General features: G+C 35.4%; 69 protein-coding genes (1 of these 69 only partly in view). 10 read left to right on the forward strand and 59 right to left on the reverse strand.

Annotated features, from left to right (window positions below; translation table 11 throughout):
* From B0E34_RS06200 to B0E34_RS06210, 3 genes are all read right to left on the reverse strand, one after another.
* Window positions 1–128 carry the 5' portion of a hypothetical protein gene (locus tag B0E34_RS06200; protein WP_087707934.1) on the reverse strand. Its footprint begins 379 nt before the window's first position, so only the first 128 of its 507 coding nucleotides appear in the window; the start codon lies at window positions 126–128; its stop codon lies off the left edge, out of view.
* Between the two features lie 215 nt (window positions 129–343).
* On the reverse strand, window positions 344–1,123 hold the full coding sequence (locus tag B0E34_RS06205; RefSeq protein ID WP_087707936.1) for a GLPGLI family protein: 780 nt from the start codon (window positions 1,121–1,123) through the stop codon (window positions 344–346).
* A 65-nt stretch (window positions 1,124–1,188) separates the two neighbouring features.
* Entirely contained in the window at window positions 1,189–1,398 is a 210-nt protein-coding gene (locus B0E34_RS06210) for a hypothetical protein (protein WP_087707938.1), read from the reverse strand.
* Window positions 1,399–1,525: 127 nt separating this feature from the next.
* Here B0E34_RS06210 and B0E34_RS06215 point away from each other — a divergent pair, with 127 nt between their 5' ends.
* Together B0E34_RS06215 and B0E34_RS06220 are read left to right on the forward strand one after the other, a co-directional pair.
* Window positions 1,526–1,888, forward strand: coding sequence for a helix-turn-helix transcriptional regulator (locus tag B0E34_RS06215; protein WP_087707940.1), 363 nt, complete (start codon window positions 1,526–1,528; stop codon window positions 1,886–1,888).
* 49 nt (window positions 1,889–1,937) lie between these two features.
* Window positions 1,938–2,228 carry a GNAT family N-acetyltransferase gene (locus B0E34_RS06220; RefSeq protein ID WP_087707942.1) on the forward strand — a complete coding sequence of 97 codons (291 nt, stop codon included), beginning with the start codon at window positions 1,938–1,940 and terminating at the stop codon, window positions 2,226–2,228.
* Here the strand turns inward: B0E34_RS06220 and B0E34_RS06225 are convergent.
* The 5 genes from B0E34_RS06225 to smpB all read right to left on the reverse strand — a co-directional run bounded on the left by B0E34_RS06225 (window position 2,217) and on the right by smpB (window position 6,932).
* A complete protein-coding gene (locus B0E34_RS06225; protein WP_087707943.1) occupies window positions 2,217–3,188 on the reverse strand; it encodes a glycosyltransferase family protein in 972 nt (323 codons plus the stop codon). The two genes, B0E34_RS06220 and B0E34_RS06225, sit on opposite strands and share 12 nt — an antisense overlap.
* The gene (locus B0E34_RS06230) at window positions 3,185–4,012 is read right to left on the reverse strand and encodes a UDP-2,3-diacylglucosamine diphosphatase (RefSeq protein WP_087707945.1); all 828 of its coding nucleotides are present in this window, start codon (window positions 4,010–4,012) and stop codon (window positions 3,185–3,187) included. Before B0E34_RS06230 ends, B0E34_RS06225 begins: the two co-directional genes overlap by 4 nt.
* 58 nt (window positions 4,013–4,070) lie before the next feature.
* Window positions 4,071–4,811 carry a YebC/PmpR family DNA-binding transcriptional regulator gene (locus B0E34_RS06235; RefSeq protein WP_076391930.1) on the reverse strand — a complete coding sequence of 247 codons (741 nt, stop codon included), beginning with the start codon at window positions 4,809–4,811 and terminating at the stop codon, window positions 4,071–4,073.
* Window positions 4,812–4,905: 94 nt separating this feature from the next.
* Complete coding sequence (locus B0E34_RS06240; RefSeq protein WP_087707946.1) at window positions 4,906–6,396, reverse strand: OmpA family protein; 1,491 nt, start codon at window positions 6,394–6,396, stop codon at window positions 4,906–4,908.
* A 77-nt stretch (window positions 6,397–6,473) separates the two neighbouring features.
* The gene (gene smpB / locus B0E34_RS06245) at window positions 6,474–6,932 is read right to left on the reverse strand and encodes an SsrA-binding protein SmpB (RefSeq protein ID WP_087707948.1); all 459 of its coding nucleotides are present in this window, start codon (window positions 6,930–6,932) and stop codon (window positions 6,474–6,476) included.
* Window positions 6,933–7,138: 206 nt separating this feature from the next.
* On the opposite strand from smpB, the gene B0E34_RS06250 reads away from it, so the two are divergent.
* The 6 genes from B0E34_RS06250 (at window position 7,139) to B0E34_RS06275 (ending at window position 15,082) form a co-directional block, all read left to right on the forward strand.
* Window positions 7,139–8,761, forward strand: a complete 1,623-nt coding sequence (locus B0E34_RS06250; protein WP_087707950.1) for an ABC-F family ATP-binding cassette domain-containing protein — start codon at window positions 7,139–7,141, stop codon at window positions 8,759–8,761.
* A gap of 99 nt (window positions 8,762–8,860) precedes the next feature.
* A complete protein-coding gene (gene recJ, locus B0E34_RS06255; RefSeq protein ID WP_087707952.1) occupies window positions 8,861–10,573 on the forward strand; it encodes a single-stranded-DNA-specific exonuclease RecJ in 1,713 nt (570 codons plus the stop codon).
* Window positions 10,574–10,582: 9 nt separating this feature from the next.
* Window positions 10,583–11,167, forward strand: coding sequence for a nicotinate (nicotinamide) nucleotide adenylyltransferase (gene nadD, locus B0E34_RS06260; RefSeq protein ID WP_087707954.1), 585 nt, complete (start codon window positions 10,583–10,585; stop codon window positions 11,165–11,167).
* An 84-nt stretch (window positions 11,168–11,251) separates the two neighbouring features.
* Window positions 11,252–11,590, forward strand: coding sequence for a DUF3817 domain-containing protein (locus B0E34_RS06265; protein ID WP_087707955.1), 339 nt, complete (start codon window positions 11,252–11,254; stop codon window positions 11,588–11,590).
* A 293-nt stretch (window positions 11,591–11,883) separates the two neighbouring features.
* A complete protein-coding gene (locus B0E34_RS06270) occupies window positions 11,884–14,145 on the forward strand; it encodes a TonB-dependent receptor domain-containing protein (RefSeq protein ID WP_087707957.1) in 2,262 nt (753 codons plus the stop codon).
* A gap of 85 nt (window positions 14,146–14,230) precedes the next feature.
* Window positions 14,231–15,082: an alpha/beta fold hydrolase gene (locus B0E34_RS06275; protein ID WP_228423022.1), complete on the forward strand. Its 852-nt coding sequence runs from the start codon at window positions 14,231–14,233 to the stop codon at window positions 15,080–15,082.
* A 34-nt stretch (window positions 15,083–15,116) separates the two neighbouring features.
* Here the strand turns inward: B0E34_RS06275 and B0E34_RS06280 are convergent, their stop codons facing one another.
* From B0E34_RS06280 to B0E34_RS06340, 13 genes are all read right to left on the reverse strand, one after another.
* Window positions 15,117–16,874 (reverse strand): discoidin domain-containing protein, encoded by a 1,758-nt coding sequence (locus B0E34_RS06280; protein WP_076391999.1) that lies wholly within the window; start codon window positions 16,872–16,874, stop codon window positions 15,117–15,119.
* Window positions 16,875–16,903: 29 nt separating this feature from the next.
* A complete protein-coding gene (locus tag B0E34_RS06285; protein ID WP_087707961.1) occupies window positions 16,904–17,929 on the reverse strand; it encodes a hypothetical protein in 1,026 nt (341 codons plus the stop codon).
* Window positions 17,930–17,993: 64 nt separating this feature from the next.
* The gene (locus tag B0E34_RS06290; RefSeq protein WP_228423023.1) at window positions 17,994–19,484 is read right to left on the reverse strand and encodes an NAD(P)/FAD-dependent oxidoreductase; all 1,491 of its coding nucleotides are present in this window, start codon (window positions 19,482–19,484) and stop codon (window positions 17,994–17,996) included.
* Between the two features lie 121 nt (window positions 19,485–19,605).
* Window positions 19,606–19,905 carry a type II toxin-antitoxin system RelE/ParE family toxin gene (locus B0E34_RS06295; RefSeq protein WP_087707965.1) on the reverse strand — a complete coding sequence of 100 codons (300 nt, stop codon included), beginning with the start codon at window positions 19,903–19,905 and terminating at the stop codon, window positions 19,606–19,608.
* The gene (locus tag B0E34_RS06300; protein ID WP_029297707.1) at window positions 19,889–20,227 is read right to left on the reverse strand and encodes a hypothetical protein; all 339 of its coding nucleotides are present in this window, start codon (window positions 20,225–20,227) and stop codon (window positions 19,889–19,891) included. The genes B0E34_RS06295 and B0E34_RS06300 overlap by 17 nt, the downstream gene beginning before the upstream one ends.
* A gap of 58 nt (window positions 20,228–20,285) precedes the next feature.
* Window positions 20,286–21,800 (reverse strand): polyamine aminopropyltransferase, encoded by a 1,515-nt coding sequence (locus tag B0E34_RS06305; protein ID WP_087707967.1) that lies wholly within the window; start codon window positions 21,798–21,800, stop codon window positions 20,286–20,288.
* Window positions 21,793–22,008, reverse strand: a complete 216-nt coding sequence (locus tag B0E34_RS06310; protein ID WP_076391900.1) for a DUF350 domain-containing protein — start codon at window positions 22,006–22,008, stop codon at window positions 21,793–21,795. Before B0E34_RS06310 ends, B0E34_RS06305 begins: the two co-directional genes overlap by 8 nt.
* An 11-nt stretch (window positions 22,009–22,019) precedes the next feature.
* Window positions 22,020–22,217 (reverse strand): hypothetical protein, encoded by a 198-nt coding sequence (locus B0E34_RS06315; protein ID WP_228423024.1) that lies wholly within the window; start codon window positions 22,215–22,217, stop codon window positions 22,020–22,022.
* A gap of 3 nt (window positions 22,218–22,220) precedes the next feature.
* Window positions 22,221–23,693, reverse strand: a complete 1,473-nt coding sequence (locus B0E34_RS06320) for a DUF4178 domain-containing protein (RefSeq protein WP_087707970.1) — start codon at window positions 23,691–23,693, stop codon at window positions 22,221–22,223.
* Between the two features lie 3 nt (window positions 23,694–23,696).
* Window positions 23,697–24,056: an S-adenosylmethionine decarboxylase family protein gene (locus tag B0E34_RS06325; RefSeq protein ID WP_087707972.1), complete on the reverse strand. Its 360-nt coding sequence runs from the start codon at window positions 24,054–24,056 to the stop codon at window positions 23,697–23,699.
* 24 nt (window positions 24,057–24,080) lie between these two features.
* Window positions 24,081–25,004: a citrulline utilization hydrolase CtlX gene (ctlX, locus tag B0E34_RS06330; protein WP_087707974.1), complete on the reverse strand. Its 924-nt coding sequence runs from the start codon at window positions 25,002–25,004 to the stop codon at window positions 24,081–24,083.
* Between the two features lie 32 nt (window positions 25,005–25,036).
* Window positions 25,037–25,417 carry a hypothetical protein gene (locus B0E34_RS06335; RefSeq protein ID WP_165762955.1) on the reverse strand — a complete coding sequence of 127 codons (381 nt, stop codon included), beginning with the start codon at window positions 25,415–25,417 and terminating at the stop codon, window positions 25,037–25,039.
* Between the two features lie 145 nt (window positions 25,418–25,562).
* Window positions 25,563–26,477 (reverse strand): dimethylarginine dimethylaminohydrolase family protein, encoded by a 915-nt coding sequence (locus tag B0E34_RS06340; protein ID WP_087707978.1) that lies wholly within the window; start codon window positions 26,475–26,477, stop codon window positions 25,563–25,565.
* Between the two features lie 313 nt (window positions 26,478–26,790).
* On the opposite strand from B0E34_RS06340, the gene B0E34_RS21275 reads away from it, so the two are divergent.
* Window positions 26,791–26,952, forward strand: coding sequence for a hypothetical protein (locus B0E34_RS21275; RefSeq protein ID WP_165762956.1), 162 nt, complete (start codon window positions 26,791–26,793; stop codon window positions 26,950–26,952).
* A 139-nt stretch (window positions 26,953–27,091) separates the two neighbouring features.
* On the opposite strand, the gene B0E34_RS06345 is transcribed toward B0E34_RS21275, so the two are convergent.
* From B0E34_RS06345 to B0E34_RS06385, 9 genes are all read right to left on the reverse strand, one after another.
* On the reverse strand, window positions 27,092–28,378 hold the full coding sequence (locus tag B0E34_RS06345) for a citrate synthase (RefSeq protein WP_076391888.1): 1,287 nt from the start codon (window positions 28,376–28,378) through the stop codon (window positions 27,092–27,094).
* Window positions 28,379–28,468: 90 nt separating this feature from the next.
* The gene (gene eno, locus B0E34_RS06350) at window positions 28,469–29,761 is read right to left on the reverse strand and encodes a phosphopyruvate hydratase (RefSeq protein WP_076391886.1); all 1,293 of its coding nucleotides are present in this window, start codon (window positions 29,759–29,761) and stop codon (window positions 28,469–28,471) included.
* A gap of 103 nt (window positions 29,762–29,864) precedes the next feature.
* Entirely contained in the window at window positions 29,865–31,151 is a 1,287-nt protein-coding gene (locus B0E34_RS06355; protein ID WP_087707980.1) for a Dyp-type peroxidase, read from the reverse strand.
* Window positions 31,152–31,158: 7 nt separating this feature from the next.
* On the reverse strand, window positions 31,159–32,433 hold the full coding sequence (locus B0E34_RS06360; RefSeq protein ID WP_087707982.1) for a hypothetical protein: 1,275 nt from the start codon (window positions 32,431–32,433) through the stop codon (window positions 31,159–31,161).
* Window positions 32,434–32,508: 75 nt separating this feature from the next.
* Window positions 32,509–33,258, reverse strand: a complete 750-nt coding sequence (locus tag B0E34_RS06365; RefSeq protein ID WP_306460657.1) for a YEATS-associated helix-containing protein — start codon at window positions 33,256–33,258, stop codon at window positions 32,509–32,511.
* A gap of 201 nt (window positions 33,259–33,459) precedes the next feature.
* Complete coding sequence (locus B0E34_RS06370) at window positions 33,460–34,152, reverse strand: sensor histidine kinase (RefSeq protein WP_228423025.1); 693 nt, start codon at window positions 34,150–34,152, stop codon at window positions 33,460–33,462.
* A gap of 67 nt (window positions 34,153–34,219) precedes the next feature.
* Window positions 34,220–34,837, reverse strand: coding sequence for a hypothetical protein (locus tag B0E34_RS06375; RefSeq protein ID WP_123891925.1), 618 nt, complete (start codon window positions 34,835–34,837; stop codon window positions 34,220–34,222).
* A gap of 44 nt (window positions 34,838–34,881) precedes the next feature.
* Window positions 34,882–35,634 carry a hypothetical protein gene (locus B0E34_RS06380; RefSeq protein WP_087707990.1) on the reverse strand — a complete coding sequence of 251 codons (753 nt, stop codon included), beginning with the start codon at window positions 35,632–35,634 and terminating at the stop codon, window positions 34,882–34,884.
* 5 nt (window positions 35,635–35,639) lie between these two features.
* A complete protein-coding gene (locus B0E34_RS06385; RefSeq protein ID WP_087707992.1) occupies window positions 35,640–36,272 on the reverse strand; it encodes a response regulator in 633 nt (210 codons plus the stop codon).
* A 182-nt stretch (window positions 36,273–36,454) separates the two neighbouring features.
* Here B0E34_RS06385 and B0E34_RS06390 point away from each other — a divergent pair, with 182 nt between their 5' ends.
* On the forward strand, window positions 36,455–36,874 hold the full coding sequence (locus B0E34_RS06390; RefSeq protein WP_087707994.1) for a hypothetical protein: 420 nt from the start codon (window positions 36,455–36,457) through the stop codon (window positions 36,872–36,874).
* Between the two features lie 55 nt (window positions 36,875–36,929).
* On the opposite strand, the gene rplQ is transcribed toward B0E34_RS06390, so the two are convergent.
* The 29 genes from rplQ to B0E34_RS06535 all read right to left on the reverse strand — a co-directional run bounded on the left by rplQ (window position 36,930) and on the right by B0E34_RS06535 (window position 51,848).
* The gene (gene rplQ, locus B0E34_RS06395; RefSeq protein WP_076391872.1) at window positions 36,930–37,454 is read right to left on the reverse strand and encodes a 50S ribosomal protein L17; all 525 of its coding nucleotides are present in this window, start codon (window positions 37,452–37,454) and stop codon (window positions 36,930–36,932) included.
* Window positions 37,455–37,460: 6 nt separating this feature from the next.
* Window positions 37,461–38,456 carry a DNA-directed RNA polymerase subunit alpha gene (locus tag B0E34_RS06400; protein ID WP_062162712.1) on the reverse strand — a complete coding sequence of 332 codons (996 nt, stop codon included), beginning with the start codon at window positions 38,454–38,456 and terminating at the stop codon, window positions 37,461–37,463.
* Between the two features lie 33 nt (window positions 38,457–38,489).
* Window positions 38,490–39,098: a 30S ribosomal protein S4 gene (gene rpsD, locus B0E34_RS06405; protein ID WP_029297746.1), complete on the reverse strand. Its 609-nt coding sequence runs from the start codon at window positions 39,096–39,098 to the stop codon at window positions 38,490–38,492.
* Window positions 39,099–39,117: 19 nt separating this feature from the next.
* Window positions 39,118–39,507 carry a 30S ribosomal protein S11 gene (gene rpsK, locus B0E34_RS06410; RefSeq protein WP_002983263.1) on the reverse strand — a complete coding sequence of 130 codons (390 nt, stop codon included), beginning with the start codon at window positions 39,505–39,507 and terminating at the stop codon, window positions 39,118–39,120.
* A gap of 12 nt (window positions 39,508–39,519) precedes the next feature.
* Window positions 39,520–39,897 (reverse strand): 30S ribosomal protein S13, encoded by a 378-nt coding sequence (gene rpsM, locus B0E34_RS06415; protein ID WP_076391870.1) that lies wholly within the window; start codon window positions 39,895–39,897, stop codon window positions 39,520–39,522.
* A 9-nt stretch (window positions 39,898–39,906) separates the two neighbouring features.
* A complete protein-coding gene (gene rpmJ / locus B0E34_RS06420; RefSeq protein ID WP_007839480.1) occupies window positions 39,907–40,023 on the reverse strand; it encodes a 50S ribosomal protein L36 in 117 nt (38 codons plus the stop codon).
* A 64-nt stretch (window positions 40,024–40,087) separates the two neighbouring features.
* On the reverse strand, window positions 40,088–40,303 hold the full coding sequence (gene infA, locus B0E34_RS06425) for a translation initiation factor IF-1 (protein ID WP_055861802.1): 216 nt from the start codon (window positions 40,301–40,303) through the stop codon (window positions 40,088–40,090).
* 3 nt (window positions 40,304–40,306) lie between these two features.
* Window positions 40,307–41,686 (reverse strand): preprotein translocase subunit SecY, encoded by a 1,380-nt coding sequence (gene secY, locus B0E34_RS06430; protein WP_087707996.1) that lies wholly within the window; start codon window positions 41,684–41,686, stop codon window positions 40,307–40,309.
* A 9-nt stretch (window positions 41,687–41,695) separates the two neighbouring features.
* On the reverse strand, window positions 41,696–42,145 hold the full coding sequence (gene rplO / locus B0E34_RS06435) for a 50S ribosomal protein L15 (protein WP_087707997.1): 450 nt from the start codon (window positions 42,143–42,145) through the stop codon (window positions 41,696–41,698).
* A gap of 19 nt (window positions 42,146–42,164) precedes the next feature.
* On the reverse strand, window positions 42,165–42,341 hold the full coding sequence (gene rpmD / locus B0E34_RS06440; protein WP_007839493.1) for a 50S ribosomal protein L30: 177 nt from the start codon (window positions 42,339–42,341) through the stop codon (window positions 42,165–42,167).
* An 11-nt stretch (window positions 42,342–42,352) separates the two neighbouring features.
* On the reverse strand, window positions 42,353–42,874 hold the full coding sequence (gene rpsE / locus B0E34_RS06445) for a 30S ribosomal protein S5 (protein ID WP_047401284.1): 522 nt from the start codon (window positions 42,872–42,874) through the stop codon (window positions 42,353–42,355).
* 19 nt (window positions 42,875–42,893) lie between these two features.
* The gene (gene rplR, locus B0E34_RS06450) at window positions 42,894–43,247 is read right to left on the reverse strand and encodes a 50S ribosomal protein L18 (RefSeq protein ID WP_087707998.1); all 354 of its coding nucleotides are present in this window, start codon (window positions 43,245–43,247) and stop codon (window positions 42,894–42,896) included.
* Between the two features lie 15 nt (window positions 43,248–43,262).
* A complete protein-coding gene (gene rplF / locus B0E34_RS06455; RefSeq protein ID WP_087707999.1) occupies window positions 43,263–43,808 on the reverse strand; it encodes a 50S ribosomal protein L6 in 546 nt (181 codons plus the stop codon).
* 17 nt (window positions 43,809–43,825) lie between these two features.
* Window positions 43,826–44,224, reverse strand: a complete 399-nt coding sequence (gene rpsH / locus B0E34_RS06460) for a 30S ribosomal protein S8 (protein ID WP_029297768.1) — start codon at window positions 44,222–44,224, stop codon at window positions 43,826–43,828.
* Between the two features lie 146 nt (window positions 44,225–44,370).
* A complete protein-coding gene (gene rpsN, locus B0E34_RS06465) occupies window positions 44,371–44,640 on the reverse strand; it encodes a 30S ribosomal protein S14 (protein WP_029297771.1) in 270 nt (89 codons plus the stop codon).
* Window positions 44,641–44,643: 3 nt separating this feature from the next.
* Window positions 44,644–45,195, reverse strand: a complete 552-nt coding sequence (gene rplE / locus B0E34_RS06470) for a 50S ribosomal protein L5 (RefSeq protein ID WP_072883928.1) — start codon at window positions 45,193–45,195, stop codon at window positions 44,644–44,646.
* Between the two features lie 13 nt (window positions 45,196–45,208).
* Window positions 45,209–45,535, reverse strand: a complete 327-nt coding sequence (rplX, locus tag B0E34_RS06475; RefSeq protein ID WP_076391862.1) for a 50S ribosomal protein L24 — start codon at window positions 45,533–45,535, stop codon at window positions 45,209–45,211.
* Between the two features lie 19 nt (window positions 45,536–45,554).
* Complete coding sequence (gene rplN, locus B0E34_RS06480) at window positions 45,555–45,923, reverse strand: 50S ribosomal protein L14 (protein ID WP_007839504.1); 369 nt, start codon at window positions 45,921–45,923, stop codon at window positions 45,555–45,557.
* 2 nt (window positions 45,924–45,925) lie between these two features.
* Window positions 45,926–46,180, reverse strand: coding sequence for a 30S ribosomal protein S17 (gene rpsQ / locus B0E34_RS06485; protein WP_029297775.1), 255 nt, complete (start codon window positions 46,178–46,180; stop codon window positions 45,926–45,928).
* 12 nt (window positions 46,181–46,192) lie between these two features.
* The gene (rpmC, locus tag B0E34_RS06490; RefSeq protein ID WP_027381309.1) at window positions 46,193–46,378 is read right to left on the reverse strand and encodes a 50S ribosomal protein L29; all 186 of its coding nucleotides are present in this window, start codon (window positions 46,376–46,378) and stop codon (window positions 46,193–46,195) included.
* Between the two features lie 12 nt (window positions 46,379–46,390).
* Window positions 46,391–46,816, reverse strand: a complete 426-nt coding sequence (rplP, locus tag B0E34_RS06495) for a 50S ribosomal protein L16 (RefSeq protein ID WP_029297776.1) — start codon at window positions 46,814–46,816, stop codon at window positions 46,391–46,393.
* A gap of 97 nt (window positions 46,817–46,913) precedes the next feature.
* Complete coding sequence (gene rpsC / locus B0E34_RS06500; RefSeq protein WP_087708000.1) at window positions 46,914–47,666, reverse strand: 30S ribosomal protein S3; 753 nt, start codon at window positions 47,664–47,666, stop codon at window positions 46,914–46,916.
* Between the two features lie 8 nt (window positions 47,667–47,674).
* The gene (gene rplV, locus B0E34_RS06505; protein ID WP_050020604.1) at window positions 47,675–48,073 is read right to left on the reverse strand and encodes a 50S ribosomal protein L22; all 399 of its coding nucleotides are present in this window, start codon (window positions 48,071–48,073) and stop codon (window positions 47,675–47,677) included.
* Window positions 48,074–48,075: 2 nt separating this feature from the next.
* The gene (rpsS, locus tag B0E34_RS06510; protein ID WP_002983209.1) at window positions 48,076–48,354 is read right to left on the reverse strand and encodes a 30S ribosomal protein S19; all 279 of its coding nucleotides are present in this window, start codon (window positions 48,352–48,354) and stop codon (window positions 48,076–48,078) included.
* A gap of 2 nt (window positions 48,355–48,356) precedes the next feature.
* The gene (gene rplB, locus B0E34_RS06515; RefSeq protein WP_027381305.1) at window positions 48,357–49,178 is read right to left on the reverse strand and encodes a 50S ribosomal protein L2; all 822 of its coding nucleotides are present in this window, start codon (window positions 49,176–49,178) and stop codon (window positions 48,357–48,359) included.
* A gap of 21 nt (window positions 49,179–49,199) precedes the next feature.
* Window positions 49,200–49,490, reverse strand: coding sequence for a 50S ribosomal protein L23 (rplW, locus tag B0E34_RS06520; protein ID WP_042720941.1), 291 nt, complete (start codon window positions 49,488–49,490; stop codon window positions 49,200–49,202).
* Window positions 49,491–49,493: 3 nt separating this feature from the next.
* Window positions 49,494–50,123, reverse strand: coding sequence for a 50S ribosomal protein L4 (gene rplD / locus B0E34_RS06525; protein WP_076391856.1), 630 nt, complete (start codon window positions 50,121–50,123; stop codon window positions 49,494–49,496).
* The gene (gene rplC / locus B0E34_RS06530) at window positions 50,114–50,740 is read right to left on the reverse strand and encodes a 50S ribosomal protein L3 (protein ID WP_076391854.1); all 627 of its coding nucleotides are present in this window, start codon (window positions 50,738–50,740) and stop codon (window positions 50,114–50,116) included. The genes rplD and rplC overlap by 10 nt, the downstream gene beginning before the upstream one ends.
* Window positions 50,741–51,035: 295 nt before the next feature.
* Window positions 51,036–51,848 (reverse strand): GLPGLI family protein, encoded by an 813-nt coding sequence (locus tag B0E34_RS06535; protein WP_087708001.1) that lies wholly within the window; start codon window positions 51,846–51,848, stop codon window positions 51,036–51,038.
* Between the last annotated feature and the right edge of the window lie 218 nt (window positions 51,849–52,066).

A 52,066-nucleotide genomic window follows, 5' to 3' on the forward strand; every position in this document is an offset into this window, starting at 1 on the left:
TCATAATTCCCAAAATTCAGAAGATGGTACACCACAAAATACTGAATGGAAACATACAGCGCTCCCACCGTTACAGGAAGCCAAAAGAAATGATAAACGAAATAATTTAAATTTGATCTTTCCGGCATTTTAGTTTTTTGATAATGTTAATACTATTCAGAATTTCAATAAGATATTCTGTTCCCTATTCATTAGATTTCCCTTTGTAAACTGTAGAAATCTTACAATGTGAATGTTTGTGAAATGATAAGAGGGCATCTAAATTTTAGAAAGCCCTCTTTTTCTTTGTCTTACATCATTCTAAAATTTTAATAAAGAATATTAGATAATAAATTTTTAGTTTCTAATATAAATTCAATTCAATAGGATTATATTTTTTTAGAGCTTCTTCCGCATTTTTTCTCATGTATTCACGATCTTCTGGATTTTCTATAAATTGCTCATTTAATTTTAATTTTCCGGCAAGCCTGTTCTTAAAAACTTCAGCTACTTTTTCTTTAGACATATTTTTTATATTGGTTGCAATATTAGCAGATTTGCAAGTATATTTTCTTTTTCTGAAAGCATAAAGAGTATAATGATAATCGTCTTTAGAATCGTACACTTCAGTAATTAATCCCGGTAATCCGTTAAATTTATACGGTCCAAATTGGAAGGGGATATCCGTAGTAAACCAAGCGATCCAAGTTCTGCCGTATTTCGTAACTTCTGCTCTTTGACATTTATACCCTGCAACAGTTTTGAACTCGTTTTTAATCTTCCAGTTTATATTGTTTGGTTCCTCATATCCGAAATAAGAATAATTAATTTCATCAGTAACATACAATTTTGCAGACGTTGTTCCAATATAGCCTCTAAAATCCGTATTATATTTCATTGCTTCGTCGAGTGTGTTGAGTTTTTTCTCTACTATAAGAGAATCTGAAATATATCTGTGTAAATCTTTAAAAAAGGAAGATTTTTCATTAATTAGAAGAGCAAATGTGGTTTCTTTTTTGGAATTGCTTGCATTTGAAAGCTTGTAATTTAGCTTATAATTTGCTTCATAAACAACATCAAATTTTTTCTGCGAAAAAACAGCTATCACAATCAATAAGTGAAATAATAATACAATCTTTTTCATCTAAACATTCTTTTCTAAATAAAAACCGCCACTTTTTATGGCGGTCATGCATTTTTTAATAATTCTTAATGGTAATAAATATGAATCACCACTGTACCGGCATTTGGACAAACTTCACTATTAACATCTCCTAAATAGTTTGCAAGCTGATCTAATGTCATGTGATCTGCGATAGTTTGGCTCACTTGAAGAACTTTTCCACAAGAAGTTCTGAAAGGGAAAGCAGAAACGACTCCTGCCACTAAGAAAGCCCCTAATAAAATTGCTTTTTTCATAATTGTTTTTTTTCATTTGTTAAACAGATCAAAAATAAAAATTTAGTACAAGTAAATACAATTTTCTTTTTGCGATTTTATTGCGATTTTTCGCAAAAAATTTATCTTTACACTAAACTTTACAGAAATGGAAAAAACAAAACTCATCGAAGCCCGCAAAAGAAGAAACATCAGCCAGGAAAGAATGGCAGACATCCTTTCTATGGATGTTTCCAACTACAACCGAAGAGAGAAGGGAACGGCAAAAATTTCTTTACCGGAATGGCAGAAAATCGCTGAAGTATTGGAAGTTCCAATTGAAGACATTTTTGAAAATGAAGAAAGTTTAGTTTTTATATTTAATGATAATTCTACAGGTAACGGAAATGGTATTGGAAATACCAATAATTACAACATTCCGCTTTCTTTGTGGGAATCTCAGAAAAAATACATCGATAAACTTGAAGAAGAAATTGAAGCACTAAAAGCAGAAATCGCAAAATACAAATAATCTTTCGCGGTGCAGTTTTTGTATTTTACACTTCATAAAAGTTTAAGTTATGAGATTTGAAAATAATAAATCGGGAAACGGCGGAGTAATTACTTTAAATAACGATGTTAAAGAAATCGGAAGATTAACGTACACTATTTTCCCCGAAGACAGCAAATTCATTATTTCCTTCGTTTTGGTTCACCCCGAATTTGAAGGTCGCGGAATGGGAAAATATCTGGTGGAAGAAGCCATAAAGTTTGCCCGCGAAAACAACTGGAAAGTCTACCCGCACTGTTCTTACGCGCGATCTGTGATGATGAGAATGAAGGATGTGGAAGATATTTTTTTACAGCGTTAACACTTCGTTCACCAAGATTTCTTCAATATCATCGGGATAATCTACTTTCAGATGCTGATCGGAATTTATCCAGTTCTGTATTTCTTCCAGTTTCAAGACTTTAGAATTCGGAATTCCCATCTTGTCTAAAGCACAGGCGTTGCATTCCTGTTCATATTGATTATGAATAGGAATTACGAACAGTTTTTTATCCATAAAAAGTGCTTCTGCAGGACTTTCGAAACCTGCATTGCAGAGAATTCCATCGCAGTTTTCAAACGCTTTTAAATACTGAATTTCATCAATCGGAAAAATTTCAACATTATTTTCCTTAAACTGCAATTTGGAATATTTGGAAAAAACTTTCCATTCTACCGGAATCTGCTTTAAAACTTTAATGATATTTTCATCTGAAAAGCTCGGAAGATACACCAGATAAAAATCTTTTTTGTCGGGATTCAGGTTTCGGATTTTCCTTCTGATAACCGGTTTTTTTATCTGAGGATGATAATTTTCGAAGTGGAAACCAATTCTTCTTTCGCTCGGAACATAATATTTCAGCACCATTTCCCCGAAAAAATCTTTTTTATCCGGTTTCGGCGTTTCTTTAAACAACATGGAAGCCTGATGACTGAGTTCTATCATCGGATGTTTTTTGAATTTACAAGCCCATCCCGTTAAAGGTTCATAATCGTTGATGACTAAATCGTACTGAGAAAGCTCGATTTCGCGGATCGCTTTGAAGGCTTCTAAAAAACCATTGTCTGTAAACGTTTTCCGATAGGATAAACCGCCTGTTTTATCGTAAAGAAGGGAAACGCCTTTATGTTTAAAATTAATACCAAAATCAGCCTTTAACTGCGACTGATGTCCGCTGATAAGTGTATCCACAGAAGCATATTTTTTCAGGATCGGAACAATTTCCTGCGCGCGTGCGACGTGTCCGTTTCCGGTTCCCTGAAAGGCGTATAAAATTCTCATTGGCTGAAGTTGGTTACTATTTTTAAAAGTTCATCACTATCGATTTCCTGAATTTCCTCTGCGGTATCATCTTTTAAAGAATCTTTATGTTCGTCATAATAAAAAATCTTCCACTCGTTATTATTGTACTCCAGTGCGGAAAGATTTTCGATCCAGTCGCCGGAATTAAGATACGTGCAGGAACCTTTTTTATTAATCACCTCCCGAATCTGCGGCTGATGAATATGTCCGCAAACTACGTAATCGTAATGATTGTCGATGGCAAGTTCGGAGGCAGTCAGCTCAAAATCCCCAATGTATTTTACCGCTTTCTTCACATTGTTTTTAATTTTTTTTGAAAATGAATATTTTTCTTTTCCCATTTTCTCCAAAAACCAATTCACAACATTATTGATTACAATTAATAAATCATAGCCTTTTCCTCCCAGTTTAGCAATCCATTTCGAATGCTGAACGGAAGCGTCAAACACATCTCCGTGAAAGATCCATGTTTTTTTATTGTCTATGTCTAAACAGATTTTATTACAGACTTTAAGCTTACCCAGTTGGAAGTCGGTAAACTTCCGGAACATCTCATCATGATTTCCGGTAATGTAGTAAACATCTGTGTTTTTTGTGGCAAAGGACAATATTTTTTTGATGACCTTTAAATGGGGTTTAGGGAAGTAAGACTTTTTGAATTGCCAGATATCGATAATATCTCCATTCAAAACTAAAGTTTTAGGCTGAATAGAATTAAGATATCGCAGTAATTCTTTAGCCTTACATCCGTAAGTTCCCAGATGAACATCCGATATAACAACTAATTCGACGTTTCTTTTCATAGTTTTATGCAAAGAAACTACTTGAAAGTTAACTGTATATGAATGTTATATTATTTTTTTAGAGAGTTTCCATCAACTCTTCTGTAATTTCCATATTATGATATACGTTTTGTACATCATCATCGTCCTCGAAACGCTCAAGCATTTTCATATTTGCCTTGAACTGCTCTTCGTTTACTTCTTTTGTATTGTTCGGAATTCTCTGAAGTTCTGCGCTTTTTGCTTCAATTCCCAGTTCGTCTAATTTGTGAGATAAAGAACCGAAATCTTCGAAAGCTGTTGTAATCATTACTTCTTCTTCATCTTTTTCTACGTCTTCTGCTCCGCCGTCAATCATTTCCATTTCAAAATCGTCCCAATCCATTTTAATCTGAGTTAAATCGATCGTGAAAATCCCTTTTCTGTCGAAGATGAAAGCTAACTCGCCATTTTTACCAAGGTTTCCATCAAACTTATTGAAAATAGCTCTTACATTGGCAACAGTTCTTGTTGTATTGTTTGTCGTACATTCTACGAAAAAAGCAACACCACCTTGTCCGTAACCTTCGTAAGTAATTTCTTCGTAGTTTTCTGCATCTGCTCCACTTGCCTTTTTAATCGCTCTTTCTACGTTGTCTTTCGGCATGTTTGCACCTTTAGCATTCTGGATGCATCTTCTTAGTGCAGGATTAGATTCCGGATCTGGACCTCCTGCTTTTACTGCCAGTGCAATATCTTTACCTATTTTAGAAAAAGTCTTAGCCATCTTGTCCCATCTGGCCATCTTAGATGCTTTTCTATATTCAAACGCTCTTCCCATTTTATATTTTTAATTTTCAACAAAATTACTTAAAAGTGAACGAAAAAAAAATACCCCCAGAGAACTGGAGGTATTTATATTTAGAAAAATTTAATTATTTTTTCTTTTTAGCCGGAGCTTTTTTCTTAGCTGGAGCTTTTTTCTTAACTACAACTTTCTTCTCTACAACATCTAAATCAGATTTTTTAAGAGCATCCCATGCAGCACCGTTTACAGCTTCAACTACAACTTTTCTATCTGCCATTCTTTCAGCATCAGAAGCTTTTTCTGAAACTTTAGCATCTCTTTCACCAACACCAATTGACTTAAGTTGGTTACCATTAACACCTCTAGCCTCTAAAGCACCTACAACAGCAGCAGCTCTTTCTCTAGATAATTTCAAGTTGTAAGCATCAGATCCCTTAGCATCAGTGTGACCTGTTACTAAGAAAGTAGCTGTATTATCTTGCTTAACAATTGTAGCAGCTTGATCTAATTTTCCACTTGATTCTGGTCTGATTGTAGCTTTATTGAAATCGAATAAAATATCTTTTAATGCACCAGTAGCTTCTAAAGCAATCACATCTTTAGGCTTAGGACATCCGTTGTATTCTGGAAGACCTGGAACAGTAGGACAAGCATCATCTTTATCTAAGATTCCGTCTCCGTCTGTATCTGGCCAAGGACAACCGTTGTTTTCAGCAGGACCTGCAACTGTAGGACAAGCATCATCTTTGTCGATTACACCGTCACCATCAGTATCTGGCCAAGGGCATCCGTTGTTTTCAACTGGACCAGCAACATCTGGACATTGATCGTCTTTATCTGGAACTCCATCACCATCAGTATCAGGACATCCTTGGAATTCTGGTAAACCTGGTGTATCTGGACATAAGTCGTCTTTATCTAAGATACCATCTTTATCTCTATCTCTGTTACCAAATCTAAAGTTCAAAGAAGCTGAAGCTTGCCAGAAATTAGCAACGTTAGATTTGTCTCCCGGAGTTGATACGTAATCTCCCTGAACACCTAAACCGAAGTTTTTAGTTAACCAGAAGTTAACACCTGCACCAGTAGCAACTGTAAAGAAGTTAGCTTTACCGTTTTCGTTACCGTTGTCACCATTTGTAACATATTCTCCGTTAGCATCCGTTCTAGGGAAAGTAAGAGAAGTATAATCGTGTCTCAAATAGTTAGCACCAACTCTTAAATATGGATCAAACCAAGATTCTTCGTCCCAAAGAAGACCTGCAGCCTTCGCCTGGAAACCTAAACCTGTCATCAACATAAACTCTTTACCCATGTTGAATCTTTTGTTTTCAACATTACCTACAGTCGTCTGCCAGTCGATTACCAAACCTTTACCGATGTTCCTAGCTACAGTAAGTTTTGATAATGGCGGAGTAATAGAGAAGTTGTTCATATTGAACATTGTCTTCGTCAAATTATTAGCAGAGAACGTATTACTGAAATTGGTTCTCTGTGCCAAATGGTTTTCCGCGTGAGCACCAACCCCGATTAACCACGGATTGTTGGTAGTCTGAGCGAACACAGTAGAAGCAACAGTAAGTGCCAATGCTGAAATTCCTAATTTTAGATTTTTCATAGAATTAAATGATTAAATAATTGATAATGCAAAATAAATATAATTTTTCTTTATATACAAAGTTTTTCAGATGATTTTTAACTTTTCTTTAATATTCTGTCGAGGTTTCGTTTATTTTCTCTATCTTTTATGCTCTCCCTTTTATCGAAGAGTTTTTTCCCTCTACCCAGCGCTATGAGAACCTTTGCTTTTCCCCTGTCATTGATATATAACTTAAGAGGTATAACGGTGTTCCCTGCATCCTTTAACTTTTTTTCTAATTTCTGTAACTCTTTTTTGTGCAAGAGCAATTTCCGTTCCCTTTTTGTTTTATGATTGTAAAAAGTTCCTAATTTGTACTCATCGATCATCATATTGATGATGTACAATTCCCCATCAATAAACTGACAGAACGATTCTGCGATGGATGCTTTTGAAGAACGCAAAGATTTTATTTCCGTACCTGTTAAAACCATTCCCGCTTCGTATTCTTCCAGAATTTCATATTCAAATCTGGCTCTTCGGTTTAATATATTGACTGTTTTTTCAATCTTCATTTTAAAATCCTTTTGTATTTGTAAGATGTAAAAATTTAATAAGGTTGCAGGTGAAATTTATATTTTTTCTGATATTTTTTTCTGCGTTTTATTAATTTAATGAATGAAATATATAAAAAATACCCCACATTTAAAAACCTGACTATTACAATATTGCGAAATACCCAAATTCTTTTCGTATTTTTGCGCCAAATTTACAAAACTATATGTTAACAGTATCTAACTTATCTTTACAATTCGGGAAAAGAGTTCTTTTTGACGAGGTAAACATTATGTTTACGAAAGGAAACTGCTACGGAATTATCGGAGCAAATGGTGCAGGAAAGTCTACATTCCTTAAAATATTAACAGGAAAGCAGGACCCGACAACAGGACACGTATCTTTGGAACCTGGAAAAAGAATGTCTGTTCTGGAGCAGGATCACTTTGCTTATGATCAATTTACTGTGCTTGAAGCGGTTTTGAGAGGTAACAAGAAATTATTCGAGATAAAAGAAGAGATGGACGCGCTTTATGCGAAGGAAGACTTCTCTGATGAAGACGGAATTAAAGCCGGAGAATTAGGCGTCATCTACGACGAAATGGGAGGATGGACTGCAGAATCTGATGCACAGACCATGCTTTCCAACGTAGGTATTAAAGATGATATGCACTGGCAAATGATGAGCGAACTTGAGAACAAGGATAAAGTAAAGGTTCTTTTGGCTCAGGCGCTTTTCGGAAATCCGGATGTATTGATCTTGGATGAGCCTACGAACGACCTTGACATCGATACGATCTCTTGGCTGGAAGATTTCTTAGCAGATTACGAAAACACAGTAATCGTTGTATCCCACGACCGTCACTTCTTAGACACGGTTTGTACGCACATCGGTGACTTGGATTATGCTAAACTTAACCTTTACACAGGTAACTACTCTTTCTGGTATCAGGCTTCTCAGTTAGCAACGAGACAAAGAGCTCAGGCGAACAAAAAAGCGGAGGAAAAGAAGAAAGAACTTCAGGACTTCATCGCAAGATTCAGCTCGAACGTTGCAAAGGCTAAACAGGCAACTGCAAGAAAGAAAATGATCGATAAATTAAACATCGATGATATCAAACCGTCTTCAAGAAGATATCCTGCCATTATTTTCGAAATGGAAAGAGAAGCGGGAGATCAGATTTTGGATGTAAAAGGTCTCGAAAAAACAAAAGACGGAGAATTACTATTCTCAAACATCGATTTAAATCTTAAAAAAGGAGATAAAGTTGCTGTTTTGTCTAAAAATTCATTGGCAATTACAGAATTTTTCGAAATTTTAGCTGGAAACGTAGAAGCGGATAAAGGAACTGTTGCTTGGGGAGTTACTACAAACCAGTCTCATATGCCTTTAGACAATACTAATTTCTTTCAGGAAGATTTAAGTTTGGTTGATTGGCTAAGACAATTCACGAAAAATGATGAAGAGCGTCATGAAGAATTCGTAAGAGGATTTTTAGGAAGAATGCTTTTCTCGGGTGATGAAGCTTTAAAATCCTGTAAAGTGCTTTCAGGAGGTGAAAAAATGAGATGTATGTTCAGCAGAATGATGCTTCAGAAAGCTAACGTTCTTTTACTGGATGAACCAACCAACCACTTAGACCTTGAAAGTATCACGACATTGAACAACTCACTGTCTAACTTCAAAGGAAATATTCTATTGGCTTCTCATGACCACGAAATGCTTTCCACTGTCTGTAACCGAATCATCGAGCTTACTCCAACCGGAATTATCGACAGAGAAATGACTTACGATGAATATCTTGCTGATAAGAAAGTAAAAGAATTAAGAGAGAAAATGTATTCTTAAAATATTTAAAAACCGTTCAACTGCTGAACGGTTTTTTTTTAACACTTCCCCTTCAACAATAAACTTTTCTTTTAAATTATAATTCCCTATTTTTGTGAAATGAGTCAAAAATGGATTTACAAGCCCGAACCCGATGAGGAAATTGTGGATGGATTAAGTTCGTCTCTTGGTTTTGGAACTTTCGAATCTAAACTCCTCGTTCTCAGAGGAATTGACAATTATCAAAAGGCAAGAGAATTTTTTAAACCCAACCTTAACGACATTCACAGTCCGTTTTTAATGGCAGATATGCAAAAAGCTGTAGAGCGGATTGCCACTGCAATTGAGAATGGAGAAAAAATATTGGTTTACGGAGATTATGATGTAGACGGAACAACTGCCGTTGCACTGATGTATCTGTACCTCAGCAAAATTGTTCAGAAAAAATATTTAGATTACTATATCCCCGATAGAAATTCTGAAGGGTATGGAATTTCTACCGAAGGAATCGACTTTGCCAAAGAAAACGGCTTTTCGCTAATTATCGCTTTAGACTGCGGAATCAAAGCATTAGATATGATCCGCTATGCCAAAAGTCTGGATATCGATTTTATCATCTGCGATCACCATTTACCCGGAGAAGAAATTCCTGACGCCGTTGCCGTTCTGGATCCGAAAAGAAGCGACTGTCGCTATCCTTTCAAAGAACTTTCGGGTTGCGGAGTAGGTTTTAAACTTTGTCAGGGTCTCAACACCATTTATAAACTTCCTGAAGCTGAACTGTTTGAATTAACAGATCTTCTCGCCATTTCCATTGCCGCAGATATCGTTTCAATGACCGGAGAAAACAGGGTTTTGGCTAAAATGGGACTGAAAATCCTTCGAAAAACGAGAAATTTAGGATTAAGATTATTAATTCCCGAAGACAAACTTTCTCATTTTGAAATTTCAAATATTGTGTTTGAAATTGCGCCTAAAATTAATGCTGCCGGAAGAATTTCGCACGGAAAAGCAGCCGTTGAGCTTATGGTTTCGGATAACCTGAAACACGCCCATCAGATCGTGAGCGACATCATGAATCTTAATGATGAAAGGCGTGAACTGGATATGAATTCTACCCTTTCTGCTCTAAATCAGGTTATTGAATCTCAGCAGGAAACAAAATATACTACCATTGTTTATCATCCGGAATGGAATAAAGGAGTGATAGGAATTGTAGCTTCAAGATTAATTGAAACCTACTACAAACCTACCCTTGTTTTCACCGATGGAAATAATGGGGAAATGGTGGCTTCGGCGAGATCCGTTTCGGATTTTGATGTTCATGAAGCACTGGATATGTGTTCGGAATATTTCTTAAAATTCGGAGGACATCATGCCGCAGCAGGACTTTCTATGGAAAAGGAAAAATTTGCCGCTTTCAAAGAAAAATTTGAACGTGTTGTCTCTGAAAAAATCAAAGAACATCAGAAAGAGCCTTCGATCACGATCGATTCGGAAATACAGATTGATGAAATTAACCGGGAATTTATCAATTTTCACAGAAAATTAGCACCTTTCGGACCTCACAATATGAAACCGATTCTGACATTGACAAATCAGAAAATTTCGGGGTATATCAAAACGATGGGAAAAGATAATAATCATCTTAAATTCTATATCAAGCAGGAATCCACCGGAAGAAATATTGAATGTGTAGGCTTTAAATTGGGACAGTTTGCCGATGATTTCAGAAATAAATATTTTGATCTTGCCTTCACGCTGGAAGAAAACCACTGGAAAGGAAATGTCACACATTATCTGAATATTAAAGATGTAAAATTCAGGGATTAGAAGTTTTTTATGAAAAAAATTGGTTTATTTTTCGGTTCGTTTAACCCAATTCATATTGGTCATTTAATTTTAGCCAATTACATTCTGGAAAATTCCGATATGGATGAATTGTGGTTTGTGGTAAGTCCGCAAAATCCTTTTAAAGAAAAAAAATCTTTGTTAAAAGATCATAACCGACTGGATATGGTGCAGCTTGCGGTAAAAAATTATCCGAGAATGCGTGCTTCAAATGTGGAGTTTTCGCTTCCACAGCCAAGTTACACGATTGATACGCTGACTTATCTTCATGAGAAATATCCCGACTATTCTTTTAGTTTAATCATGGGAGAAGATAATCTGGAAAGCCTTCATAAATGGAAGAATGCTGAAACTTTAATTAAAAATCATCACATCATTGTTTATCCGAGAGTTTTTGAAGGTGAAAAGAAAGATTCCGAATATCTTCAGCACGAAAATATTTCTCTAATCAACGCGCCGGTTATTGAGCTTTCCGCAACAGAAATCCGTAACATGATTAAAAGCGGCAAAAACGTAAGACCGATGCTTCCTCCCGAAGTTTTTGATTATTTGGATGGGAGCAGTTTTTATAAGTAATTTTGTATTCAGGAAATCAGACGTTAGAGATTAGAATTAATAACTGTAATTTCAACTCATAAACCGAATTCTCAATTCAATACTATGAACTTCATCGAAAAATTTTTCTCAAAATATCCTCAGGAAAAAATCATTAAGTGGTTTAAAAATATCTGTCTTGCAGAAGCCGTTTCGTGGTTTTTTCTTTTCACGGCTATGATCTGGATCCGTACCAATCCCGATGAAATTCTTCCTATTGTTTACATCAGTACCATCGGAAGTATTCACGGTTTCTTTTTTTCTCTTTATCTGATCTTTTTACCCGCGATAAGAAAAATTTACATCTGGGATGATGAAGACAGCGTTTTTGCCTTAATTGCCGCTTTCTTCCCGTTTGCCACGATCTGGATCGATAAAAAGCTTGCCCGTTTCGACAGAGAATAAATTCAATAGAAAGAACCATTTCGGTTCTTTTTTCTTTTTATTACACCATGACATTTCAGAAATTTTATCCCGAAATGTAATACAATCATGTTCAAAATTGTCTTATTGACAGCAAAGGAACAAAAGCAAAAAATTTAATCTAAAATTTTATTAACTGAAAATCAATTAGTTAAATTTTATTTAAAAACATTTTAAGTACTTTGTATTGCAAGATACTTAATTTATTATATATCTTTGCAATGTTAAATAATAACAAATACAAGCTATTAAAAAACTCTCTAAAATTATAAAACATGAAAACGCCCATTCTTATCGCAGCTATATTCTTCAGTGGATTATCTTTCGCTCAGCAAACTAAAAAGGATACTGTAAAAACAAAAAGCATAGAAGGAGTTACTTTAACCAAGCAGGTTTTCAAAAAACAAAGTGACCGCTTTGTATATGATGTTGCTGCATCTCCCATTGCAAAAGGCAATACGACGTTCGATATTCTGAAACAGACTCCCCTTTTGTCTACAACAGATGATAAAACGTTAAAGATTGCAGGAAAGAACAATGCGCTGATCTACATTAACGGCAGAAAAAGTAATATGGATGCAGAATCTCTGGTTCAGTTTCTTAAAAACACACCCGCAGAAAATATCCAGAAAATTGAAGTGATTACAGTTCCGGGAAGTGAATATCAGGTGGAATCTTCCGATGGGATCATCAATATCGTGCTGAAGAAAAAAATGAGCGACGGAACCAGCGGAAACATGAGAATGTCTAATACCCAGAGTAAATACAATGCAAGCAACGCCAGTTTCTCTGTCAATTACAGAAAAGACAAACTGGGAATTAATGCGAATCTTAGTGGTGGCGAAAATATCAATCCGCAGTCTTACATTCTCAGAAACCGATCTGAAAATGTACAGAATGAATCTGTAGGGAATATTGATGATCCGAACAAAAATTTAGGAGGATATCTGAATATTGATTATCAGTTGAATGACAAAAGTAATCTGGCTTTATCATGGAATACATGGGCGAACAAAAGCTACAATTCTACGATCGATCTGATGAACACGATTACAAAATATGATACTAACGGCAATATACTTTCAACCGCTTATACTAAAACCAAAAATAAAGAGGACGCAAGAAGCTATAACAATTCTGTAAATTTAAACTATGAAGTAAAGCTTGATTCTTTAGGAAGCAAACTGAACGTGAATGCAGCTTATCTTAATTATAAAAGATTTCAGTACACGAATAACAACACGCTGATTCAGGATGCGACAGGAAATTTCACCCAAAACAGCAGCAAAATAATTCAGGATCTTCCGCAGGTTATTAACAATTTTTCAGGGACGGTGGATTATATTCAGAAATTTAAAAACGATTTTACGCTCTCTGCCGGAGGAAATTACAATAAAACAAAAACTGACAACGACACCAAAAATTACTCATATCCATACGATATTTCCGGCAACCAGTTAGCTTCTCAAAATGATTTTAACCATTTTATTTACAATGAAAATATTTATGGTCTGTATGTAACTTTTGAAAAGAAGTTTTCGGATAAGTTCTCAGGAAAAATCGGAGCCAGATACGAAATCACGAATAGTTTAGGAACCGCAGACAGTTGGAAAAACAATGTAGAAACCAATCAGCAGATCGAGAGAAATTATAATAATCTCTTACCTTATCTCAGTTTCAATTATGCCATTAATGATAAGAACAATATTTCCTATTCCTTTTCAAGCAGAATGAGAAGACCAAGCTTTTGGGAACTGAACCCTGTAAAAAATCTTATTACGGAAGATAATTATACCCAAAATAATCCTTTCGTAAAAGCATCTTCTACCTACAATCAGGAGTTAACGTATATGTACAAAAATTCTTATTTCCTGATTTTGAATCATACCTATGAAAAAGACCAGATTACGCAGGTTCCGTTGCAGAGAAGCTATATCGATCCGAAAACCAATCAGAAAAGAGTTCAGTTGGCGTACATCAGAACCAATTTCGGAGACAAGCAGGAAATGTCTGCTATGTTGGGAATTCAGAAATCTTTATTCAAGCAATATCTTACATTAAACTTCAATGCGGGTGTACAGTATAACATCAACAACGGAACATTAGATACAGATCCTACAACAGGACAGGTTTTTGATACTTATGTAAACAACAGAAAATCTGCAAGTATGTTGATTACCAGCAACAACACCATCCGTTTAGACAAAAAGAAAACATGGTTCTTAGGCGTAAATTTCTTCTATGTGGATAAACAGCAGATAGAACTTGGTATGCTGAAAAACTTAGCAAGTTTAGATCTGAACATTAAGAAAAACTGGAACGACTGGACGTTTGCGTTGAATCTGAATGATGTTTTAAGAACCAATGTCGTGGAAATTGAAGATTTACAGGCTTCCGGAAACTATAACTACATTAGAAACGACCAGTACAGAAGAAGCATTAATGTAAGCATTACTTACAATTTCGGAAACCAGAAAGTGAAAAAGGTAAGAAACATCGAAAGTGCTTCAGACGAAATTAAAAACAGAACAAGATAACAATCATTTCTTCATATAAATCATTTTTTGTGGTAAACTCGCTGAGAAATCGGCGAGTTTTTTTATTTTTAATTAAAATTCAATGATGAAGAGTCGTTTAATTGCTTTAGCAGGTTTATTTCTTCTTACACTTTTAGGCTGTAAGCAAAACACCATTGATTTCGGAAGTGGTAAATCTTTTACGATAGAAAAAAATGTTTCCTACGGAAAAGACAAGGAACAGAAAATGGACGTTTATATTCCTAAGGCTTCTTTAAAAGATAAAGACGTTTTCATCGTTATTCATGGCGGCGGTTGGCGCGGCGGAAGAAGATCTCAGCTTACGGATTTCACTTATGATCTGATGAAAAAATTTCCTGAACATATTTTTGTCAATCTGGATTATAGGCTTGCTTCATCCAAGCGTTTTGCTCTTCCCAGTCAAACGGATGATATTACCAGTGCTATGAACAATGTAGAAAAAACCTTAAAAATTCATCCCAAATATATTCTTCTCGGAAACAGCGCGGGCGGACATTTAGCTATGTTGTATGCTTATAAATTTGATCCGGACAGAAAGGTAAAAGCGGTTATCAATATCGTCGGTCCCACTGATCTGAACGATTCAGGATTTAAAAATTATGAAGATTATGCTTTCGTAGAAAAACATTTGATTGATCCTAAAATCGTTGACAGCAAAACAACGCTAATGGACTTTGGAAGTCCGGTTCACTGGATTACTCCAACTTCCGCTCCTACCCTTTCGTATTACGGAATTAATGACCATGTGGTTCCACTGTCTCAAAAGAAAACGCTGGACTCGGTTCTATCAAAAAATAAAGTGTATCATGAATCTTATGAATTTACCGGAGATCATCTCGGCTGGGATCAGTCTTCCAATGCAGATTTTCTGGTTAATAAAATTGAGGGGTTTATGAAGAATATCGACAAAAAATAAACGCTCTGAAAAACTCAAAGCGTTTATTAATATTTTATTCAGACTTAAAAATCTCCGATCTTTCTGAAACTCCATTCGCATTGAAAGCTTCGATCTGGAAATAATATGCATCCGCTCTGTCGGCTCCGGTGAAGAAATATTCGTTTTTACCGTACACCATAATGCTTCCGTACAATTTCTCTGGAGATTTTCCCCAATAAATGACGTATCCGTCTGCATCGGAATTCTGCTGCCATTTCATCCAGATGCTTCTTCTTTCACCATATTTCTTAGGATCTGATCTCAACGGAACAAAACTCTGAACTTTTCCGGGAACTGCTCCTGCGCCTTTTCCAAAAACTCTGAATCCGCTTAATGCAAATTTTCCGGTTGGCATTTTCAGATTTTCCATTTTCAGAAATCTTGCTTTGGCAGGTTTTTCCAATTCTACATAATCATGAGGAACATCTTTGGTGTTTTTGCTTTTATCCACAATAACATTCCATTTTTTACCGTCATCGGAACCATAGATTTTATACTGATGCATTTTGCCCAGTGTTTTTCCCATAAACTCAACATCCTGATCGGCATAATTGATCTGAATGGCATTGATGGTAGAAACCTCTCCTAAATCCGTCTGAAACCACTCTCCGGAATTGCCTGTTTTGGCACTCCAGTACGTTTTAATATCTTCATCCACCGCATAATTAGAATGATAACCACCTAAAGTGGATGAAACCTGAACCGGCTTATTGTAATTCAGCAGCATCCATCCTGCAAAAAGTCCTTTGGAGAAATCTTTTCCCTGTGCATATTGCGGAAGATACGTTGGATAATCTCCGTAAGCCGTGTTGCAATACATTACATCATCTTTATCAAATCCGGCAGGCCAGATTCCCAATCGTCTTTCAAAATTATTTTTGGTTGATATAAAAATGGTAGAAATGTGCCACCAGTTTTTGTAATTGTCTTCAAACGTTGCACCGTGTCCTGCTCCTCTCGCAAAACCTCCCGGTTTGTAAGAAAACGGATTGTGCTGTTGATATTCAAAACCTTCTAAAGGCTTATTACTAACATACACTCCATCCGAATATCCGCTGAATTCCGTTGCAGGAGCTCCGTACTGAAGATAATATTTTCCGTTATGCTTCGTCATCCACGCTCCTTCTACAAAAGGCTGCAAGAAAACATTGTCATTGTATTCCCCGAATCTTTCCCAACCATGATCTTCCGGTTTTAACCTGATGGTCGGCTTTACAAAACCTTCGGACTGAAGGGTATTTACTTTTACTTCGGTTCCCAACAATGGCCATTCATTGCTTGATCCCCAATACAAGTACAGCTTGTTTTTGTCTTCATCGTAATGAAATGCGGGATCCCATGCTCCGACTTTTAAAGTATCAACAGCAATTTTCCAGTCATCTTTGGTGGGATTGGTACTTTTCCAGATCGGGAAATCCTGTTCCCATGTCGAACCAAAAACATACAGAGTATCTTTCATTGCCCAAACTGCAGGAGCGTTCAGATCGTGGGTATATTTATTGTCTCTTAAAAATTTCCGATGAACAAACTTCCAGTCGAGCATATCATCGCTGTACCAGTATCCTTCCTGATTGGTGGAAAAAAGAAAGAGCTTGTTTTTAAAATTAACAATCACCGGATCGGCTGTTGCACGGTGTTTTCCCTGTTTTGAAAAAACTTCGAACGGAGTATACCCGTAATCGATATTAATCGGGTTACAAAATGTCTTCTGCTGAGCATTTAAACTGAAAAATCCCAACAAAAGCATGAATGAAAGGAGGCACTTCTGCATTTTCATATGTTTTAACTTTGAGGACAAAATTAATTAACTTTTTTCGGTTTTCTCCAAATAAAGCCATCCAATAAGTAATGCGTAAGCTGAGGAACGACTAATAAAGGGACTAAAAACTGAAACCAATTCAACGAAATATTCAGATGTAATGAAAAATGTTCGTTCCAAACCAAAATTTCCCATAGAAACTCCTCGAAAAATGCAAAAGCAAGAATAACGAGAATAAACAAAAATATCCCGAAGGTAGACTTGAATAAAGAAAGACGGTTTAGATTTTGATCCTCTTTTTGTTGAATTTCTCTGATGTAAATTAAAGCAATGTAGGGAATTCCGTGTGAAATCACATTCAGGAAAGTGAAAACCAGATCGTTATTGAAATAAACAATTCCGAAATACCACGAAAGATAAGTCCCTGAAATTAAGGCGATTTTCGGAATATTAAATTGTCTGGTTTTGAAAATTTCATACACCGTTTTTACGATCCAAATCATTAAAATCCCGAAATATAAAATCTTAATGACAGGAATATAATCCGGAAGATTCTGAAGCCAGTTGAATTCATTTTGTACAAACCATGTAAAAGCTCTCGGTGTTTTAAACCAATACAACATCGGAAAAATTGTGGCAGAATACACCGCAATTTCATCCAATTTTTTACTCCGGTTATTGGGTTCAAATCTAGCATAAATTCTCATGAATCCATATTGCTGCCTGATAAAATGAAAAACAGCAATCAAAGCTAACACCGACCAAAACGTAAGACTTCCGAACTGGTATAAAATCAATCCTAAAATCCAGCTCAAGGCAGGAATTCCGTAATATAGCAGTTTTCTTTTCCTGACTTCTTCTTTAACGAAATAGGTTTTGAATAAGGTCGAATACACATGCGCTACATCCACAAAAACAATCAGGAAAAGCCATGTGTAAAAGGAATAATGATTTTCCAGTCCCTGAATCTGTTTCTGAAATAAGAAAACAATCAGCAAAATAATGAAAGGCGGCGACAGAATAAACCAGCCGTCTGTTTTTGCGTTATGGATCCAGGGTTGTTTCATTTTTTATTTTTGGGAAACCTAACAGGTTTTAAAAACCTATAAGGTTTGAATTCTTATTTTAATATTAATCAAATTGCTGCATCTCTTTCGCGGTTCTCCATCCCTGATAAAATGCTTCTTCGAAAATTGAAATTCCTGAAAGATCAGAATGGGCAAAGAAAATTTTCCCTTCAACCGGCTGTTTTGCCATTTCGGAATTTCCAAAAATCTGGTTCGGAACCGGCGCAATCATCGCATGACCGATTTTGTGAAACTGCATTTCGAGGATAAAATCTTCAATCATGGGATGGGCTTTTTTTAAATCTTCCAAAACAAGGCTTTTCAACTGTTCTTCTTTCAGACCGTATAATTTTTTTCTTGCTTTTTTACAGTCATTGGTAGAAAAACTTCTGTAGTACGTAATCACTTTTTCGCCCATAATCTGGTTTACATTCTGATGCTGATCGTAAATATAGCCTAAACCATCAGAACCGTAAATTACGTTATCCCAAGCCAATTCTTCGTCTCCTCCGAAATCGTTTTGTAAAGTAATCGTTGTTAAAAGCCACGGAACATAGTTAAAATGTTCAGCTCTTTTATTGTTGAAAATTCTTTCGTTGACGAATTGCGGAGTCGCGAACAGAACTTTTTCAGCAATGATCTTTTTTGTCTTTTTCTGAATATTGTCGAAACTTAAAACCTCAACATCGTTATCATTGATCTTCACATCAAAAACCAGATGATTCTGTAAAGATTTTTCTTCTGTATATTTTGAAAAATGTTTTGCCAAACGAGCATTTCCTTCCGGCCATGTGAAAACCTGATCTTTGTATTTTTTGCTCCAGTTATTTTTTCTTCCGGCGAAATAATGAATTCCCGCCCAAGCCGAAATATAATCGATTCCCAAACCGTAATCGTCGCGACAGGAATAATCCAACAGCCACAGTAATTCTTCAGATGTAAAATTTTCTTGTTTCAGCCAGTCTCTGAAAATAATTTTCTCTAGTTGTAAAACCTCATCTTCCCGGGTGGAATCGTGAACCGGAATGGCAAACCAATATTTTCCTTCCGCATCTTTTTTATGCTGAAAGTGATCCATCATTTTAAAAAAACGGTCGAATTCCGCTTTTGCTTCTGAGGAAATTCCGTTTTGCGGAACGATATCATTTTGCCATGAATTTTTGAAAAACAACCGTTCCTGTTGCGGGAAAGTCATCTGATATTCATCTAAAATCGGATCACCGTTTTCATCGTCTCCCTGATACATTTTGCAATCTTTCAGAAATTGGATGATTTCAGTATTTTCTTTATTTGGCAATGGTAAATAATGCGCTCCCAGAGGAAATTTTGAAAATTTGTTCTGTCCGTTGGAAGAGTTTCCGCCTAAATGGTTTTCCATTTCGAGCAACAAATAATTGTTTTCCTGATTCTGACTGAAAAATCTGCACGCCGAAAGTCCTGAAATTCCTCCGCCGACAACGAGGTATTTTGTGCGAATTTCTTCCGTAGGTTGAGGAAAATCTTTTGCCCAGAGTTTGTGCCCTAAAATATGATTGGTTCCTGTGATTGTAAGCAATAAGGATTTCCCTTTTTTACTGCAATAGTGTAAAAAAGGAATCATGAGACTGCCTAAGAACAGGGTTTTAAGGAAATCTTTACGTGAAAATTGAGTGGGTTGAGTTGGCAAGATTTAATGGTTATTTTGAGATGCTTTCGTAATTATCATCGGGATTCTGAAAATTGTTGATAACTCTGTGGATTCTCAACATATCATCCTGATAATCATAAATAATGTAGTTATGTTTCGTTACCAAATATTTCATAAACCCTGTATCTCTATATTTTTCAAAGTATACATTTTTTGAAAGTAGCATTTGAATAGCCTGATCATATTTATCCAAAAAAATTTCTAAAACCAGAACGCCCCATTGATCAAAAAGATAATCCTGAAGATTTTCAAAATCTTTCTTGGAAAGATCACTATATTCTACCCTCATTCTTACGCTGTTCTAATCTTGCACGAGCCTGCTTCATTAATTCCTGGTGAGATATTGTTCTTCCCATTCTGAAATCTTCTTCAGATCTTTTCAACGATTCTAAAATCTCTTCATGGGTTTCGTTTCTATAAACAGGTTCCATTACTTTGGCAATAGAAAGCAGTTCTTCGGAAGTAAATCTCTTTTCTTTCATTTTCTTGAAAAAGGTAGGTTTTTTAATTCCTGTTTTTTCAATGATATAGGAAATTTTGAAGGGTGAATCTTTCAGAATCTGATCGATGTTGTTCTGGATTTCTATATATTTTTCAATTTCAGCTATCATATTTTTATAATTTAAGTATCAATATATGATACAAATATAATAAATAATTGACACTTTTCTATTGAACTTTACCCCATTCTTCATCAAAATACCGTACTAAAATCTGGTTATCCAATCGATTGACTTCGATATCTTTAGCCTTCATATCTTTTGTAAAGTAAGAAAGTTGTGAGAAATTGTAATCATAAAATTTCAGATTCGGAATTTTACGATAGATTTTATTGTTGATCGGTTCAAAAGAAGCCATTGAAAATCCCCATTCTCCGAATGACGGAACATACGTGTGATACGCGGAAGTAAAAGGAAAAATCTGATTAATTGTTTTCTCAATACACCAGAAAGATTTCGGAGCAAAGTAAGGAGAAGTTGTCTGCACCACAATTTTTGTATCTAAAGTAGTCAGTCTTTCCAGTTCTTTATAAAACTGTAAAGAATACAATTTTCCTAAACTGTAATTAGACGGATCCGGAAAGTCAATAATGATAACATCGTATTTTTTTGAGTTTTCTTTCACCCAGATGTAAGCATCTTTATTTATCACTTTCAACTTTGGGTTAGATAAAGAGCTTTGATTCAATTGGCGCATGGTTTCATTATTCCTGAAAAAATCTGTCATTTCTCCATCCAAATCCACCAGAGTGATGTCTTTTACTTCTTTGTATTTTAAAACTTCACGAACTGCAAAACCGTCTCCGCCACCGAGAATTAAAATATGATCGATCTTTTTAGCCATCGACATCGCAGGATGAACCAACGCTTCGTGATAACGGTATTCATCTACTGAAGAAAACTGTAAATTATTATTCAGATATAATCTGAATTCGCGGCTGTTTCGGGTTAAAACGATTCTCTGGTACGGCGAACTTTTGGTGTAAACGACATTTTCGCCGTATAATTTCTCTTCCGAAAATGATAAAATTCTGTCCGAAAAAATAAAGAGAATAACAAGCAAAAGAAAGGCTCCGATTGATTTAACTCTTAATGAAACTGGTTTTGAAAGTTCTTTTTTCAGATAGAAACATAAAAATATGGCAATTGAAATATTAACCAAGCCAAAAAACAAAGGGGTTTTTACGATTCCTAATTGCGGAATCAGTACCAAAGGAAACAGAATAGAAGCCAATAAAGCTCCGATATAATCAAAAGCGAAAACATTTGAAACGAGATCTTTGAACTGAACCCTGTCTTTTAGAATGTTCATCAACAACGGAATTTCTACTCCGACCAAGCATCCCGTAAAAAAGACAAAAAGGTATAAAACGGCTTCAAAATGCGCCAGAGTATTGAACAGAATAAATAAAACCACAGAGCTTATTCCACCGATAATCCCGACCAGAATTTCAATTTCTATGAATTTATCAATTAAATTTCCTTTGATGAATTTGGCAAAATACGATCCGACTCCCATCGAAAAAAGATAAACTCCGATGATGAAGGAAAACTGCTTCACAGAATCGCCCAAAAGGTAGCTCGCCAAAGCTCCCGCCACCAATTCGTAGATCAGTCCGCAGGTTGCGATGACAAACACCGAAAACATCAAAAGCAGTTCAAGAGGAATCCTCTTTTTATCCATGAATCGCTGCGCTTATGATAATTGAAATCCCGATGATAAATGCTCCGAAAATAATCGCCAAAGCAGTATTTTTATTGTGCGCGATTTCGTGCCATGTTTTTTCCGGCGTTAATTTTTCAATAATTAGATAGCAAACCAGCAATATTGCAATTCCCAGGAAGGAATAAATCACTGAATTGATGACCGGTAAAAAATTGATCTGATCCATAGTTTATATTTTTATTTGTGATAATATCTGTAATATCCCACTCCGGAAGAGTGGTGTCTTCTTGTGGTTCCGTCTCTGTAGGTTTCTGTTTTTTCGCAGTCGCAGAACTGGTTGCCGTCAAAAGTGAGATAAGTAAACCAGCCGACAAAAAAAACTCCAATGAGACAGAGAATCCAGTGTTCTTTTATGTAATTAATAATAGTTTCCATCATTTATGAGTAGGTGTAAGGTGAATTTGAACTGTTGAACCATTTTGATCTTTCGAAAGATTTTCTTCCGAACCAGACTGCTGCAACAAACCCGATGATAAACAAAAGAACAAACACAAAATTCCTGAAAGAGACAGGAAGCCATTCTGCTTTAATTTTAACAGATTTGTTGTCGGTTAACTCTGGTGTTGTCGTTCCGGCTGCAAGATTGGTATTCAAAAGGGAGTCGATATCCGCTTTTCCTAACGTCTGATGAACAAACTGTCCGAGGCTGCTTACTGTGTCTTCCTTTATCATTTTAGAGTCTCCGAAAGCCGTTGTTTCCATCGTATTGTTGTTGGTAACATTAATGGTTCCGTTGTTATCTCTGGATAAGGTTAAACTTCCGTCTTGGGTCGCGTAATATGATGGAGGCATAACCTTTGGAGTTTCCTGTTTTTCTGCCGAAATAATAAAGTGGTATTTTCCGGGAGCAACTCCGCAGAAATTAAAACTTTCATTCTTTCTTCCTTCGCTCCAGTTTTCACCGTCTTCATAACCGTGGTATTCCTCGATGTCTTTTGAAGCAAACACAATTTCGTTGGTTTTCTCGTTCACCAATCCTAAACCGACATTTGCCCATGAATTATCCACATTGGAATATACCTCAACTTTTAACGGGGCAGAACCGCCTGATAAATCAAAGCTTTTACTGACCATTTCTTTATTGCGGACATCTGCAAAATTAATTTCCTGCTCGAAAACCGATTTATTGGTTCTCGTCCCGACTACATACAATTGGATCAGACTAATTAGTAATGCCGAAACCGCCATAATATTAATGGTGTGTTTTACATTTACATAAAACGGCTGAACAATTCCTATTCCTAAATAATTGGGAAGGTTAGAAATTCCGAACGCTTTTTTTACTTTGTATTTTGAGATGTGTTTGCCGAAGAAGAATTCATTTTTTCCCTTCGACTGCTCCTGAGAAATCATCTGAGTTGCATTCACATATTCCTTGTATGTTGTCAGTCCTAAATTCAGTTTATCTTCAAAAAAACCTGCAGCAGAATGAATGGTGCATTCTGTAGTTTCATACCACCGGTAATTTCTTCCGTGCAGTTCCACTGCTTTTCCGTTCATCTTTTTCTTTACATCCATTGCATTAATGATATGAAGAAAAGTCCAGTGTCCATCACTCTCACTTAAAAAAGCATCTTTTCCTTTTGTATCTTTTAAATAATATTCTCTCCAAAAGATACTGGTTCCGTATTTGCGGATGATAATTCCGGTGACGGTATATTCTGTATTGTCGATGATTCCTTTCTGCCCGAAATCCAATACTACATTTTCTGTAGGAATTTTAATGTGTTTCTGATGTTTATTATTTTCGACATCAATAAGATAAGAACAGGTCTTACAGACGTATTCTTTTATATCGAAAGTAAGATCCAGCTTATTTCCGGATTCGCAGGCGGGACAAACGTAAAACATTTTTTATCTGTAAATTTTGTGTTTCTGAATGGTTTTAGCTTTAAAATATTCTATTACTTCATCTGCAATTTTTTCAACTTTTTCTGTGTTATCCTGCAGATAATTGCAGAGAAAAACATCAAAAGTAAGTTGTTTAAATTCCGGCCACGTATGAATACAAAGGTGAGATTCTTTAAGACAAACCGCGGAAGTAAAGCTGTTATTTTCAAAAATATGACTGGTAATTCCTACAATTTCCACGTCTTTTGTTGCGAGCATATCTCTGGTAAATGCCAAGAAACCGTCACCGTCTATTAACAAAGCTTCTGACTCCGTTTCCAAAGTCAGAAGAATATGTAAACCTTTGCTGGTTAATGATTCCAATTCAATGTATTTTCAGCAAATATATTATTTTTTTGGTAAGAAAACTTCTGCAAGCATACAACGCGCACTTCCACCTCCGTTTACTTCAATTGTGTTTAGATCAGAATAAATGATTTCACAGTATTTTTCAATCGCTGCAACCTGATCCTGATGTAAGGATTTATAAGCGGTTTCGCTCATCACCAAAAATTTCTGTCCGTCTTTATTATTTACCTGAAGCATATTTCCGGCAAACTGCTGCATCTGCTCTTCAGAAATTTCAATGATTTCTTTTCCTGAATTTTTAATGGTTTCAATGACTTTGCTTCTTTCGAGTTCATCATCGATACAATCCAGACAGATTACCACAAATTTATCTGCTACACACATCATCACGTTGGTGTGGTAAATCGGAAGTCTTTCTTCTCCAACGGTTTGGAATGAATGGAAGACAACCGGCGTAAAACCGTACTTTTCGCAAAATTCTCTGAACAGGTTTTCATCCAGTCTTAAAGAAACCGAACCGTAAGCAATTTTGTTATCGTGATCGAAGATCATGCTTCCTGTTCCTTCCAAAAAATGTCCCTGTGTTTCAGGAAAAGACCAGTCGTCGATTTCAGCGACTTCAAATCCCTGTTCTTTGATGGTTTCAATGATATCGTCCCTTCTTTCCACTCTTCTGTTGGAAGCAAACATCGGATATAAAACCACTTTTCCGTCTTTGTGAAAACTTACCCAGTTGTTCGGGAAAATAGAATCCGGAGTATGTGGATCCAATGTATCTTTTATGGTGATGACATTGATTCCTTTGCTTCGTAATTTTTCAACAAAAGCTTTAAATTCAGACAAAGCTTTGAACTGGGTATCGAAACCTTTCTGCTCTACCTGAAAATAATTGTTTTTTGCCGTTTCTGCATTAAATCCGAATGCAATCGGCTCTATCATTAGTACTGTATCTGTTGTCTGCATACTTTGGGTTTTATTTTAATTATCAAAACTTTTTACTGTGTTGAAATTTCTGCTTTAACTTTAATGAGTTCGTAAATTTTTCTTGTATTTTGAGAAACTTCCGTCCAATTCCCAACAGACTTATATTCGCAAACCAAATTCATGTTTTCTTTACCAAACTTCAATTTAACATTTCCAACATAATCAGTCGCGAGAACGTTTGTAAACTTAGGATTTGTCACAGATTCATATATATACTTTGCCAAACTATCTTTTTCAGCTTTGGTAATATAGATTTTATATTTCTGAACTTTTTCGATTTTATACTGAGGAGGAATGTCATAATACTCTTTGGTATAAATTACATTTTCATAATTCATTGAATCTGAAAGCTTAGAGATCGTAATTGTTTGGCGGTCGGTTTTGATTTCCAAGTTTTCCCAATCCTGATAAAATTTTTTATCCTGAGCATTTTCTATCTTTTTTGAACAAGATATTATGAATAGTAAAAGAAAAAATAATTTAAAATTCACTGATATAATTTTCCTGAATACAATAATTTCAAATTTTCAAATCCTTTTACTCTCTAACAAGTGGCATTGTAGAACATCTCAACAATCCCCCCATTTTGGAAATCTCGCGGTATGGAATTTCTTCAACGGTCATTCCCCATGCGTTTCTGAGGTGATTGTTCATTCTGGTGAATGCTTTGTCGGAAACTACGATTTCAGGAGAGATTGAAAAAATATTCGGGAACATCTCAAACATTTCCTCCGCTGTAACGTGAAAACAGTTTTCTTCACCGAAAATATCAATAATCAGGCGGTAATCGCTTTCGTCTACAAACCCGTCTTTGTAAATAATACATTTATCTTTTCCGATAGGATTGAATGTACAATCCAGATGTAAAATTCCTTCATACGGTATTCTGTCGTTCTTTTTCAGCTCCAGATCAATGATTCTTTTTTTAGGAAAGTATTCTTTCAGAATTTCGATGGCATATTCATTGGTTCTTGCCGTTTTATAACTTCTGTAATCTTCACTGAAACATGTTCCGATAAACAGAAAATCGTCCCAGACAATAACATCTCCACCTTCAATGTGTGCTGTTTCCGGAAGATTAATTATTTTTCTCCACGCCACTTTTTCAAAAACCGTTTTATAAGCTTCCTGTTCGTCTGCGCGGTCTGCAATAACGTTAGAGATAATCATTTTATCATCAATTACAAAGGCAACGTCTCTTGCAAAAACCTGATTGTAATCTGCAATGATGTCCGGACGAAGAACTTCTACGTCATATTTTTTTAAAACCGCTTCAAAAGCGTTCATTTCATGGATGATATCCGATTCTTTCGGATAGATGTTATTTTCGATAGAATGATACGATTTTGCATCATAACTTTCCTCTAATGTAGGAACTGCTCCCATTGAATTGGGCTGCCCTAAAACCACTGATTTCAGCCTGCCCGTTTCGTTTTTTATATTTAGCTTCATAAAGATTTATGCAATGCTACAAATATAAGTAAAGGACTGAATCTGGGAAACTTTTGTCCTGTTTTTAGGCGATCTGCGCAATATAAATCTATGAAATAATCTTCTTACAGTTTTTTACTTCAGCAGATTGATAGACTAAAGCATTTATTCACTTAAATAAGCGATTTTATCAGATAATTTTATTCACAATAATTGGTTATGAATTATTTTTTGATAAAATGTAAAAAGTTTTAATTAAAATTCCTACCTTAGTGATATAATTTCTATAGAAATTAAAACATAAAGTATTAACAATCAAACACCAAAAAACATCATGAACACAAAAAAATCTGTGCTTCTTAAAGCACAAAAATTAGGCAGAGAGCAACAAAAAAACATCATTGGAGGAGCAACCACCGCAAGACGTTGCTGCGAATATGATGATGTAACAGGAAAATGTACACTATGGACTTGCGACAGATGTCAATGTCCATAACAGAAAATTAGACATAAAGCCTGCTTTTGAAGCAGGTTTTATTTTTTATGCCCTTTAAAAAGAAGCGTATATTCATTTATATTAAATAAAAAAAATCCCAAAGCAAGCTTCAGGATTTTTGTTTATAGTAAGATATTGATTATCTGTTAACCATATCGATATAGTCTCTTTTTGGAGCCCCTTGATATACCTGTCTTGGTCTTCCGATCGGATCTCCTTTCAGTCTCATTTCTTTCCACTGAGAAATCCATCCCGGTAATCTTCCTAATGCGAACATTACGGTGAACATTTCTGTAGGAATTCCTAATGCTCTGTAAATAATTCCTGAATAGAAATCTACGTTTGGATATAGTTTTCTTTCTACGAAGTATTCGTCTTCAAGAGCTACTCTTTCCAACTGCATTGCAATATCAAGCGCTTTATCCTGAATTCCTAATGCATTAAGGATATCATCAGCAGCTTTTTTGATGATTTTTGCTCTCGGGTCGAAGTTTTTGTATACTCTGTGTCCGAATCCCATTAAACGGAAGTTATCGTTTTTATCTTTAGCTTTCGCAATGTATTTAGATACATCTCCTCCATCTTTTTCAATCAGTTCAAGCATTTCGATAACCGCCTGGTTTGCTCCACCGTGAAGTGGTCCCCAAAGTGCAGAAACCCCTGCAGAAACTGAAGCGAAAAGACCTGTATGCGCAGAACCTACCATTCTTACTGTAGAAGTAGAACAGTTTTGCTCGTGATCTGCGTGAAGAATTAATAGTTTATCTAAAGCACCTACTACGACAGGATCGATTTCAAATTCCTGATTTGGCATTCTGAAAGCCATTTTGTAGAAGTTTTCTACATAGTTCAGGCTGTTGTCTCCGTGATTAAGAGGCAATCCCTGAGTTTTTCTGTACGTCCATGCGCAAAGGTGAGAGAATTTTGCAATTAACAATTCTGCCGCATGATCCATTTCTTCTTTAGAATTTACGTTAACTGCTTTTGGATTAAACGCCGTTAACGCAGAAGTTAAAGAAGATAAAACTCCCATTGGGTGAGCAGAACGAGGGAAAGCATCCATGATCTTTTTCATCTCCTCTGCTACGAAATTATATTTTTTAATGTTTGATTCGAAAGAATTGTACTGATCCTGAGAAGGCAATTCACCGTGTAATAAAAGATACATTACTTCCGTGAAGTTGGATTTCTCAGCGATCTGCTCGATAGGATAACCTCTGTAGAATAATTCTCCTTTGTCTCCGTCTAAGTAAGTGATGTCACTAAGTGTAGCTCCGGTGTTCTTATACCCTAAATCAAGAGTGATTAGACCTGTCTGGTCTCTTAATTTTGAAATATCGATTCCTCTGTCTCCGATAGTACTATCCACAATTGGATATTCATATGAATTACCGTCGTAATTCAATATTACCTTGTTGTCTGACATTATTTAATTTATTTTTTTCTAAATATACTACTTATTACAAAATACGGCAAACTAAAAATTTCGCTTGCCGTTATTTATAAATTCGATTAATTATCTTTTGATTTTAAAAGCATCTAAGCCTGGGAAAACTGCGGTTTCACCAAGAGCTTCTTCAATTCTCAACAATTGGTTGTATTTCGCCATTCTGTCTGATCTTGAAGCCGATCCTGTTTTAATCTGTCCGCAGTTCATTGCTACTGCCAAATCTGCGATTGTAGAGTCTTCAGTTTCTCCTGATCTGTGAGACATTACAGAAGTGAATCTGTTGTTCTGTGCCATTTGTACCGCTGCCATTGTTTCAGAAAGCGATCCGATCTGGTTTACTTTTACCAAGATTGAGTTTGCAATTCCTTCTTTTACTCCTCTTGACAGTCTTTCAACATTGGTTACAAATAAGTCGTCTCCTACCAACTGTACTCTGTCTCCGATTTTATCGGTTAACATTTTCCAGCCTTCCCAGTCGTTTTCCTGCATTCCGTCTTCAATTGAAATGATCGGATATTTCGCTGCCAATTCAGCAAGATATGAAACCTGCTCGCTGCTTGAGAACTGAGCGGCATCCGGCGTCTGGAATTTTCTGTAATCGTAGATTCCGTCTTTGTAGAATTCGGAAGCTGCACAGTCAAGCGCCAACATAATATCGTCACCCGGCTTATAACCTGCTTTTTCAATAGCCTGAAGTAAAGTATCCAAAGCATCTTCAGTTCCTTTGAAAGTTGGTGCGAAACCTCCTTCATCACCTACCGCAGTAGATAAACCTCTTGAGTGAAGAATCGATTTAAGATTGTGGAAAATTTCCGTTCCTTTTCTCAATGCGTGAGAGAAAGAATCTGCTTTTACCGGCATGATCATAAATTCCTGAAACGCAATCGGCGCATCGGAGTGAGAACCTCCGTTGATCACGTTCATCATCGGAACAGGAAGGGTGTTTGCATTGACACCGCCAACATATTTGTACAAAGGCATTTTCAATTCTGCTGCTGCTGCTTTAGCCGCTGCCAAAGAAACACCAAGAATTGCATTTGCTCCAAGATTTCCTTTATTATTGGTTCCGTCAAGATCGATCATAATCTGGTCGATAAGATTCTGATCGTATACAGGAAGACCTACCAACTCGGGCGCAATCACTTCTCTTACATTCTCAACCGCTTTAAGAACTCCTTTCCCCATATATTCTGAACCGCCGTCGCGCAATTCCACCGCTTCATGTTCTCCTGTAGAAGCTCCGGAAGGTACCGCAGCACGTCCCATCGCACCGCTTTCCGTGAATACATCTACTTCAACTGTAGGATTTCCTCTTGAATCCAAAATTTGTCTCGCTTCTATGTAAGAAATGTAACTCATTGTTCGTTTTTTTATAGTTCAGACAAATTTAATCAATTTTTAACTTTTTAAAGCAAATGAATGGGAATTTATGGGGTTATTGTGAGTTAAATTTTAGTTAATTTTAAAGATTCTTCAGATAATCAATTGATGGGGCAAAAAAATATTCACCTCCTTTTAAGGTTACGAAACTCCGGAAGTTTACTTTTTCAGTTTCTTCATTTTCCTGTTTTTCTTCAAAACATGAAGCATTGGCGACGAAGGCAGCATTTTGTCCTATAATTGGATCTTTCATATTATTGGCTCTCAACTGGGATGCTTCAAACTGATTCTGAATATTACTCTGAAAGCTCATAAACAAAAGTCCCTTTTTCTCTTTTGTGTCTTCAATGTCGGTAACGCGTCCATAAGGTATTGCTCTTCTTGCCATAATCATGGTACGGGAATCTTTATCACGTTCATTTGTAGCTCGGATATGGCTTAGAAAAGGACATTTTCCTTCGGAACCAGTCGGATAATTGAAGTTATTGGTAAGATTATCTATAATTCCATCTTTTTTTGATAAAATATGAGGTGTTCCATCTTCAAATCTTCCTACCATTACTGCTCCCACAATTTCATCATCTTCCAAATTCATCATTTCAGCAATATGCCTTTCCTGTTTTTTAAAGCCTTTTACATCCTGTTCCAGTTTTCTGAAGACAAGAAAACTACCGTATGCATTATCACTATCTGTAAAGGGATCTTTATACAGTACCTGTGATAATGAAAACTCCGGATTAAACACTAGATTTCCAGAATATTTTTCTTTGTACTCTTCTATCTCTTCCTTGAAAAAGAGAGGCTGGCTAATTCCATCCGCATATCCGAAATGCTCAATACCATCTCCATCGCTATTTCTAATGACATTTCCATTCTCTATTTTCAGAATTTGTGAAAAATGATTTAACTCTTCTACAAAAATCTGTTTTTGTTTCTGAAGAGTGTCGTAATCATCATCACCAATCAGAAGCATTGCATGAATATTTTCCTGATATCCTTCTTCCCAGTCTTTAACATGTGGATCATTCAGTTTAGCATCCTTCATACTGGATAAAAAATTAGCATTCGCTCCCAGATAATCATATCCCTCACGCGTAAGATAAAGCCCGAGAAATACACCACCGGAAACACCATTTTTTTTGAATTGCATAGTTTCTTTCAACTGCTTTTTACAGGAGGTGATCTTTTCTGAAAAATTTTTAAGCCATTGCTTTGCGTCAGTTCTGTTATTTCTATAAAATCTTACAAAGATGTGTGCTGTAAAATTTCTGCCGTGTCCTTTTAGGATATTTCCCTGTAGATTTTCAAATAATTCATCATAAGATAGATCATTTATATCTACAGGCTTTTTGTTTTTTAAAGTAATCATGATATTTTTATTTTAGAGATACTGCGTTAACTTTTGAGAGGTTATAGGTGATTCCGATGAAATGACCGAATTTGAATTGCTTAACCATGGGAATCTGTCCACTGGCTCCAAGATCATAAGCTTGTCCTTTCTCGAATCCTCCCGCTAAACGATCAACAACCCCCATGCTTAATCCTCCTGAAAGAATCCATCTTTCCTGTCTTCCCATAATAAGTCCTCCTCCGAGAATTACCTGAAATTTTTGATTTTGGGTGAATATAAATCCGAAATTTATTTGGGGCTGTATCCATGAGTTCCATCTGAAATTTGTATTTACTGTAGATCCGAAGGCAAAGTCATAACTTCCTTGTTTCTTTAAGGCAATCTGCTTTTGCTCCGCATTTCCCGGAATATCTCTTTTTTCAAATTCTTCATCATACAAGCTGGTAAGGAAAACACCTGCACTGATATCTATTTTTAGCCCTCCTCGTATCCAGATATTGTATTTCCCATAATTTCCGTCTTCCTTTTTTGTTTTTTTATCTAACCTTTTTATGGTAAACTCTACCGCATCTATATTTTTTCCCTGAATATCTCTTGGAAGCGTATACATGATATTTGAAAAGAAAAATTTACTTTCAAATGTTTTTAGCAACTGCTCGGATTTTTCAATGCTGTATTTGATCAATTCTTCGGAAGCTTGTTTTTGGGCTTCTGTTATTGCATTTGCATATTTCTTACCCTTTCCCTGTTCCAGACAGGCTTTGTATTTTTCGGCTTCATAATAATCCTCTTTCAAAGCAGTAAATAAAGAATCTCTTGTTTGGAAAAATTCTTTTCCGAGACTTTCTTTAGACACATTTTCGAGTTCGAATTTATCTATAAAAATCTCCAGATCATCTATCTTCTCACTCAACTCTTTACTTTTCGAAGGAAGTGAAACGTAAGTTGTAACATCATACTCTAGCTTAAGTTCTTTTTCTGAGCTTTTACTTAATAAGGCAATATTTTGATTGATGGTAGCGGTATCCATAAAGTAGGTTATGTTGTTATCATTTATTGTGTATTCATACTTTAACGGATTGATATTTTTCAATTCTACCGCGATTAATTCCCGCGGTTTTATTGAAAGCCATCTGCTTTCACATTTAGAATCATCTTTCTCTTTATTTCTATAATTTAAATCTAATATTACAGGACATTTCTCAGGAGCGGAAACATCGATAGTTAGGACTTTAGTTTGTTGCGCATCCCATAATTGATTCGCAATAAAACACATAATCAGTAAATAAAAAGTTTTCATGGCTATTTGTTTTAAAGGTTATTAAATTTTTATCGAAAGGATTTTGAATTTCAACAATATCCTGTCTGGACATTTTTATTTTTTATTATTCGCTACATTAAGCTCACCTATTCCTTTCACGAACGTATTAATGAGGGTTTCAATAATTTTTTTAGAAAACAAGGCACAAAGCAAACAGTAGCACGCAAACACAAAGTAATCCAGATAGGTATTAAATTCTAAGACTTTACTATCTCCCGCTTTTAAGATTAAAACTGCAAAAAATGATGAAATTACTCCGAAAAGTATTCTTGAGACAGACTTATTCTTTTCCTCTTCAATCTTATCTAATAACACCTCCATTTTATTTTCTACATTTTGTATCGCTTCTGTCATGGGTTTTACTTCAGAAGCAGCAATGCCTTGATTTTCAAATTTTTCACATAACTCCTTCATTTCTAATGCTTCCTTTTTAACTTCATTATTAGCTTGCAGCATATCTTCTAAATACCGGTAATATCCACTCGCTAAACCTCCCAAAATACCGCATACAATAATAATGATGCATAATTTTAGCGGCGCATTGTGTGATGATTTTTTTTCCGGAAAGATTAGGGTATTTTTTTCTTTTTGTATTTCCTTGAATTTATTAATGTTTACTTTTAAATTCTGTTCCAGGACAGGTTTTACTTTCGGTTGGTCAGTAACCGCAATTAGTTTCAAAATATCATTATTTTGATTCTGAAGGGTAATTTCTATTTTTTCTACCTGAGCAGAGTCATCTTTTAAAACTTTATTTTTATATAAAGTATTATCATTTGGCTCTCCAATAAAATAGAGTGTCACTCCTCCCAAAACACAGATTAAGATCAGCAGTAAAGCAGTCCAGTTATACTTTTTCTGATTTAAAGTTTTCATGGCTATTAATTTTTAAGTTGTTCATCAAAGTTCCTTTAAAAACAAACCTCTGTCAATTACACAAAAGGGTGATTTAAAATAAAAACAGCACCATAAAATGATGCTGCTTGTATTCAATATTGAAATTTCTTATAAATCGATTCTGAAAAACAGATGTGTTCCGTTTTCTGTGGTGACTTCGCAGTGTCCGTTTTGTTCCTGCATTCTCCGTTTCATATTTCGGAGTCCGTTTCCTTCTGATTTTTCGTGGTTAATTCCTATTCCGTTGTCGGAGATTTTCATCATGAATTCTTTGTCTTTCTGGATGAATGACAATTTAATCTGATTGGACTGGCTGTGTTTGTAAGCATTGTTCAGGGCTTCTTTTAAACATAGAAATAAATTTCGTCTCTGTTCTGTGGTGATTACTGTTTCCAAAACAACGTTTTCGCTTTCCGTGAGCAGGAGAATTTTTGTTTTTTTCAAAAAATTTTGTGCATACATTTTTGAATAATCGATGAAGCTTCCCAAAGTATCGTTTCCGGAGTTGAGACTCCAAAGCATTTCCCGCATGGAAAGATTCATTTCTTCGGAGGTTTTCAGGAGTTCATCGATGTCATTTTTAAGATCATCATTTTCGGCTCGTTGTTTTAAAAATTCTGCCTGCAATTTTAAAGCTGAAATTCCTGCACCGAGATCATCGTGCATATCGTGGGAAATTCTTTCACGCTCTGCTTCTATAGATTTTTGTTTTTCTAGTTCTTTTTGGAGGAGCTGGTTTTGGTGTTCGGATTCTTTGAGTTGTTTTTCTTTGAGATAGAGAAGTTGTCTTCTATTGTACATTAAGACAACAAAAATTATAAATACCACAAAGAAAAGTATTATAACTAAAGCTAAAATATAAGTACTTTTAATTATTTGAGGTAGTTCCTCTTTTAAAATTATGCTCATACTTAGATAAAGAAATAAAAATTGATAAATACAGAATTATATTCACTACATCAAAATTACTTTTAATAAAGTTTGAAAACTCTTTATCATTGTTGTAAAAATAATACATAGGTAAACATCTAAAAATACCAAAACAACTCCATAAAAGTAAACCTGAACTGATCCAAAAATTGGGATCATTAAAAATTTCATCATCATTCACTGAAAAAAGTTTATTATAATACCAGATTATTGAATGTATTATTAAAAATAACATAACTGCAATCGCAATTTTTTCATCAAAATCTAATCCTAAGAATTTGGTAAAAAATATTATAAATAATAGACAAATCAATAATAATATTTTAGATAAAGCTTTTGAGATTTTAGAATAAAAATTTTTAGAATAAAAAAAATAAAAGAATACAGTAACAAAAATCAAATATAAATTATACTGTAATCCTATCAATATACTTTCATCAATCTTATCAACAACAAATGAATAGCCTTCAACCAAAACTGTTATAAAAAGAAAAAAAAATAAATTATTCTGGGCAGAAAAACCATTTTTTTCACCCAGAATAAAAGATTTAATCAATACTATGATTAAAAGAATATTGTATAAATAATGTATTATCAACATTAAGGTTTTAAGTTTCCTAAATCATAGTACCCAGAATAAACAAGTTCTATCTTTCTACTCTCAATATCTATTTCTACATGATGTAATCTATCAAAGTCTCTTATATAAACATTTAATCCTAATCTAAAAATATTAGGTGTTGTTAAATCAGCATCATGATCATCAAGTGAACATACAAGCTCGAAGTTTAAATCTTCTTCAAAATCATTAAAGTTTCGGATCTGCGTCATATCATAAGTTATATATTCAGTTATCATGCTTAAATTCTTTGGGAGTGCAGCTCTAATTAAATTATTTAAATTCCCATTTCTATAATTTTCAACAATACTCGTAAAATTAGTGGTCGCTAAATCTAACTGTGTAACAGTCCCATCACTCTTCAATAAGTACGCATTATCATTTCCTAATTCTAATGTACCACCAGTAGTATCAAATTTCTTAGTATCTGAAAATCTAAAAATAAGATTTAAGTCCCTACTCTCTTCAATGAAAAAAATATGCATATATGAATTGTTTACTCCATCATTAATAGCCTTATTAATAATTCTATTAATTTCATCTTTTAAAATTAGAAATTCATTTTTTAAATATAGCCTTTGCTTTGTAAAATATTCTTCAAATCTTTTTTTATCATCCATGTGTCTTTCTAAACTTATTGGCTTAGAAATAAACATTTTTACAATATCCTTTCGTCCTATAATTTGATATAGATCTAAAAGATTGTTACTTTCCAAATTCAATTTGACACCCATAATTCTCAGTTTTTAAAATGGTTAAATTTATTAATAGCCTCCACTTTGTTGTTAACGTGGAGTTTTCTGTAAATGTTTCCGACGTGTTTTTTTACTGTATCAATGCTGATGAATTTTTTATCCGCGATTTCTTTGTAGAGCAATCCTTGCGATAAAAGCTCCAGTACTTCTTTTTCTCTTTCCGTAAGTTCATCATACCCTTTTATTTCTGGGAGTTTTCTTTCGAAGTGGCTGAGAACTTTTCGGGCAATCGAGAAACTCATGGGAGCACCACCGTTGTAGACATCTCTTATTGAGGAAAGGATTTTATCCATGCTTTCCCCTTTTACAAGGTAGCCCATTGCGCCGGCTTTTAAGGAATTGAACACTTTTTCATCATCTTCAAAACTGGTACACATGATAAACTGTGTTTGAGGCAATCCCTTCCTAAGCTTTTCAATAATTTCAATACCGAGCATATCCTGTAACTGAATATCCATCATTACCACATCCGGAGAAAGATCAGAAAGATTTTTTAAAGCTTCATTTCCATCAAAAAACTGCGCAACGACTTTCATGTCATCCTGATAATTGATGACTTTCTTCAACGCATTGTTGTAGTTTTTTTCGTCTTCTACTATGGCTATGGAAATGCTCATGTCGGTAATTTTGTTTAAGACAAATTTCAACAGAAAACAAAACAGAGTCAATTACCCTTTTGTGTAATTTTCAGAGTTTGAGTTCATGGCTTTTTGGTTTAGTTTTTGTTTTTATTAAATTTAGTAAAAATTATTTTACAAACGAAAATATTTAACAATCAATATATTAAAAAATTAAAATCATGAAAAATGTACTTTTCATCGCTATTTCAGCGATTTCTCTATCGTTATTAAGCTGCAAAAAAAGTGAAGAAGGGAATAAAAATGTTATAAAAGCTAACGATTCGGAAGCTATCTTGGCAGATAACGGTAAAATAGACTCTACAATAAGTTATGATACGGATATTAACGGCAAGAAAAGTATAAAAACAGATTATGTATACAAAGCCACCGACGGAAGCCTCGCAAAAGTTGTTTTTAATTATGAAGAAAAAACAATGAGCATAAGAAGTAATAATAAAACTTTCATATTAAATAAAGTAGAATCCAAAGGGAATGAAACCACTTATGAAAAAATGGATATGAAGGCTACGGTAAAAAGAGACAGCTTAATTCTTGATCAGGGAAACAACATCATCCAGCTTGTAAAAACCAAAATATAAAGCATAAAAAAACCGTTCAGCAATCTGAACGGTTTTCTTTTATATCTGATGAATATTATTCTTCAGTCTTTTCTTCTGTAGAATCTGCAGCTTCAGCCGTTGGCTCAGCAGCTTTTTCTTCTACTACAGGAGCTTCAGCTACTACAGCTTCTTTCTTAGCTGTTGCAGATCTTCTGCTTCTTCTTGTCGCTTTTTTCTCTTCCGCATTTGGATTGTAAAGCTCATTGAAGTCTACCAATTCGATAAGAGCAGTATCAGCAGCATCACCTGGTCTGAATCCTGTCTTGATGATTCTTGTATAACCACCGTTTCTCTCAGCGATTTTTGGAGCTACAGTTCTGAACAATTCAGCAACTGCTTCTTTATTTTGAAGATATGAAAAAACAATTCTTCTGTTGTGTGTAGTATCTTCTTTTGCTTTTGTTAATAGAGGCTCAACATATACTCTTAAAGCTTTAGCTTTAGCTACAGTAGTGTTGATTCTTTTATGCTCAATTAGAGAACAAGCCATATTAGAAAGCATAGCACTTCTGTGAGAAGCCGTTCTTCCTAAGTGATTGAATTTTTTACCGTGTCTCATTATTAATTATTTATCAGCGTCTAACTTATATTTTGCAACGTCGAAACCGAAGTTAAGACCTTTTGAATGCACTAATTCTTCTAGTTCTGTCAAAGATTTTTTACCAAAATTTCTGAATTTCATCAAATCAGACTTACTGTAAGAAACCAATTCTCCAAGAGTTTCCACTTCAGCCGCTTTCAGACAGTTAAGGGCTCTTACGGAAAGATCCATATCTGCTAATTTAGACTTAAGGAGTTGTCTTGTATGAAGAGTTTCCTCATCATATTGGATAGATGCTTTTACGGCTTCCGTTTCAAGCGTGATTCTCTCATCTGAGAACAGCATGAAGTGATAAATTAATATCTTAGAAGCTTCTGTTAAAGCATTCTGAGGACTAATAGATCCGTCAGTTTCTATATCTAATACAAGTTTTTCGTAGTCTGTTTTTTGCTCTACACGATAATTTTCAATGCTATACTGTACTTTCTTGATTGGCGTGAAAATAGAGTCTATCGCAATAGTACCTACCGGTGCATTGTTTGACTTATTTTGTTCAGAAGGAACATACCCTCTTCCTTTTTCTATATTGAAAGTAATTTCGAAAGTTACATCACTGTTCAGGTTGCAGATCACCAAATCCGGGTTTAATACCTCAAATCCGTTCACAGACTTACCTAAATCACCAGCAGTAATAACCGTTTGACCTGAAACTTTAGCAACAACCTGCTCATTAGACTGGTTTTCTGCCGTAGCTTTTAATCTTACTTGCTTAAGGTTAAGAATAATTTCGGTAACGTCTTCGATTACTCCTGGAATAGTTGAAAATTCGTGCTCTACACCTTCTATTTTGATAGATGAAATAGCATATCCTTCCAGAGAAGAAAGCAACACTCTTCTCAAAGCATTACCGATTGTAAGCCCGAAACCTGGTTCTAGTGGTCTGAATTCAAACTGACCTCTAAATTCATCAGAGTTAAGTAAAATTACTTTATCGGGTTTTATGAATTGTAAAATTGCCATATTATTGGGTTGAGCAAAAATTTGATTAAAAAATTATTTAGAGTAAAGTTCGACGATAAGCTGTTCCTTGATGTCTTCCGGAATTTGGATTCTCTCAGGAGCAGAAACGAAAGTACCTTCTTTCTTCTCATCGTTGAATTGTAACCACTCATAATTTGCTTTAGAAGCTAATGCGTTTGTAACCACTTCAAGAGACTTAGACTTTTCTCTTACCGCAATTACATCACCTGCTTTTAGCAAATAAGATGGAATATTTACCAGCTCTCCGTTCACAGTAATGTGTCTGTGAGAAACAAGCTGTCTAGCAGCAGATCTTGTTTTAGCAAAACCTAATCTGTATACTACGTTATCCAATCTGGATTCGCAAAGTTGTAATAGAACTTCACCTGTTACCCCTTTACTTCTGTGTGCTTTGTCGAATAAGTTAGCAAACTGTCTTTCTAAAATACCGTAAGTATATTTAGCTTTTTGCTTTTCAGCTAACTGAACTGCGTATTCAGATTTTTTAGCACCTCTTCTTTTGTTAGGACCGTGTTGTCCTGGCGGTTGGTTTTTTCTTTTCTCGAAGTTTTTGTCATCTCCGTAGATTGCAGCACCAAACTTTCTAGCAATCTTAGTTTTAGGTCCAATATATCTTGCCATAATGGGTAAATTCTAAAAATTAAACTCTTCTTCTTTTTGGTGGTCTACATCCATTGTGCGGCATAGGAGTCACATCAATGATTTCGCTAACTTCAATTCCTGAATTGTGGATGGATCTGATTGCAGATTCTCTACCTGCACCCGGACCTTTCACAAACACCTTAACTCTTCTTAATCCAGCTTCGTGAGCTACAGCAGAGCAATTTTCAGCTGCCATCTGAGCAGCAAATGGAGTATTCTTTTTAGAACCTCTGAAACCCATTTTACCGGCAGAAGCCCAAGAGATAACCTCTCCGTTTTTATTTGTTAAAGAAATGATGATGTTATTGAAAGAAGCTTGAATATGAGCTTCACCAATAGCTTCAACTTTTACTTTTCTTTTCTTAACTACTTTAGTTTGTTTTGCCATAATTCCTAACGATTATTTACTAGCTTTTTTCTTGTTAGCAACAGTTTTTCTCTTTCCTTTACGGGTTCTAGAGTTGTTTTTCGTTCTCTGGCCTCTTAAAGGTAATCCAAGTCTGTGACGTATTCCTCGTTGGCATCCTATGTCCATTAATCTCTTAATGTTCAATTGCACTTCAGATCTTAATTCTCCTTCTACTTTTACGTTTTCAGAGATGTATGTTCTGATTGCAGCCAATTCATCGTCATTCCATTCGTTGACTTTCTTGTCTTCGCTGATACCGGCAGCTTTAAGGATTTCTGAAGCAGTGCTTCTTCCCACCCCGTAGATGTAAGTTAAACCGATAACGCCTCTTTTGTTTTTTGGTAAATCAATACCTGAAATTCTCGCCATAATTTAATTTTAGCCTTGTCTTTGTTTAAATTTTGGGTTCTTTTTGTTGATTACGAATAGTACACCTTTTCTGCGTACGATTTTGCAATCAGCGCTTCTTTTTTTAATTGATGCTCTTACTTTCATTTTGATAGTATTTATTTTTTAACAATAGCCAAATGGAACGGATGCTCCATTTGGCAGATTGTTTTTAATATCTAAATGTAATTCTCCCTTTTGTTAAATCGTAGGGAGACATTTCCAATTTCACCTTATCACCAGGTAAAAGTTTAATATAATGCATTCGCATTTTACCAGAAATATGAGCGATGAGTACATGCCCATTTTCAAGCTCTACACGGAACTGGGCGTTCGAAAGTGCTTCCGTAATAACGCCGTCTTGTTCAATATGTTTTTGTTTCGCCATAAATTAATATCCAGTCGTTCTTGATAATTTAGACTGCATTAAGCCATCATAGTGATGGTTCAGCAGATAAGTATTAATCTGTTGAACGGTATCTAAAATTACTCCCACCATAATCAATAGTGATGTTCCCCCGAAAAATAGGGCGAACGCATCTGTCTGAACAAAGGTTCCATGCACAATTGCAGGAAGGATTGCAAAGATAGACAAAAATATTGCACCTGGCAAGGTAATTTTTGATAAAATATCATCTAAATAATCAGCCGTCTCTTTTCCGGGTCTTACTTTCGGTACTAAACCTCCGTTTCTCTTCAAATCATCAGCCATCTGGTTCACCGGAATTGTAATTGCAGTATAGAAAAACGAGAAGATAATAATTAATAGCGCGAACAATACGTTGTACTGCCAGCTAAAAACATTCTTGAAACCTGCAAGAAAAGTATTGGACTCATCCACTTTCGTCAATAAACCAGGTACGAACATCAATGCCTGAGCAAAGATAATCGGCATTACACCGGCTGCATTCACTTTCAATGGGATCCACTGTCTCGCTCCCTGCATAAGATTTCTGTTTACACCTCCTCTTGCCTGAGCTCTGCTTACATACTGAATAGGGATTTTTCTAACAGCCACGGATAATACCACAGCTAAAAGAACAACCAACATCCAGAAAATTACTTCAATAAGGATCATGATAGATCCCATTCCACCTTTTCCGTTCTGCACTGCCATTTCCTGAACGAATGCTTCCGGTAATCTTGAAAGAATCCCCACCATAATAAGGATAGAGATACCGTTTCCGATACCTTTGTCGGTGATTTTTTCACCTAACCACATTGCGAATACTGAACCGGCAACCAAAATAACAATACTTGGCAACCAGAACATAATAGAATTTGGCTCTACATAATATGCAGATGAGAACTGAGTATACGGTAAAAACAACTGAGTGATCGATGTTAAATAAGAAGGTGCCTGTACAAGACAAACTCCGATTGTTAACCATCTTGTGATCTGGTTCAATGTATTTCTACCAGACTCTCCATCTTTCTGAAGCTTCTGAAGATAAGGAATAGCCATTCCCATCAACTGAACAATAATAGAAGCAGAAATATAAGGCATGATACCTAACGCCATTACGGAAGCATGGCTGAAAGCTCCCCCCGTAAACGACGAAAGCAAGCCAAGGAGACCTGCTCCTTGCTTGTTACCGCCTTGATTTTTATAATGCTCTAAGAGATCTCCTACTTCCGCAAGGTTAATTGCAGGTAATGAGATATAAGATGCGAATCTATACACAAGGATAATTCCTAAAGTAAAGAGAATTTTATCTCTAAGTTCTTTAAGACTCCAAATATTTTTGAGGGTTTGTATAAATTCTTTCATTAGTGATTATTATAAGGTAATTGCTTTTCCACCTGCCTTAGCGATAAGCTCTTCAGCAGATTTAGTGAACTTGTCAGCAGAGATTGAAACCGCAGATTTCAATTCTCCTCTACCCATAATTTTCACTAATTCGTTTTTAGTAATTAAACCATTCTCAATCATAACTTCTCTTGTAATATCTCCTGTGATAGATTTATTTTCAATTAAAGTCTGGATTGTATCAAGGTTAACTCCTCTAAACTCTTTTCTGTTTACGTTTTTGAATCCGAATTTCGGTAATCTTCTCTGTAAAGGCATCTGACCTCCTTCAAAACCGATCTTCTGAGAATAACCAGCTCTTGCTTTCTGTCCTTTGTGACCCTTAGTAGCAGTACCTCCTTTTCCGCTACCTTGTCCTCTACCAATTCTTTTTGAATTGAAAGTAGATCCTGCAGCTGGCTTTATGTTGTTTAAATTCATTTTAAAATTATTTTAAAAATTATTTTTGAACTTCAAGTAAGTGACTAACTGCAGCTATCATTCCTAAGATAGAAGGAGTAGCTTCGTGTTCTACAACTTGGTGAAGTTTCTTAAATCCTAATGCTTCAAGCGTTCTCTTTTGGGTTTTTGTTCTTCCAATAGCGCTTCTTACTTGCTTTACTTTGATTGTTGCCATTGTTTTATATATTAACCGTTAAACACTTTACTTAGAGAAACTCCTCTCATTCTAGCGATTTCTTCAGGTCTTCTGATATCCAATAACGCTTTGAAAGTAGCTTTCACCACGTTGTGAGGGTTAGAAGATCCTTTAGATTTTGAAAGGATATCGTGAATACCAGCAGACTCCAATACCGCTCTTACCGCACCTCCGGCGATAAGTCCTGTACCGTGAGAAGCAGGTCTTAAGAAGATATCTGCACCTCCGTATCTAGCAGTAGTCTGATGAGGAATTGTGTGGTTCATTACAGGAACTTTCACAAGGTTTTTCTTAGCGTCTTCCACTGCCTTAGCAATTGCAGAAGCAACCTCTTTAGATTTTCCTAATCCGTAACCGATAACTCCATCTTCGTTACCTACAACTACGATAGCAGAGAATCCGAAAGCTCTACCTCCTTTAGTTACTTTTGTTACTCTGTTAACAGCTACGAGACGATCTTTAAGTTCTAATCCTCCCGGTTTTACTCTTTCTATATTATCTAGTCCTAACATATTTTCCGAAATTTAATGATTAGAATTTAAGTCCACCTTCTCTCGCACCATCCGCTAGAGCTTTAATTCTCCCGTGATATACGAATCCGTTTCTATCAAATACAATATTTTCGATTCCTGCAGCGATAGCTTTAGCAGCAATAGCTTTACCTACAGCAGCAGAAACTTCAGTCTTAGTTCCGTTAGCGTCAACTCCTTTCTCTCTTGAAGAAGCAGAAGCCAAAGTTTTTCCACTGTTATCGTCGATTAACTGAGCGTAAATTTCCTTATTACTTTTGTATACAGATAATCTTGGCAATTCAGAAGATCCGGAGATTTTTCCTCTTACTCTTCTTTTGATTCTTATTCTTTTTTCTAATTTACTTAATGCCATAATACTTATAATTTATTAAGCAGATTTACCAGCTTTACGTCTAACAATTTCTCCTACGAATCTTACCCCTTTACCTTTGTATGGTTCAGGCTTTCTGAAAGAACGGATCTTTGCAGCTACCATCCCTAGAAGTTGGTTGTCGTGAGACGTTAAAGTAATAATTGGGTTTTTACCTTTTTCAGTCAATGTATCTACTTTTACTTCGTTTGGAAGTTCAAGCACGATACCGTGAGAGAATCCTAAAGCTAACTCAAGTTTTTGACCTGCATGAGAAGCTCTGTATCCTACCCCTACTAATTCCAGTTTCTTTTCGAAACCTGTGTTTACACCAACAATCATGTTGTTGATTAACGCTCTGTATAAACCGTGAAGCGCTTTGTGTTGTTTAGCATCAGATGGTCTGTTTACATTCAGTTCTCCATCTTTCTGTTCTATAGTAATTCCTGCTGTAAGTTCCTGAGAAAGTTCTCCTTTAGGACCTTTTACAGTTACCACACCATCTTTTTCAGTGATTGTAACTCCTGCTGGAACTGTTATAATTGCTTTACCAATTCTTGACATTTTCCTGTGATTAAAAATTAATAAACATAGCAGATTACTTCACCGCCTACTTTTTCTTCTCTAGCTTTCTTGTCAGTCATTACTCCTTTAGAAGTAGAGATGATAGAAATACCCAAACCGTTTAGTACTCTTGGAAGTTCAGTAGAACCTTTGTACTGTCTCAAACCTGGTCTAGAAGCTCTTTGGATAGACTTGATAGCTGGTTTGTTGGTTTGCTTATCGTACTTTAAAGCGATTTTAATCGTACCCTGAACAGCGCTATCTTCAAACTTGTAGTTTAAGATATACCCCTGATCGAATAAGATCTTAGTAATCTCCTTTTTGATTTTCGATGCAGGAATTTCCACCACTTTGTGGCCTGCGCTTTGTGCGTTCCTTACTCTTGTTAGGAAATCTGAAATTGGATCTGTTACCATTTTTCTTTTATAAATTATTGGTTAAAGAACAATCAGTATTGTAAGGACTTGAAGAGTAAAATATCAGACCTCAGAAATCTTGGTCTGATATTTTTATCTTTAGTATCCAGACAACTTAATTGTCCCGATTTTTTAATTAGTAATTATTACCAACTAGCTTTTTTAACTCCCGGGATAAGACCGTTGTTTGCCATTTCTCTGAAAGTTACTCTGGAAATACCGAACGTTCTCATGTATCCTCTTGGTCTACCTGTTAGTTTACATCTGTTGTGTAATCTTACAGGAGAAGCATTTTTAGGCAATTTTTGAAGTCCTTCGTAATCACCAGCTTCTTTAAGAGCCTGTCTTTTAGCAGCGTATTTAGCAACTAGTGCTTCTCTTTTGCGCTCACGCGCTTTCATTGATTCTTTAGCCATTTCTTAGTTCTTTTTAAATGGTAAACCGAAGTGAGTTAATAATGCTTTCGCTTCTTTATCTGTTTTCGCAGTAGTAACGAAAGTGATGTCCATCCCCTGGATTTTTTTCACTTTGTCGATTACGATCTCAGGGAAGATGATCTGCTCAGTGATCCCTAAGTTGTAGTTACCTCTACCGTCGAAACCATCAGCCTTGATTCCAGAGAAATCTCTGATTCTTGGCAATGCAGAAGAAGTTAATCTGTCTAAGAACTCATACATTTTATTCGCTCTTAGTGTAACTTTAGCACCTACAGGCATTCCTTTTCTCAATTTGAAAGCAGCTTCGTCTTTCTTAGAGATTGTACCTACAGCCTTCTGACCAGTGATGTTCGTTAATTCTTCAACAGCATAATCGATGATTTTTTTGTCTGCTGTAGCATCTCCTAAACCTTGAGATAAAACAATTTTCTCTAATCTAGGCACCTGCATTACAGATTTGTATCCGAATTCTTCCATCATTGCAGGAACAATCGTTTCTTTATATGCTTTCTTGGGTCTTGCTATATATTCCATGTGTTATTTAAAATTATAAAGTTTCACCCGTTTTTTTGTTGATTCTTACTTTCTTATCTCCTTCGATTTTGTAACCTACTTTAATAGCTTTTCCGTCTTTTCCAACTAAAGCTACGTTTGAGATATGAATAGAAGCTTCTCTTTCAACGATTCCTCCTTGAGGATTTGAAGCTGAAGGCTTAACGTGTTTTTTAACGATATTAAGTCCTGCAACTACTACTCTTGGGTCTCTTCCTTCTTTTTTGATCACTTCAATAACTTCACCTGTACCACCTTTAAGACCTTTCTTACCTGTAGTTACGATTACGTTATCTCCTCTTTTTATTTTTAACTTTGACATTTTTTTACAATTTTAAATATTAAAGTACTTCAGGAGCTAATGAAATGATTTTCATATATTCTTTGTCTCTCAACTCACGAGCAACCGGTCCGAAAACACGAGTTCCTCTCATTTCTCCCGCTGCGTTTAGCAATACACAAGCATTGTCTTCGAATTTGATGTATGAACCATCTTTTCTTCTTACTGCTTTTTTAGTTCTTACTACTACAGCTTTAGATACCTGACCTTTCTTAGCGTTTCCTGATGGTGTAGAATCTTTGATAGTAACAACGATTTTATCACCAACTGAAGCATATCTTCTTCTGGTTCCTCCCAGAACTCTGATAACCAATACTTCTTTAGCACCTGTGTTATCAGCAACTTTTAATCTTGATTCTGTTTGTAACATTATTACTTAGCTTTTTCAATGATTCTTACTAATCTCCATCTCTTGTTCTTGCTCAAAGGTCTAGTTTCTTGGATTAAAACTGTATCTCCTTCTGCGCATTCGTTGTTCTCGTCGTGTGCAGTATATTTTTTCGTTTTTAATACGAATTTACCGTACATCGGGTGCTTTACTCTCGTAGTTTCACTAACAACAATAGTTTTTTCCATTTTATTGCTGGAAACCACTCCGATTCTTTCTTTTCTTAAATTTCTATCCATTTTAAAATGAAATTATTGTTTGTTAGTTAACTCAGTGTTTAGTCTAGCGATTGTTTTTCTCAAATCTCTGATTTGGATCGGGTTTTCAATTGGGCTGATCGCATGAGCCAATTTCAATTTAGAATATTGAGCTTTTGCTTCAGTTAATTGAGCTTGAATATCACCCGCGCTTAAATTTTTAATATCAGCTTTTTTCATTGTATTCAAAGATTAAAGAGGTTTAACAAAATCGTTAGCAACGATGAATTTAGTAACTACTGGTAATTTTTGTGCAGCAAGTCTTAAAGCTTCCTTAGCGATATCGTAAGGTACACCTCCGATTTCGAACATAATTTTACCTGGTTTTACTACAGCTACCCAATATTCCACAGCACCTTTACCTTTACCCATACGTACTTCCGCTGGTTTTTTAGTAATTGGCTTATCCGGGAAAATTTTAATCCATAGTTGTCCCTCTCTCTTCATATATCTTGTCGCAGCGATACGAGCAGCTTCAATTTGTCTTGCAGTGATCCAAGCACCTTCTGTCGCCTTGATTCCGAAAGTTCCATAAGCAAGTTGACTACCTCTCTGGGCATTCCCCTTCATTTTCATCTTATGAACTCTACGGAACTTGGTTCTTTTTGGTTGTAACATAATTTCTAAATTTTAGATTTTAGATTTTAGATTTTAGATTTTTTTTATTTTAAAAAAGTAACGGTAATTTAAAATTCAAAATTTCTAATCTAAAATTTTAATTATTATTGTTATTGTTGTTGTTTTTTCTAGGTCTTCTGTTGTCTCTGTCTCCTCCTCTGTTATCTCTTCTGTCTGACTGACCTCCTTTTTTCTGTTGTCCCACTAATGGAGAAAGTTCTCTTTTACCGTAAACTTCACCTTTCATGATCCAAACTTTTACTCCTAGTTTTCCGTACTGAGTAAGTGCTTCACCGATGTGGTAATCGATATCTGCTCTGAAAGTAGACAATGGAATTCTTCCTTCTTTGAAAGATTCTGATCTTGCCATTTCAGCTCCGTTCAATCTACCAGAGATCTGAACTTTGATACCTTCTGCACCCATTCTCATTGTACCTGCCATCGCCATTTTAACAGCTCTTCTGTAAGAGATTCTGTTTTCAATCTGCTTAGCAATGCTGTCTGCAACTAATACTGCATCAAGCTCTGGTCTTTTGATTTCGAAGATGTTGATCTGAATATCCTTTTTAGTTAATTTTTTCAACTCTTCTTTCAGTTTATCAACTTCCTGACCTCCTTTACCGATGATAAGTCCCGGTCTAGCAGTAGTAATTGTAACTGTTACTAATTTTAATGTTCTTTCAATATAAATTCTTGAAATCCCACCTTTAGATAATCTAGCTTCAAGGTATCTTCTGATTTTGTAGTCTTCCGCGATTCTGTCTCCATAATCGTTTCCGCCAAACCAGTTAGAATCCCATCCTCTGATGATACCTAATCTGTTACCAATTGGATTTGTCTTCTGTCCCATACCTTGATTTAGTTTTCTTTATTACCTAAGATTAATGTAACGTGGTTAGATCTTTTTCTGATTCTGTACCCTCTACCTTGCGGAGCTGGTCTTAGTCTCTTCAATTGTCTTGCACTATCCACGAATATTTCTTTAACGATAAGGTTTGCTTCCTCAATGTCAGCCCCTTCGTTTTTCACTTGCCAGTTAGCAATTGCAGAAAGAAGTAATTTTTCTAATTTGTTAGAAGCTTCTTTCTTAGAATATTTAAGGATATAAAGAGCTTTATCTACTTGCTCTCCTCTAATGATATCAGCAACTAATCTCATTTTTCTCGGAGAAGATGGGCAGTTATTTAATGAAGCTTTTACAACGTCTTTGTTAGCTTCTTTTCTTGCGATTGCGCTATCTTGTTTTCTTGATCCCATGATTATCTGCTTCCTTTGTTTTTGTTACCACCATGACCTCTGAAAGATCTTGTTGGAGAAAATTCGCCTAACTTGTGACCAACCATGTTTTCTGTAACATAAACAGGGATAAAAGATTTCCCGTTGTGTACAGCAATAGTTTGCCCTACGAAGTCCGGAGAGATCATAGATGCTCTAGACCAAGTTTTGATAACTGTCTTCTTACCAGACTCTATATTTGCCTGAACCTTCTTATCTAAAGTATGATGAATGAACGGTCCTTTCTTAAGTGATCTTGCCATAATTATTTTCTTTTAGATACGATGTAACGGTTAGACACTTTGTTTTTCTTTCTAGTTTTGTAACCTTTAGCCGGTTTACCGTTTCTAGATCTTGGGTGACCTCCAGAAGAACGTCCTTCACCACCTCCCATTGGGTGATCTACAGGGTTCATTACTACCGCTCTTGTTCTTGGTCTTCTACCTAACCATCTGCTTCTACCAGCTTTACCTGATACAGTTAATTGGTGATCAGAGTTGGAAACAGATCCAATCATTGCCATACATTCAGTAAGGATCATTCTGGATTCTCCTGAAGGTAATTTAATGATTGCATATTTCCCGTCTCTTGAAGTTAATTGCGCTGAAGAACCAGCACTTCTTGCTAAAATAGCACCTTGACCAGGCTTCATTTCAACACAAGAAATTACAGTACCCAATGGAATGTTTTTCAATTTCATTGCGTTACCTACATTTGGTTCTACGCTTTCACCTGAAACTACTTTTTGGTCTACTTTGATACCGTTTGGAGCGATGATGTATCTCTTCTCTCCGTCTGCGTACTCTAATAAAGCGATAAATGCAGTTCTGTTTGGATCGTATTCTACAGATTTTACAGTTGCTTCAACGTTTGCTTTGTTTCTTTTGAAGTCAATAATTCTGTATTTCTTTTTGTGTCCACCTCCGGTGTAACGCATGGTCATTTTACCTGTTTGGTTACGTCCACCTGACTTTTTAATACCAACTGTTAGAGATTTCTCTGGTTTGTTAGTAGTAATTTCCTCAAAATTGTTTACAATTCTGAATCTCTGTCCCGGGGTGATAGGTTTTAATTTTCTAACAGACATTACTATTATTTATAATTATAATTAATTTACAGCAAAAATATCGATAACCTCACCTTCAGCAAGTTTGATTACCGCTTTTTTCAATTTGTTTGTCTTTCCTACTTGAAGACCTTTTTTAGTGTATTTCGAAGAAACCTTCGGAGCATAAATCATTGTATTAACGTCTGCTACTTTTACACCATAAGCCGCTTCTACAGCTTTCTTAATCTGGATTTTATTCGCCTTAGTATCTACCAAGAAAGAATAAGAACCTCTTAAATCTGTAAGGTAATTAGCCTTTTCTGAGATAACTGGTTTAATGATAATAGACATGATTTATTTCTTTAAATTTTCCTGGAATTTTTCTACTGCACCTTCGAAGAATACGATCTCACCTGCGTTTACTAAATCGTAAGAACTCACTTCGTTGAAGTTCATTACTTTAGTCTTAGGTAAGTTTCTTGAAGATAAATACACATTCTTGTTAGCTTCAGGAAGAATGAACAAAGATTTTTTACCGTTTAATGTTAATGCATCTAATAAAGTAATGAAATCTTTAGTCTTAGGAGCTTCGAAGCTCATATCTTCTAAAACTTTAATGCTGTTGTCTCTCATTTTCTGAGATAAAACAGATTTCTTAGCTAATCTCTTAAGAGCTTTGTTCAACTTAAATCTGTAGTCTCTTGGTTTTGGACCGAATACTCTACCTCCTCCTCTGAAAGTTGGAGATTTAATATCACCATATCTAGCAGAACCAGATCCTTTTTGCTTCTTAAGTTTTTTAGTAGAAGCTGTAATTTCGCTTCTTTCTTTTGCTTTATGAGTTCCTTGTCTTTGTGCTGCAAGGTACTGTTTAACTTCTAAGTAAACCGCGTGCTGATTTGGCTCAATTCCGAATACTGTTTCGTCTAGAGTTACTTTTCTTCCGGTCTCTTTTCCTGATGTATTTAATACTACTAGTTCCATTTTCTGATAATTACATAAGAATTTTTAGCTCCCGGAACAGCACCTTTTACTACTAAAAGATTTTGTTCTTGATCCACTTTTAATACCTGAAGGTTTTGTACAGTTACCTGCTTACCTCCCATTCTTCCAGCCATTCTCATCCCTTTGAATACTCTTGAAGGGTCAGATCCTGCACCGATAGAACCTGGAGCTCTAAGTCTGTTGTGCTGACCATGAGTTGCCTGCATTACACCTCCAAATCCGTGTCTTTTAACAACACCCTGGAAGCCTTTACCTTTTGAAGTACCTGTTACGTCTACGAATTCTCCTTCGTTGAACAAGTCTACCTTTACTTCTTCTCCTACTTTTACTTCATCAACGAATTCTCTGTAGAATTCTACCAATTTAGCTTTAGGAGCAGAACCAGCCTTTTTAAAATGACCAGCTAACGCTTTACCAACGTTCTTCTCACTCTTGTCATCGAAACCTAATTGAACTGACTTATAACCGTCTTTTTCAATGGTTCTGACCTGTAAAACCGAGCATGGACCAGCCTGAATAACTGTACAAGGAATATTTTTCCCTGCTTCGTCAAACAAAGAAGTCATACCGATTTTTTTACCAATAATACCTGACATTGTTTATGTTATAATAAAATTTATCCTTTATTTATCACCATTTTTGGAGGTCTGAAGTAATTTCTACTTTTGAATATAGGCATACTACGCCCCTAAAATGAGTGTGCAAATTTATGAATATTTTTATAACTGACAAATATTTTCAGTAAAATATTTTGATTTTTAATCATTTACAGAAAAATCTTAAGATCACGAGTTTTTAAATGATGTCAAAATTATTCACTTTACAGACTTTTTTGCAAAAACGAAAGAAATAGCCATAAGAAGGAAATGGTGTGACTTAATCACTGAATAATTAAGGAGCCAGTTCAATCGGATTATTTTTCTTTTTAATCCTATCCTTTATCTGTCGCTCTGTTCCTGAATCGAAACTAAAACCTCCTTTAGCAATTTCAGAGACGAAATTTTCATGAAAATTTTTAAATGCTTTATAAAATTCAGATTTCTTTACCGTTTTTCCTTTAACTCTCTTTTTGGAAATCCACATCTTAGGCTTTTCTGAAAAGGTTTTATAGCTCACAAGCTCGAACGTATATTGTTTTTTAGAATCCTCAATCTCCACAATCAGCCCCGGAAGACCATAAAATTTATAAGGACCATCAGAAACCGGAATTTCGTTCGTGAACCACGCTTTATAATCACGTCCCGCATACGTAACCAACGCAGCCTGACATTTTAAATTTCCTATTTCTTTTGTTTCACTGGTAATCTTCCAGTTAAAATCAGGCTTTTCTTCGTAAATAAAATTGTCCTTAATAATATAATCATAATAAGAAATATTGTTTTTTTCAAAGTTTTTAATGACTCGAAAAGTAAAGTTGGTTTTAGGTAAACTTTTAGGATCAAGACCAAAAGCAAAACGGTTTGCTCCACCAGCTAAAGAATCTCTGTTATATGAAGTTACTCCCATAAACTGAGATTTCTCTTTTCCCCTTTCCAAAATAAAATACTCTTCATTAGAACTGGATTTATCCAGAGAATCAATCTGATATTTCAAAAGATATACATATCTGGATTCAACATCATCGATATTTACCTTTTCCTGAGCGGAAAAATTAACAAGCGTAAAAAAGAATAAAAAAGTAAAAAATGTAATTTTATAAGACATCCTATTTATATTTTATGATTGGAGACTGCATATGCGTTCTTAAAAATATAAATAAACATTCTATAATCAAAATTAATTGCGAATAATATAGAAAAACAAGACAATAATAATTTGAATTAAAAAATTACGCCGTATTTATTTTTGAATATCCGTAATTTCACCTAAATTTAGTAAATTTGCGTATAGTCAATTGTTTAAGATGAATATATTTAGTTTTA

The organism is Chryseobacterium mucoviscidosis (assembly GCF_002177115.1).
Taxonomy (GTDB): Bacteria; Bacteroidota; Bacteroidia; order Flavobacteriales; family Weeksellaceae; genus Chryseobacterium; species Chryseobacterium mucoviscidosis.

Coding starts and splice junctions, on each gene's coding strand:
- B0E34_RS06345 (WP_076391888.1), bottom strand. CDS start 28,378: ATGTCAGACAACAAGGTAATATTGAATTACGACGGTAATTCATATGAA.
- B0E34_RS06205 (WP_087707936.1), bottom strand. CDS start 1,123: ATGAAAAAGATTGTATTATTATTTCACTTATTGATTGTGATAGCTGTT.
- rplR (WP_087707998.1), bottom strand. CDS start 43,247: ATGGCATTAAGTAAATTAGAAAAAAGAATAAGAATCAAAAGAAGAGTA.
- rplQ (WP_076391872.1), bottom strand. CDS start 37,454: ATGAGACACGGTAAAAAATTCAATCACTTAGGAAGAACGGCTTCTCAC.
- B0E34_RS06265 (WP_087707955.1), top strand. CDS start 11,252: ATGAACTTCATCGAAAAATTTTTCTCAAAATATCCTCAGGAAAAAATC.
- B0E34_RS06360 (WP_087707982.1), bottom strand. CDS start 32,433: ATGAAAACTTTTTATTTACTGATTATGTGTTTTATTGCGAATCAATTA.
- rplV (WP_050020604.1), bottom strand. CDS start 48,073: ATGGGATCAAGAAAACAAGATAGCGCAATCGCAAGAAAAGAAGCTAAC.
- recJ (WP_087707952.1), top strand. CDS start 8,861: ATGAGTCAAAAATGGATTTACAAGCCCGAACCCGATGAGGAAATTGTG.
- B0E34_RS06295 (WP_087707965.1), bottom strand. CDS start 19,905: ATGAGGGTAGAATATAGTGATCTTTCCAAGAAAGATTTTGAAAATCTT.
- infA (WP_055861802.1), bottom strand. CDS start 40,303: ATGGCGAAACAAAAACATATTGAACAAGACGGCGTTATTACGGAAGCA.
- B0E34_RS06315 (WP_228423024.1), bottom strand. CDS start 22,217: ATGGAAACTATTATTAATTACATAAAAGAACACTGGATTCTCTGTCTC.
- nadD (WP_087707954.1), top strand. CDS start 10,583: ATGAAAAAAATTGGTTTATTTTTCGGTTCGTTTAACCCAATTCATATT.
- rpsS (WP_002983209.1), bottom strand. CDS start 48,354: ATGGCAAGATCACTTAAGAAAGGACCGTTCATTCATCATACTTTAGAT.
- rplO (WP_087707997.1), bottom strand. CDS start 42,145: ATGAATTTAAACAACATAAAGCCAGCTGCAGGATCTACTTTCAATTCA.
- B0E34_RS06230 (WP_087707945.1), bottom strand. CDS start 4,012: ATGAAAAGAAACGTCGAATTAGTTGTTATATCGGATGTTCATCTGGGA.
- B0E34_RS06210 (WP_087707938.1), bottom strand. CDS start 1,398: ATGAAAAAAGCAATTTTATTAGGGGCTTTCTTAGTGGCAGGAGTCGTT.
- B0E34_RS06225 (WP_087707943.1), bottom strand. CDS start 3,188: ATGAGAATTTTATACGCCTTTCAGGGAACCGGAAACGGACACGTCGCA.
- B0E34_RS06535 (WP_087708001.1), bottom strand. CDS start 51,848: ATGTCTTATAAAATTACATTTTTTACTTTTTTATTCTTTTTTACGCTT.
- rpsQ (WP_029297775.1), bottom strand. CDS start 46,180: ATGGATAGAAATTTAAGAAAAGAAAGAATCGGAGTGGTTTCCAGCAAT.
- rplX (WP_076391862.1), bottom strand. CDS start 45,535: ATGTCAAAGTTAAAAATAAAAAGAGGAGATAACGTAATCGTAACTACA.
- rplC (WP_076391854.1), bottom strand. CDS start 50,740: ATGTCAGGTATTATTGGTAAAAAAATCGGTATGACTTCTTTGTTTGAC.
- rpmC (WP_027381309.1), bottom strand. CDS start 46,378: ATGAAAAAAGCTGATATTAAAAATTTAAGCGCGGGTGATATTCAAGCT.
- B0E34_RS06305 (WP_087707967.1), bottom strand. CDS start 21,800: ATGGATAAAAAGAGGATTCCTCTTGAACTGCTTTTGATGTTTTCGGTG.
- rplB (WP_027381305.1), bottom strand. CDS start 49,178: ATGTCTGTTAGAAAATTAAAACCTATCACCCCGGGACAGAGATTCAGA.
- secY (WP_087707996.1), bottom strand. CDS start 41,686: ATGAAAGAATTTATACAAACCCTCAAAAATATTTGGAGTCTTAAAGAA.
- B0E34_RS06390 (WP_087707994.1), top strand. CDS start 36,455: ATGAAAAATGTACTTTTCATCGCTATTTCAGCGATTTCTCTATCGTTA.
- B0E34_RS06355 (WP_087707980.1), bottom strand. CDS start 31,151: ATGATTACTTTAAAAAACAAAAAGCCTGTAGATATAAATGATCTATCT.
- rplE (WP_072883928.1), bottom strand. CDS start 45,195: ATGGAATATATAGCAAGACCCAAGAAAGCATATAAAGAAACGATTGTT.
- B0E34_RS06220 (WP_087707942.1), top strand. CDS start 1,938: ATGAGATTTGAAAATAATAAATCGGGAAACGGCGGAGTAATTACTTTA.
- B0E34_RS06235 (WP_076391930.1), bottom strand. CDS start 4,811: ATGGGAAGAGCGTTTGAATATAGAAAAGCATCTAAGATGGCCAGATGG.
- rpsN (WP_029297771.1), bottom strand. CDS start 44,640: ATGGCTAAAGAATCAATGAAAGCGCGTGAGCGCAAAAGAGAAGCACTA.
- B0E34_RS06400 (WP_062162712.1), bottom strand. CDS start 38,456: ATGGCAATTTTACAATTCATAAAACCCGATAAAGTAATTTTACTTAAC.
- rpsD (WP_029297746.1), bottom strand. CDS start 39,098: ATGGCAAGATATATTGGACCTAAAACTAAGATTGCTAGAAAGTTTGGT.
- rpmD (WP_007839493.1), bottom strand. CDS start 42,341: ATGGCAACAATCAAAGTAAAGCAAGTAAGAAGCGCTATTGGAAGAACA.
- ctlX (WP_087707974.1), bottom strand. CDS start 25,004: ATGCAGACAACAGATACAGTACTAATGATAGAGCCGATTGCATTCGGA.
- rpsE (WP_047401284.1), bottom strand. CDS start 42,874: ATGTTAGGACTAGATAATATAGAAAGAGTAAAACCGGGAGGATTAGAA.
- B0E34_RS06275 (WP_228423022.1), top strand. CDS start 14,231: ATGAAGAGTCGTTTAATTGCTTTAGCAGGTTTATTTCTTCTTACACTT.
- B0E34_RS06380 (WP_087707990.1), bottom strand. CDS start 35,634: ATGGGTGTCAAATTGAATTTGGAAAGTAACAATCTTTTAGATCTATAT.
- B0E34_RS06340 (WP_087707978.1), bottom strand. CDS start 26,477: ATGAAGCTAAATATAAAAAACGAAACGGGCAGGCTGAAATCAGTGGTT.
- rplP (WP_029297776.1), bottom strand. CDS start 46,816: ATGTTACAACCAAAAAGAACCAAGTTCCGTAGAGTTCATAAGATGAAA.
- rplD (WP_076391856.1), bottom strand. CDS start 50,123: ATGGAACTAGTAGTATTAAATACATCAGGAAAAGAGACCGGAAGAAAA.
- rpsK (WP_002983263.1), bottom strand. CDS start 39,507: ATGGCAAAACAAACTAAAGTAGTTAAGAAAAGAAAAGTAAAAGTTGAA.
- rpmJ (WP_007839480.1), bottom strand. CDS start 40,023: ATGAAAGTAAGAGCATCAATTAAAAAAAGAAGCGCTGATTGCAAAATC.
- B0E34_RS06250 (WP_087707950.1), top strand. CDS start 7,139: ATGTTAACAGTATCTAACTTATCTTTACAATTCGGGAAAAGAGTTCTT.
- B0E34_RS06280 (WP_076391999.1), bottom strand. CDS start 16,874: ATGCAGAAGTGCCTCCTTTCATTCATGCTTTTGTTGGGATTTTTCAGT.
- B0E34_RS06215 (WP_087707940.1), top strand. CDS start 1,526: ATGGAAAAAACAAAACTCATCGAAGCCCGCAAAAGAAGAAACATCAGC.
- B0E34_RS06240 (WP_087707946.1), bottom strand. CDS start 6,396: ATGAAAAATCTAAAATTAGGAATTTCAGCATTGGCACTTACTGTTGCT.
- B0E34_RS06270 (WP_087707957.1), top strand. CDS start 11,884: ATGAAAACGCCCATTCTTATCGCAGCTATATTCTTCAGTGGATTATCT.
- rpsC (WP_087708000.1), bottom strand. CDS start 47,666: ATGGGACAGAAGACAAATCCAATTGGTAACAGATTAGGTATCATCAGA.
- eno (WP_076391886.1), bottom strand. CDS start 29,761: ATGAGTTACATTTCTTACATAGAAGCGAGACAAATTTTGGATTCAAGA.
- B0E34_RS06385 (WP_087707992.1), bottom strand. CDS start 36,272: ATGAGCATTTCCATAGCCATAGTAGAAGACGAAAAAAACTACAACAAT.
- rplW (WP_042720941.1), bottom strand. CDS start 49,490: ATGTCTATTATCATTAAACCAGTTATCTCAGAAAAGGCTAATTACCTT.
- rpsM (WP_076391870.1), bottom strand. CDS start 39,897: ATGGCGAGAATTTCAGGTATTGATTTACCAAAAAACAAAAGAGGCGTT.
- B0E34_RS06310 (WP_076391900.1), bottom strand. CDS start 22,008: ATGGATCAGATCAATTTTTTACCGGTCATCAATTCAGTGATTTATTCC.
- smpB (WP_087707948.1), bottom strand. CDS start 6,932: ATGAAGATTGAAAAAACAGTCAATATATTAAACCGAAGAGCCAGATTT.
- B0E34_RS06320 (WP_087707970.1), bottom strand. CDS start 23,693: ATGTTTTACGTTTGTCCCGCCTGCGAATCCGGAAATAAGCTGGATCTT.
- rplN (WP_007839504.1), bottom strand. CDS start 45,923: ATGTTACAAACAGAATCAAGATTAAAAGTTGCTGATAACACAGGTGCT.
- B0E34_RS06300 (WP_029297707.1), bottom strand. CDS start 20,227: ATGATAGCTGAAATTGAAAAATATATAGAAATCCAGAACAACATCGAT.
- B0E34_RS06370 (WP_228423025.1), bottom strand. CDS start 34,152: ATGTACAATAGAAGACAACTTCTCTATCTCAAAGAAAAACAACTCAAA.
- rpsH (WP_029297768.1), bottom strand. CDS start 44,224: ATGGTAACAGATCCAATTTCAGATTTCCTAACAAGAGTAAGGAACGCA.
- B0E34_RS21275 (WP_165762956.1), top strand. CDS start 26,791: ATGAACACAAAAAAATCTGTGCTTCTTAAAGCACAAAAATTAGGCAGA.
- B0E34_RS06285 (WP_087707961.1), bottom strand. CDS start 17,929: ATGAAACAACCCTGGATCCATAACGCAAAAACAGACGGCTGGTTTATT.
- rplF (WP_087707999.1), bottom strand. CDS start 43,808: ATGTCAAGAATTGGTAAAGCAATTATAACAGTTCCAGCAGGAGTTACA.